Source organism: Marinobacter sp. L-46, from assembly GCF_056859535.1.
Map to the genome: position 1 here is coordinate 1 of NZ_JBSXOP010000076.1, position 56,845 is coordinate 56,845.

50 protein-coding genes and 3 pseudogenes (1 of these 53 cut by a window edge) are annotated in these 56,845 nt (G+C 60.5%); 18 read left to right on the forward strand and 35 right to left on the reverse strand.

Translation table 11 applies throughout. The features are described 5' to 3' along the window. Positions 1-304: 304 nt before the first annotated feature. Complete coding sequence (locus AC13DJ_RS12570; RefSeq protein ID WP_022989316.1) at positions 305-730, forward strand: thioesterase family protein; 426 nt, start codon at positions 305-307, stop codon at positions 728-730. Between the two features lie 6 nt (positions 731-736). On the opposite strand, the gene AC13DJ_RS12575 is transcribed toward AC13DJ_RS12570, so the two are convergent. The 5 genes from AC13DJ_RS12575 to AC13DJ_RS12595 all read right to left on the reverse strand — a co-directional run bounded on the left by AC13DJ_RS12575 (position 737) and on the right by AC13DJ_RS12595 (position 6,612). Further along, on the reverse strand, positions 737-2,059 hold the full coding sequence (locus tag AC13DJ_RS12575; protein ID WP_482933257.1) for an MATE family efflux transporter: 1,323 nt from the start codon (positions 2,057-2,059) through the stop codon (positions 737-739). A 250-nt stretch (positions 2,060-2,309) separates the two neighbouring features. Further along, complete coding sequence (gene tpx / locus AC13DJ_RS12580; protein WP_273133942.1) at positions 2,310-2,810, reverse strand: thiol peroxidase; 501 nt, start codon at positions 2,808-2,810, stop codon at positions 2,310-2,312. Positions 2,811-3,054: 244 nt separating this feature from the next. Next, a complete protein-coding gene (locus AC13DJ_RS12585) occupies positions 3,055-4,272 on the reverse strand; it encodes a multidrug effflux MFS transporter (RefSeq protein ID WP_482933258.1) in 1,218 nt (405 codons plus the stop codon). Positions 4,273-4,500: 228 nt separating this feature from the next. Next, positions 4,501-5,238 (reverse strand): LysR family transcriptional regulator, encoded by a 738-nt coding sequence (locus AC13DJ_RS12590; RefSeq protein ID WP_482933259.1) that lies wholly within the window; start codon positions 5,236-5,238, stop codon positions 4,501-4,503. 222 nt (positions 5,239-5,460) lie between these two features. Next, complete coding sequence (locus AC13DJ_RS12595; RefSeq protein WP_482933260.1) at positions 5,461-6,612, reverse strand: alpha/beta fold hydrolase; 1,152 nt, start codon at positions 6,610-6,612, stop codon at positions 5,461-5,463. Between the two features lie 182 nt (positions 6,613-6,794). Between AC13DJ_RS12595 and AC13DJ_RS12600 the strand changes: the two genes are divergently transcribed. Then, complete coding sequence (locus tag AC13DJ_RS12600; protein ID WP_482933261.1) at positions 6,795-7,688, forward strand: acyltransferase; 894 nt, start codon at positions 6,795-6,797, stop codon at positions 7,686-7,688. Positions 7,689-7,702: 14 nt separating this feature from the next. Here the strand turns inward: AC13DJ_RS12600 and AC13DJ_RS12605 are convergent, their stop codons facing one another. The 7 genes and pseudogenes from AC13DJ_RS12605 to AC13DJ_RS12635 all read right to left on the reverse strand — a co-directional run bounded on the left by AC13DJ_RS12605 (position 7,703) and on the right by AC13DJ_RS12635 (position 16,249). Next, complete coding sequence (locus AC13DJ_RS12605; protein ID WP_482933262.1) at positions 7,703-9,688, reverse strand: ribonuclease R family protein; 1,986 nt, start codon at positions 9,686-9,688, stop codon at positions 7,703-7,705. 109 nt (positions 9,689-9,797) lie between these two features. Continuing rightward, the gene (locus AC13DJ_RS12610) at positions 9,798-10,247 is read right to left on the reverse strand and encodes a DUF411 domain-containing protein (RefSeq protein ID WP_288373021.1); all 450 of its coding nucleotides are present in this window, start codon (positions 10,245-10,247) and stop codon (positions 9,798-9,800) included. 117 nt (positions 10,248-10,364) lie between these two features. Then, the gene (locus AC13DJ_RS12615) at positions 10,365-12,968 is read right to left on the reverse strand and encodes a heavy metal translocating P-type ATPase (protein ID WP_473802256.1); all 2,604 of its coding nucleotides are present in this window, start codon (positions 12,966-12,968) and stop codon (positions 10,365-10,367) included. Next, positions 12,968-13,405 carry a MerR family transcriptional regulator gene (locus tag AC13DJ_RS12620; protein ID WP_473802255.1) on the reverse strand — a complete coding sequence of 146 codons (438 nt, stop codon included), beginning with the start codon at positions 13,403-13,405 and terminating at the stop codon, positions 12,968-12,970. The genes AC13DJ_RS12615 and AC13DJ_RS12620 overlap by 1 nt, the downstream gene beginning before the upstream one ends. 244 nt (positions 13,406-13,649) lie before the next feature. Then, positions 13,650-13,970, reverse strand: coding sequence for a hypothetical protein (locus AC13DJ_RS12625; protein ID WP_094624988.1), 321 nt, complete (start codon positions 13,968-13,970; stop codon positions 13,650-13,652). Between the two features lie 51 nt (positions 13,971-14,021). Beyond that, a pseudogene (locus AC13DJ_RS12630) lies at positions 14,022-15,488 on the reverse strand (putative bifunctional diguanylate cyclase/phosphodiesterase); the annotation flags it as partial. Positions 15,489-15,811: 323 nt separating this feature from the next. Next, complete coding sequence (locus tag AC13DJ_RS12635) at positions 15,812-16,249, reverse strand: CoA-binding protein (protein ID WP_199456140.1); 438 nt, start codon at positions 16,247-16,249, stop codon at positions 15,812-15,814. A gap of 152 nt (positions 16,250-16,401) precedes the next feature. Here AC13DJ_RS12635 and AC13DJ_RS12640 point away from each other — a divergent pair, with 152 nt between their 5' ends. The 3 genes and pseudogenes from AC13DJ_RS12640 to AC13DJ_RS12650 all read left to right on the forward strand — a co-directional run. Next, the gene (locus AC13DJ_RS12640; RefSeq protein WP_199456141.1) at positions 16,402-17,136 is read left to right on the forward strand and encodes an MBL fold metallo-hydrolase; all 735 of its coding nucleotides are present in this window, start codon (positions 16,402-16,404) and stop codon (positions 17,134-17,136) included. Then, positions 17,133-18,821, forward strand: coding sequence for a hypothetical protein (locus AC13DJ_RS12645; RefSeq protein ID WP_199456142.1), 1,689 nt, complete (start codon positions 17,133-17,135; stop codon positions 18,819-18,821). The genes AC13DJ_RS12640 and AC13DJ_RS12645 overlap by 4 nt, the downstream gene beginning before the upstream one ends. A gap of 4 nt (positions 18,822-18,825) precedes the next feature. Further along, positions 18,826-19,062: pseudogene (locus AC13DJ_RS12650) on the forward strand (2-amino-4-hydroxy-6-hydroxymethyldihydropteridine diphosphokinase); the annotation flags it as partial. On the opposite strand, the gene AC13DJ_RS12655 reads toward AC13DJ_RS12650, so the two are convergent. Genes AC13DJ_RS12655 through folE form a run of 3 tightly spaced genes read right to left on the reverse strand, consistent with a single transcriptional unit; the run spans position 19,012 to position 20,548 of the window. After that, a complete protein-coding gene (locus tag AC13DJ_RS12655; protein ID WP_482933295.1) occupies positions 19,012-19,200 on the reverse strand; it encodes a hypothetical protein in 189 nt (62 codons plus the stop codon). The pseudogene AC13DJ_RS12650 and the gene AC13DJ_RS12655 sit on opposite strands and share 51 nt — an antisense overlap. Before the next feature lie 6 nt (positions 19,201-19,206). After that, the gene (locus tag AC13DJ_RS12660) at positions 19,207-19,968 is read right to left on the reverse strand and encodes an SDR family NAD(P)-dependent oxidoreductase (protein WP_199456143.1); all 762 of its coding nucleotides are present in this window, start codon (positions 19,966-19,968) and stop codon (positions 19,207-19,209) included. Positions 19,969-19,978: 10 nt separating this feature from the next. After that, entirely contained in the window at positions 19,979-20,548 is a 570-nt protein-coding gene (gene folE / locus AC13DJ_RS12665; protein WP_199456144.1) for a GTP cyclohydrolase I FolE, read from the reverse strand. Positions 20,549-20,723: 175 nt separating this feature from the next. On the opposite strand from folE, the gene AC13DJ_RS12670 reads away from it, so the two are divergent. Further along, positions 20,724-21,647, forward strand: a complete 924-nt coding sequence (locus AC13DJ_RS12670) for an alpha/beta fold hydrolase (protein WP_482933263.1) — start codon at positions 20,724-20,726, stop codon at positions 21,645-21,647. A gap of 76 nt (positions 21,648-21,723) precedes the next feature. Here the strand turns inward: AC13DJ_RS12670 and AC13DJ_RS12675 are convergent. Continuing rightward, positions 21,724-22,164: pseudogene (locus AC13DJ_RS12675) on the reverse strand (GGDEF domain-containing protein); the annotation flags it as partial. Positions 22,165-22,328: 164 nt separating this feature from the next. On the opposite strand from AC13DJ_RS12675, the gene AC13DJ_RS12680 reads away from it, so the two are divergent. After that, complete coding sequence (locus AC13DJ_RS12680) at positions 22,329-23,411, forward strand: patatin-like phospholipase family protein (protein ID WP_473802253.1); 1,083 nt, start codon at positions 22,329-22,331, stop codon at positions 23,409-23,411. Positions 23,412-23,423: 12 nt separating this feature from the next. Here the strand turns inward: AC13DJ_RS12680 and AC13DJ_RS12685 are convergent, their stop codons facing one another. The 11 genes from AC13DJ_RS12685 to pilG all read right to left on the reverse strand — a co-directional run bounded on the left by AC13DJ_RS12685 (position 23,424) and on the right by pilG (position 39,144). Next, a complete protein-coding gene (locus AC13DJ_RS12685; RefSeq protein WP_058342098.1) occupies positions 23,424-24,236 on the reverse strand; it encodes an iron chelate uptake ABC transporter family permease subunit in 813 nt (270 codons plus the stop codon). Continuing rightward, a complete protein-coding gene (znuC, locus tag AC13DJ_RS12690; RefSeq protein ID WP_022990354.1) occupies positions 24,223-24,996 on the reverse strand; it encodes a zinc ABC transporter ATP-binding protein ZnuC in 774 nt (257 codons plus the stop codon). The genes AC13DJ_RS12685 and znuC overlap by 14 nt, the downstream gene beginning before the upstream one ends. Then, the gene (locus AC13DJ_RS12695) at positions 24,989-25,480 is read right to left on the reverse strand and encodes a Fur family transcriptional regulator (RefSeq protein ID WP_022990355.1); all 492 of its coding nucleotides are present in this window, start codon (positions 25,478-25,480) and stop codon (positions 24,989-24,991) included. The genes znuC and AC13DJ_RS12695 overlap by 8 nt, the downstream gene beginning before the upstream one ends. Positions 25,481-25,549: 69 nt before the next feature. Then, entirely contained in the window at positions 25,550-26,011 is a 462-nt protein-coding gene (locus tag AC13DJ_RS12700; RefSeq protein WP_482933264.1) for a chemotaxis protein CheW, read from the reverse strand. 9 nt (positions 26,012-26,020) lie between these two features. After that, positions 26,021-27,073 carry a chemotaxis protein CheB gene (locus AC13DJ_RS12705; RefSeq protein WP_482933265.1) on the reverse strand — a complete coding sequence of 351 codons (1,053 nt, stop codon included), beginning with the start codon at positions 27,071-27,073 and terminating at the stop codon, positions 26,021-26,023. Next, positions 27,073-34,680, reverse strand: a complete 7,608-nt coding sequence (locus AC13DJ_RS12710; RefSeq protein ID WP_482933266.1) for a hybrid sensor histidine kinase/response regulator — start codon at positions 34,678-34,680, stop codon at positions 27,073-27,075. The genes AC13DJ_RS12705 and AC13DJ_RS12710 overlap by 1 nt, the downstream gene beginning before the upstream one ends. 11 nt (positions 34,681-34,691) lie before the next feature. After that, complete coding sequence (locus tag AC13DJ_RS12715) at positions 34,692-35,591, reverse strand: CheR family methyltransferase (protein ID WP_482933267.1); 900 nt, start codon at positions 35,589-35,591, stop codon at positions 34,692-34,694. A 27-nt stretch (positions 35,592-35,618) separates the two neighbouring features. Continuing rightward, positions 35,619-37,694 (reverse strand): methyl-accepting chemotaxis protein, encoded by a 2,076-nt coding sequence (locus tag AC13DJ_RS12720; protein ID WP_199456154.1) that lies wholly within the window; start codon positions 37,692-37,694, stop codon positions 35,619-35,621. 94 nt (positions 37,695-37,788) lie between these two features. Next, positions 37,789-38,334, reverse strand: coding sequence for a chemotaxis protein CheW (locus AC13DJ_RS12725; RefSeq protein WP_058342093.1), 546 nt, complete (start codon positions 38,332-38,334; stop codon positions 37,789-37,791). 20 nt (positions 38,335-38,354) lie between these two features. Beyond that, entirely contained in the window at positions 38,355-38,717 is a 363-nt protein-coding gene (gene pilH / locus AC13DJ_RS12730) for a twitching motility response regulator PilH (protein WP_011787171.1), read from the reverse strand. Between the two features lie 34 nt (positions 38,718-38,751). After that, positions 38,752-39,144, reverse strand: coding sequence for a twitching motility response regulator PilG (pilG, locus tag AC13DJ_RS12735; RefSeq protein WP_482933268.1), 393 nt, complete (start codon positions 39,142-39,144; stop codon positions 38,752-38,754). A gap of 316 nt (positions 39,145-39,460) precedes the next feature. On the opposite strand from pilG, the gene gshB reads away from it, so the two are divergent. From gshB to AC13DJ_RS12775, 8 genes are all read left to right on the forward strand, one after another. Continuing rightward, complete coding sequence (gene gshB / locus AC13DJ_RS12740) at positions 39,461-40,405, forward strand: glutathione synthase (protein ID WP_476132063.1); 945 nt, start codon at positions 39,461-39,463, stop codon at positions 40,403-40,405. 47 nt (positions 40,406-40,452) lie between these two features. Further along, complete coding sequence (locus AC13DJ_RS12745; protein WP_482933269.1) at positions 40,453-41,313, forward strand: TonB family protein; 861 nt, start codon at positions 40,453-40,455, stop codon at positions 41,311-41,313. Continuing rightward, positions 41,310-41,876 carry a YqgE/AlgH family protein gene (locus AC13DJ_RS12750; protein ID WP_022990365.1) on the forward strand — a complete coding sequence of 189 codons (567 nt, stop codon included), beginning with the start codon at positions 41,310-41,312 and terminating at the stop codon, positions 41,874-41,876. Before AC13DJ_RS12745 ends, AC13DJ_RS12750 begins: the two co-directional genes overlap by 4 nt. Next, positions 41,869-42,309, forward strand: coding sequence for a Holliday junction resolvase RuvX (gene ruvX, locus AC13DJ_RS12755; protein WP_022990366.1), 441 nt, complete (start codon positions 41,869-41,871; stop codon positions 42,307-42,309). Before AC13DJ_RS12750 ends, ruvX begins: the two co-directional genes overlap by 8 nt. A 10-nt stretch (positions 42,310-42,319) precedes the next feature. Then, complete coding sequence (pyrR, locus tag AC13DJ_RS12760; RefSeq protein ID WP_289102630.1) at positions 42,320-42,829, forward strand: bifunctional pyr operon transcriptional regulator/uracil phosphoribosyltransferase PyrR; 510 nt, start codon at positions 42,320-42,322, stop codon at positions 42,827-42,829. Positions 42,830-42,856: 27 nt separating this feature from the next. Beyond that, positions 42,857-43,876, forward strand: coding sequence for an aspartate carbamoyltransferase catalytic subunit (locus AC13DJ_RS12765; protein ID WP_022990368.1), 1,020 nt, complete (start codon positions 42,857-42,859; stop codon positions 43,874-43,876). Further along, entirely contained in the window at positions 43,873-45,168 is a 1,296-nt protein-coding gene (locus AC13DJ_RS12770; RefSeq protein WP_482933270.1) for a dihydroorotase, read from the forward strand. Before AC13DJ_RS12765 ends, AC13DJ_RS12770 begins: the two co-directional genes overlap by 4 nt. A gap of 203 nt (positions 45,169-45,371) precedes the next feature. Continuing rightward, positions 45,372-46,391 carry a putative solute-binding protein gene (locus AC13DJ_RS12775; protein ID WP_482933271.1) on the forward strand — a complete coding sequence of 340 codons (1,020 nt, stop codon included), beginning with the start codon at positions 45,372-45,374 and terminating at the stop codon, positions 46,389-46,391. 51 nt (positions 46,392-46,442) lie between these two features. Here the strand turns inward: AC13DJ_RS12775 and AC13DJ_RS12780 are convergent, their stop codons facing one another. Beyond that, positions 46,443-46,715, reverse strand: coding sequence for an HU family DNA-binding protein (locus tag AC13DJ_RS12780; protein WP_094624843.1), 273 nt, complete (start codon positions 46,713-46,715; stop codon positions 46,443-46,445). A gap of 153 nt (positions 46,716-46,868) precedes the next feature. On the opposite strand from AC13DJ_RS12780, the gene AC13DJ_RS12785 reads away from it, so the two are divergent. Both AC13DJ_RS12785 and AC13DJ_RS12790 read left to right on the forward strand, forming a co-directional pair. Continuing rightward, positions 46,869-47,921 (forward strand): hypothetical protein, encoded by a 1,053-nt coding sequence (locus tag AC13DJ_RS12785; RefSeq protein WP_476129146.1) that lies wholly within the window; start codon positions 46,869-46,871, stop codon positions 47,919-47,921. Positions 47,922-47,946: 25 nt separating this feature from the next. Then, the gene (locus AC13DJ_RS12790) at positions 47,947-50,013 is read left to right on the forward strand and encodes a TRAP transporter large permease subunit (RefSeq protein ID WP_288371731.1); all 2,067 of its coding nucleotides are present in this window, start codon (positions 47,947-47,949) and stop codon (positions 50,011-50,013) included. Positions 50,014-50,109: 96 nt separating this feature from the next. Here AC13DJ_RS12790 and AC13DJ_RS12795 read toward each other — a convergent pair whose 3' ends face one another. From AC13DJ_RS12795 to mutM, 6 genes are all read right to left on the reverse strand, one after another. Beyond that, entirely contained in the window at positions 50,110-51,645 is a 1,536-nt protein-coding gene (locus tag AC13DJ_RS12795) for a phosphoenolpyruvate carboxykinase (RefSeq protein ID WP_476129148.1), read from the reverse strand. 174 nt (positions 51,646-51,819) lie between these two features. Then, positions 51,820-52,674 (reverse strand): Hsp33 family molecular chaperone HslO, encoded by an 855-nt coding sequence (hslO, locus tag AC13DJ_RS12800; RefSeq protein WP_022990389.1) that lies wholly within the window; start codon positions 52,672-52,674, stop codon positions 51,820-51,822. Between the two features lie 94 nt (positions 52,675-52,768). Further along, entirely contained in the window at positions 52,769-53,176 is a 408-nt protein-coding gene (gene hslR, locus AC13DJ_RS12805; protein WP_473802246.1) for a ribosome-associated heat shock protein Hsp15, read from the reverse strand. A gap of 66 nt (positions 53,177-53,242) precedes the next feature. Beyond that, complete coding sequence (yrfG, locus tag AC13DJ_RS12810) at positions 53,243-53,929, reverse strand: GMP/IMP nucleotidase (RefSeq protein WP_476129151.1); 687 nt, start codon at positions 53,927-53,929, stop codon at positions 53,243-53,245. A gap of 87 nt (positions 53,930-54,016) precedes the next feature. Next, the gene (locus AC13DJ_RS12815) at positions 54,017-54,349 is read right to left on the reverse strand and encodes a hypothetical protein (protein ID WP_476129153.1); all 333 of its coding nucleotides are present in this window, start codon (positions 54,347-54,349) and stop codon (positions 54,017-54,019) included. Positions 54,350-54,445: 96 nt separating this feature from the next. Continuing rightward, positions 54,446-55,258 carry a bifunctional DNA-formamidopyrimidine glycosylase/DNA-(apurinic or apyrimidinic site) lyase gene (mutM, locus tag AC13DJ_RS12820; RefSeq protein WP_476129155.1) on the reverse strand — a complete coding sequence of 271 codons (813 nt, stop codon included), beginning with the start codon at positions 55,256-55,258 and terminating at the stop codon, positions 54,446-54,448. 184 nt (positions 55,259-55,442) lie between these two features. Here mutM and AC13DJ_RS12825 point away from each other — a divergent pair, with 184 nt between their 5' ends. After that, a complete protein-coding gene (locus AC13DJ_RS12825; protein WP_288373467.1) occupies positions 55,443-56,618 on the forward strand; it encodes a DesA family fatty acid desaturase in 1,176 nt (391 codons plus the stop codon). 64 nt (positions 56,619-56,682) lie between these two features. Here the strand turns inward: AC13DJ_RS12825 and rsmD are convergent, their stop codons facing one another. After that, a protein-coding gene (gene rsmD / locus AC13DJ_RS12830; protein ID WP_482933272.1) for a 16S rRNA (guanine(966)-N(2))-methyltransferase RsmD crosses the window boundary here: on the reverse strand, positions 56,683-56,845 show its 3' end. The gene runs 467 nt beyond the window's last position; 163 of the gene's 630 nt are visible here — the last part of the coding sequence; its start codon lies off the right edge, out of view — the gene reads right to left on this strand; the stop codon is at positions 56,683-56,685.

A 56,845-nucleotide genomic window follows, 5' to 3' on the forward strand; every position in this document is an offset into this window, starting at 1 on the left:
CGCGGTTTTCATTGAGGCCAGAGTCACCGGAGTGACTCATCATAAAGGCCGGATATATGTGCGCAGTTTTACCCAGTTAACTTTTTACACCACCGAGAGCTTGGGAGGCTTGCGCAACAAGAGGTCTACATATATGTGCCGAAGGAGCGTGTTTTGGAAGGCCTACCGCCAATCCCCGCTTACACCGCAATATCAAGCGCAGGGATACAAAGCAAGATACCCGAATAACCCACAGGATGAGAAGGGACAAAGGTAGGAGTATGATGCAGCCCCAACACCAAAGCGCAAACCAAGGAACCCCGCCGTGGCCAGAATCAAACTCGAATTCCCGGATAACGCCTTCTGCTTCGAAACAAGGATGCCGGTCAGAATCACCGACATCAACGGCGCCAACCACCTGGGTAACGACGCCCTGATCTCCATGCTCTCCGAAGCCCGCGCACAGTTCCTGGTGGAATACGGCGTTGAAGAAGGCGGCGAGGATGGCTCGGGCATCATCGTCACCGACCTGGCCACCATGTACCAGGGCGAATCCTTCTACCCGGACATGCTGCGCTTCGAAGTGGGCCTGATGGACTTCAACAAATACGGCGGCGACTTCGTATTCCGGGTGACCAAGGCCGACAGCGGCCAGCCGGTGGCCCTGGCCAAATACGGCTTTGTGTTCTTCAACTACAAAACCCGCGAAGTCACCCCCATGCCGGAGAGCTTTCGCGCCCGCTTCGCCTGAGCCACATCATGCCGGCCGGCGCAGCCGGTTCATACCTTGCCGGTACAGGCTATAGGCCATGGCACCGGCCAGCAGGTTGCCAATCAGGGCGCCGGTCATCAGGCCGGTCAGCCCGGATACCTGCCCGCCAATCCAAAGCAGCGGCAGGTAGCAGGCAAACAGCCTCAAGGTGGAAATCAGCAGCGCCCGCATGGGCATGCCCAGGGCGTTGTTCACCGACACCATCAGAATGCACACTCCCAGCCCGCTGTAACTCAGCGGCACCCGCAGCAGATAGCTCAGCAGAGTGTCCTGTACATCGGCATCCGGGCTGAACAAGGTAGATACCACGCCCGAGGCGCCCAGCCACACCAGCCCGATAAACAACTGCCAGCCCAGGATAAAGCGCACGGCAATACGCACCAGTTTGCGGATCTTCTCCAGCTCACCGGCCCCGAGCATACGCCCGATCATTGGCGGCATGGACATGGTCAGCGCCAGCACCACCACAATGGAAAAAAACTCCAGCCGGGTACCCAGGCCCCAGGCTGCCACGGCGGCGGAACCAAAGCTTGCCACCAGGGCGGTGGCCAGCATGGCCGAGATGGGCGGCATCAGCTGGCTGACCATCGCCGGGGCCATGATGCCACCCAGCTGGCGGACAGCCTGGGCCAGTTGCAGCTGGAGCAGGTCAAAGCGCAGCCAGGCCCGTTTGAGCAAGGTGGGAAACACAATCAGGGCGCCGATGCTGAACGCGGTGATGGTAGCCCAGGCGGCACCGGGCAGGCCCCAGCCGAAGACAAAGATATACAGCGGATCCAGGGCGATGTTGAGCAGGCTGGTGATGATCATCATGTAGCCGGGCAGGCGGGTATCGCCGTTGGCCCGGCATACGGCGTAGCTGAAGTAAACCATGGCGCCGGTCCAGGCCGACAGCAGCCAGGGTGCCCAGTATTCGCGAATCACCGGGCGCAGGGCCTGTTCGGCTCCGAGCAGGTCCAGGATTACGCTTTGCAGTAGCCAGACCGACAGGCATAGCGTCAGGGCGAGGCCGGCGCCAATGGCGATCACCAGGCCGCCGAGGCGCTGGGCGCGCAGGTCTTCGCCCTGGCCGAGGGTTCGGGAGATGGTGGCGGTGGTGCCGATGCCCAGGCCCACGTACATGCCGCTGACCAGTTGTTGCATGGCCACGGTGAAGCCCAGGGCTGCCAGTGGGTCCCGGCCAAGTTGGCCGACGAAGAAGCTGTCGGTGAGCTGGAAGGTCATCAGGGAGAGCACGCCGAACAGCATGGGCCAGGTCATGTGGTAGAGCTGGCGGCCCAGGGAGGCGTTTTGCAGGTTTTTGTGCACGTCGAGTTGGGTGCCTTGGTTCTGAGTGTGGCGGGATTCTAACAGTTCGCGGTAGAGAATTGGTGAAAGCAGCCGGGTGGCGATGCCCTTCCAAAAACCGCTCCTTGCGGCACGTCCGTGTGGCGCTTCTGCTCCGCCATCCATGGCTCCGCACATTTTTGGAAGGGCATCACCACCCGGCTGCCCCTACTTCGGAGGATTACGAGTACCACACGGTCATGTGTGGTGCCGGTTCCAGAAAGTGTTGGTTTCAGAGCACCTTCAGCGCCGCATCATAATCCGGCTCGTTCTTGATCTCGCTGACCAGTTCGCTGTGGATAACTTTGTTGTTCTCGTCCAGTACCACGACCGCACGGGCGCACAGGCCGGCGAGGGGGCCGTTCTGGATGGCTACGCCGTAGTCTTGCTGGAAGGCGTAGTTGCGGAAGGTGGACAGGGTTTCTACGTTGTCCAGGCCTTCGGCGCCGCAGAAGCGGGAGGCGGCGAAGGGTAGGTCGGCGGAGACGACGAGGACGACGGTGTTGTCGAGGCCACCGGCTTTTTCGTTGAATTTTCGGGTGCTGGCGGCGCAGACGCCGGTGTCGATGCTGGGGATGATGTTCAGGATTTTGCGCTTGCCGGCCCAGTTATCGAGTTTCACTTCTTCCAGGCCGCTGCTGGTCAGTGTGAACGGGGCTGCGTTGTCACCGGGCTGGGGGAATTTGCCTTCGATTTCGATGGGGTTGCCGTCCAGGGTTACGTTGTTCGCCATGGTTTGCTCCTTGCTGATTGGTTTCGGGAATTTGTACTTACTCTATGTAGCCTAGTTTGGATGAGTTTTCATCCATGCGGTTTGTAGGGGTTTAGAGAAAGGGGGAGGGCTTGGTTGGGGGACGGCGTTTCGAAAAACGCTCAAGCCATCCGTGGGCGCTTCTGCTCCGCCATCCATGGCTCCGCAAATTTCCGAAACGCCGTCCCCCAACCAAGCCACATTATTCCGGGAACGCTTTCAATAACTACTCTGCAGCAGCTTGGGCTTCAAAGCTCTGTGCGGGGTAACGCTGCACCATCAGCAGGTAGCCGATTAAGCCCAGGGCGCCACAGGTGGCGATGATGCTTGCCATGACCAGTGGCGTGCCATCGTGTAGATGGCCGACGAGCGCACCGGCGGTGGCGGCGGCACTCATCTGGATGAAGCCAAGAAGCGCAGAGGCGGAGCCGGCCATGGTGGGGTGGTTGGCCAGGGCGCCGGCCATGGTTTGGGGCAATACCATGCCGGTGCCAACCATGAACAGGGTCTGGGGCAGGATGACCGCCCAGGGGCTGTAAATCTGGTTCCAGGCCAGTAAGGCCATGGCCATTCCCGCAGCTACGGTGGTTACCAGGCCGTAGAGCAGGATCTGGTCCGGGTGGAGCTGATTGGTTAGCCGGATGGACGTCATGTTGCCCAGCAGGTAGCCGCCGGCAGTCACTGCGGTGTACAGGCCGAAATGTTCCGGGGCCACGCCCAGAACATCAATCAGAACGAACGCTGAGCCGGACAGGAACGCGAAGATACCGCCGTAAATTGCAGCGCTGGTGAGGGTATAACCTACGAATGTCATGTCGGCGCTGACTTTGCGGTAGTTACGCAACAGGCTGCCCAGGCGGAAAGGCTGACGGTTGTTCTGGCTTAGTGGTTCCGGGATGCCGATGGCGATGATGGCGATCATGATCAGGGCATAGCCGGCCATGACCGTAAAGATCCGGTGCCAGTCCATATGGGCGACAATCAGCCCGCCAAACGTTGGTGCGATTGCCGGTGCCAGCGCCATCATGCCGCCCAGCATAGCCAGGATTTTGGCGGCGTCTCTCGGTTGATAGACGTCACGAACGATGGCTCTTCCCAGCACCGGGCCGGCAGAGCCGCCCAAGGCCTGCAAAAAGCGGAACATCTGCAGGGACTCTATACTACTGGCCAGCGCGCAGCCTATGCTGGCCACGGCGAACAATACCATGCCGCCAATCATGACCGGCTTACGGCCGAAGCGGTCAGCCAAGGGGCCGCAAATCAGTTGGGCTATAGCAAACCCGACAACATACAGGCTGAGGGTCAGCTGTACCTGATCGGTTCCAGCGCCAAAGTCACTGCCAATCTGGGGAAGTGCAGGCAGGTACATGTCCGTAGCCATAGGGCCCAGAGCCACGGCAGCCGCCAGCAGAATGGTTGTCCAGATACTTGTTAGTGCGAGCACATTTTTTCCTGACTTTGGAGTTAGGTGAGAGTGGGGCCGTGCCTCCCAAAACACGCTCCTTACGGCACATCCCTGTGTCGCTTGGGCTCCGCCATCCCTGGCTCCGCACAGTTTTGGGAGGCACGGCCCCACTCTCACCATCGAACTTATGGAATGGAAGTCTAGGACGATAAGCCCGCAAAAATAACAGCCCGAGCTTTCATGCAATACATGAACGAAATCGATTGATTAGTTGTTCAGGCCATTCATGGTGGCAGCCACCGAGTTCACCTGGTTGCGAACCCAGCGGTGGGCGGGGTCGGTCTGGTGGCGGCGGTGCCAGAGCATGAGCAGGGTAAACGGGTTGTACTGGAACGGCAGCGGCACGTACTCGAAGTCCCGCATCAGGCCGTTGCTCATGCGTTCGGGGGCGGAGGCGAGGAGGGTGGTGCCTTTGAGGAAGGCCGGCAGGCCAGAGAAGTTGGACACCGTCACCGCGCTGTGCCGGTTCATGCCCCGCGCCTCCATGGTGCTGTCGAGCCCTGGCTTTTCGCCGGTGGCGAACAGCACGGTGATGTGGTCCGCGGCCATGTACTCCTTCAGATCCGCCGGCGCCTGCTCCCGCAGAATCCCGGCCAACCCCGGCAGCAACAAATCCCGCTGATAGTCGTTGGCGGCAACGGTAAACGTAAACTCCGCCGTCGCCGGATCAAACGGCGGCCCCGAAGGCAGCGTGCGCACATCGTCCAGCAACTGCCGGATATGAGGCCCGGTGCGCAGGGCATAGTCCGTAGGCACAATCCCTCGCCCGGACTTCACAAACAACGGATCCCCGAACGCCTGCCGAAGCCGGTCCAGGGTATGACTCACCGCCGACTGACTAACCCCAAGCCGAACCGCCGCCCGGGAAACACTCCCTTCGTCCAGCACAGCCAGAAAGGTCACCAGAGACCGCAAGTCCAGGTTCAATATATCAATGGATTTCATGGATGGAAGTGTAGGGCAGGAAATCCCCCAAGTCATCGCTGGAAGACCGGAAATGCGGAGGCCCAACGGGATTTAGCGGAGGTATGTGGCAGGGGGTAGGCCTTCCAAAAATGTGCGGAGCCATGGATGGCGGAGCAGAAGCGCCACATGGAAGTGCCGAAGGAGCGGTTTTTGGAAGGCCTACCCCCTGCCACATGCCGGCCATCACCCAAGCTAAAAGCCTCAGTCAGACCGAACAGCAAGCCACTCCGCAAGCTCCAACCACGAAGCCCGCGGCGCCTTGCTCCCCGCCAGGATCCCCATATGCCCACCCGGCGCCACCCGGAAGGTCTTGTCCGCAGAGCTGACATGATCCATCACCCGCTTCGCCGCTCCCGGCGTCGCCAGGGTATCCTCCTGGCCGGCAATCGCCAGTAAGTTGGCATTCACATTCTCCAGCCGCGCAAAATCCTCACCAATCTGGATCTGCCCCTTCGCCAGCTGGTTATCAATCCACACCCGCACCACCGTGTCCTGAATCACCCCGCCCGGGTAGGCCACCATCCGGTCCAGGAACGCCGACGTCGTGGCATGGTTAGTCACAAACTCCCGGTCACCCAGGCGCACCAGCAGCTCCCAGTAACCCATCACACTGCCCACCGGATTGGTCAGCTTGAAGCCGATGGTATTGGCCCAACCAGGCGTGTAGAACCAGTGGGGTTTCAGGTCATGCAGCTTGAACCCGGTGCGCTTGCGCACCACCTCCGCCACATCGGCAATGCGCTGGTACATCCAGCCGATGGCGCCCGAGGCATGGCTGTCGATGGGCAGGCCCAGCACGATGGCGTTGCGGATATGCTGGTCTTTGCTTAAGGCGGAATAGAACAGGGTGAACATGCCGCCCATACTCCAGCCATGCAGCGACAACTCCTGCTCGCCACTGTGGTCGCGCACCCGGTTCAGGTAGGCCGGCAGCAACTCCGCCACATAGGTGTGCATGTTGTAGTGGGTGTGCTCCCGTTTCGGGATGCCCCAGTCAATCAGGTACACCTCGAAGCCCTTGGCCCGCAGGAACCGCACCAGGCTGCGCTGGGGGAACAAATCGTAGATCAGCATGTTCACCGCCAGGGGCGGGATGACCACAATCGGGGTGCGGTGGGTTTTCCGTTCCACCGGAATCACCATGCCGTCCAGCTCGATGAAGTCTTCCTGCAGCGGCGGGTAATAACGCAGGCTCACCAGGCCGTCACTGTGCAGGGTTTCGAAAGGGGTTTGCCCGGCCTGTACCAGGCTGGCGGCGCGGAATACCCGGTCAAAGGCATTGCCGGCGTAGAGTGCACCCTGCCGGGTGAGGCCGGAGGCGGTATTGCGGACCGTTTTCAGAACACTGGGCATGGGCCTTCCATCATCGACTGCTGGTCAGGGAATGGGGTAAGGATAGGGTGGCAGTGGTGCCGGCACCATGGCAAATCCGTCACAGATGACCGGCACAATGGTCACTTCGGGCCACTGCCCAAGTGCCCCGGTGATTGCTATGATGCAGGCCTTCGGAACCAACAACCTACAACAGGACTACCATGCTGAGTTTTCTACCTGCGCCCCTGATCGGCATTCTCAATTCCATTCTGCTGGGCATCAACACCCTGTTCTGGTGCCTGCTGCTTTACATTCCCGCCATCCTGAAGCTGGTCGTGCCCCACAAGGGCTTCCGGGTGCTGTGCACCAAGGCCATTATCTGGGTGTCGGAATCCTGGGTGGCCTGCAATACCGGCTGGATGAAACTGACCCAGGGTACCCGCTGGCAGGTGACCGGGGCGGAAAACCTCAAGCGTGAAAGCTGGTACCTGGTGCTGAGTAACCACCAGAGCTGGGTGGATATCCTGGCCATGCAGCGGGTATTCAACCGCCGGGCGCCGTTTCTGAAGTTCTTTCTCAAGCAGCAGCTGATCTGGGTGCCGGTGATCGGCCTGGCCTGGTGGGGCCTGGATTTCCCGTTCATGAAGCGCTACAGCCGGGAATACCTGATCAAGCATCCGGAAAAACGCGGTGACGACCTGATTGCCACCCGCAAGGCCTGCGAGAAATTCCGCTATACCCCGGTCAGCGTGATGAACTTTGTTGAAGGCACGCGCTTTACTCAGGCCAAGCACGATAAACAGAAATCACCCTACCAGCACCTGCTGGTGCCGAAGGCGGGCGGAGCGGCGTTTGTGCTGGATGCCATGGGCGATTCCATCGACACGCTGGTGGATGTCACCATCGCCTATCCGGCCGGAGCGCCCACCTTCTGGGACTTCCTGTGTGGCCGGGTGCCGGAGATCCAGCTGGATATCAGTACCCGGAGCATTCCCGAGCACCTGAAAGGGCGGGACTATTCCAGCGATGCCGAGCACCGCCGGAATATGAAAGACTGGCTGGGCGAACTCTGGCGCGCCAAGGATGAGCGCCTGTCCAGAATGCTGGAGAAGTAAGTACGAGGGCGGCGTCAGCCGCCCTCTTTGTCTGTACCGGTGGGAATTTCTTCTGCGTTCAGCAGCTTGAAGTTGATCTGCCGGCGCTCGTCGTCCACCCCGGTAAAGCTTACGGTTACCCGCTGTTCCAGCTGGAAGATGCGGCCGTTCTTGTTGTGCACCAGGCGCAGGGTGACCGGGTCAAAGCTGAACTTGCCGTCCAGGTCCTTGCAGCTGACAAACCCTTCCAGGCCGTTGCAATCCAGCCGCACAAAGAAACCGGAGGGCATGGTGCGGCTGATGGTGCCCTCCATAGGGTCTTCCGGCAGGGTCTTGGCGTAGTCGGCCTTCAGCCAGGTTTCCAGGGTATTGGCGGCCTGGCGAGCGCGGAACTGGGTATTCTGCAGGGCTTCCAGCTGCTGGCTGTTCAGGGCCTTGATGGGGCAATCCCAAAGCGCGGCCTTGATCAACCGGTGTACATAGAAATCCGAGAACTTGCGCAGCGGTGAGGTAAAGGTGGTGTAGGCGGCCAGCCCCATACCCTGGTGGGGCGCGGCTTCAAAACCCAGCTCTGCCCGGGCCAGCTGGCGGGACAGAATGGATTTAACCGGTACTTCCGCTTCCAGTTGCTCGGTGTGTTTCATCAGGGCCTTGAAGCCTTCGGCGGTGCTGGCATCGTGCTCGACCAAGTGCGGTGCATAGCCTTCCAGCAGCTTGCGGATGTTGTCGGCACGGTCGTCCCGCAGGCCGGGGTGCTGGATAAACAGCCCTTGCCCCCGTTGGTTCAGGAAGTCAGCGGCGCAGCGGTTGGCCGCCACCATGCACTCTTCCACCAGCCGGTGGGCTTCGTTCTGGACTGCCGGCTCAATCAGCCGGATGCGCTTGTTTTCGTCCAGCCGCAGCCGGAATTCCGGCCGGTCATTGCTCAGTAGCGCGTGTTCGGCGCGCCATTTGCGCAGCGCGGTGGCGGCCTGGTGCAGCTGGTCCAGGCTGTTGGCCACGGCGTCTGGCAGGGCCTTGATCTCGTCGTCTTCCCGGCCTTCAATCAGGTGCGAGACCAGCTCGTAGCTGAGCTTACCCTTGGAGCATATAGTCGCTTGTTGGAAGCTGTAGTCACCCAGGCTGCCATCGTTGTTCACCTGCAGGTCGCACACCAGCGCCAGCCGGGGTACATCCGGCATCAGTGAGCACAGGCGGGTGCTGATGGTATCCGGCAGCATGGGCAGCGGCTCGCCCGGGAAGTAAATCGCCGTGGCCCGGTTGAAGGCTTCTTCCTCGGCTGGGCTGCCCGGTTCAATCATCGCCGTCGGGTCGGCAATGGCAATGGACAGGGTCCAGCCGGTGGCGTTGGGTGTGGCCATCAGGGCATCGTCCATGTCCTGGGTGCCCGGGCTGTCGATGGTGACATAGGGCTGTGCGGTTCGGTCTTCGCGGCCATCGGTGTGGGCGGAAACAGACGCTTCGCCCAGGACATCGGCCTGCTTCTGCACTTCGTCCGGCCAGGCATCGGCCAGGTCGAAGTTGGCCAGGGTGAAGGCCCGTTCGATGCCCGGCTCACCGGCCTTGCCGATAACCCGCAGTACCTTGGCCTGGCCCTTGCCGTCCTTGAACGGGTGGCGATGAATCTGGCAGTAGATGAAGTCGTCCGGCTGGGCGTTCATACGTTCTTTCGGCGGAATGAAAATCCAGCGGTTGATGCCCGGGGTTTCCGGTGCCACAAAGTGGCCCTTGCCCTTGATCAGGTAACGGCCCACGAAGGTGGTCAGGTGCGATTCCAGCAGCTCGTCCACCATGCCCTGGGTTTTGCCCTTTTCCACTTCCTGTTCGGTAACGTTTACCCGGTCGCCGGGCAGCACCTTCTGCATTTCCTCGGGCGGCAGGAACACGTCCCGTCCTTCATCCAGGGCCACAAAGCCGAAGCGCCCGTTGGTGGGCTTGACGGTACCCGGGAAGACCACCTTGTTCTGCTTGATATCGGTTTTCAGCTGGCGCAACTGATTGAGAGCGTCGGCATTGAGCATGGAGAAATAACCTGGCTAAAAATGTGTGATGCAGCGGAGTATAACGGTTCTGCCAGATCGAGTCAGATCTGGCAGAACCGGCCAGGAAAAATAGTCCGCGGGGCGGGCGTCAGTTGTGCTCGTTAAAGATCCGGGTCTGGCCCTGATCGTTAAACAGAATCACCTTGTAGTGATCCTTGCGGTCGCCCATCTCCATACCCGGAGAGCCCGCCGGCATGCCCGGTACGCTCAGGCCGGTGGCCTTGGGGGCTTCCGCCAGCAGGCGCTTGATGTCGTCTGCCGGTACATGGCCTTCAATCACATAGCCATCCACAAAGGCGGTGTGGCAGCTGCCCAGGCCCGGAATCAGGCCGGCTTCGGCCTTGATCTTGCCCATGTCGTTACTGTTGGTGGCGGTTACCTCGAAGCCGTTCTCTTCCAGATGGTCAATCCAGTCGCCGCAGCAGCCACAGGTGGGTGATTTGTATACATGGATGCTCTGGGCGGCACCGCCAGCCAGGGCGGTTGTGGAAAAACCCATTGCAGCAATCAGGCCAAGGGCCAGGGTGTGTTTTCTCATGGTGATTACCTCAGTGATGTTGATCGGAGTTGTCCGAGTTAGAGCCGGAGAGCCAGAACCACCAGACAATGGCAGCCATCAGGGCGAGACCACCGGCATTGACCAGAAATGTTGTCATCAGTTCCGCTCCTCTGCTGATACCTGGGGTTGGCTGGTCTTGAACAGCCGCAGCCGGTTGGCGTTGGAAACCACCGTCACTGAAGACAGCGACATGGCGGCGCCGGCCAGGATCGGACTCATCAGGATGCCCCACACAGGGTAGAGCAGGCCGGCGGCCACCGGAATACCCAAGGAGTTATAGATAAAGGCCCCGAACAGGTTCTGGTGAATATTCTTCACGGTCGCCCGGGAAATCTCGATGGCGTCCGGCACCCCGTGCAGGGAACCGCGCATCAGGGTGATCGATGCGCTTTCAATGGCTACATCGGTACCGGTGCCGATGGCAAAGCCGACGTCCGCAGCCGCCAGTGCCGGGGCATCGTTGATGCCATCGCCGACCATGGCCACGGTGTAGCCTTTACCCCGCATTTCGCTGACCACTTCGGCCTTGTCCTCCGGCAACACCTCGGCCCGATAGTCATCGATACCGGATTTGGCCGCAATGGCGCGGGCGGTGGCATCGACATCGCCGGTGACCATCATCACCTTGATGCCAGCGTCGTGCAGGCGCCGGATGGCAGCCTCGGAATCCGGTTTGATGGCATCGGCCACGCCGATGACGCCCAGCACTTGTTGCCCTGATGCGAGGAACAGCGGTGTGCCGGCTTCCTGGGTAATGGCTTGGGCGGCGTCATTCAGGGCGTCTACAGACAGCCCTTCGGCTTCCAGCCAGCGCCGGTTACCCAGGCGCACTGTTTCGCCGTTAAATTCACCTTGAACACCTTTGCCGTTCAACGCTTCAAAGCCGGTGACGGCTTCCACGGAGACCTCATCTTCTTTGGCACGCGTCAGAATCGCCTCCGCTAAAGGATGCTCGGAATGCCGCTCCAGCCCGGCAGCCAGCGCCAGCAACCGGTTTTTATCGCCATCAACCGCATGCACCCGGGTGACCGCTGGATGGCCTTCGGTGATGGTGCCGGTCTTGTCCAGAATCACCAGGTCAATCTTGCCGGCGGTCTGCAGGGCATCGCCCTGGCGAATCAGCGCGCCGTATTCCGCGGCCTTGCCGACCCCCACCATCACCGACATGGGCGTGGCCAGGCCTAGCGCACAGGGGCAGGCGATAATCAGTACCGTGGTGGCAGCCACCATCATATGCACCACCGCCGGCTCCGGCCCGACGTTGTACCAGACCAGCGCCGACACTACGGCAATCAGCATCACCGAGGGCACGAACACGGAAGAAATCTTGTCCGCCAGCCGCCCGATGGCAGGCTTGGAGCCCTGGGCTTTCTTCACCAGCTTGATGATCTGCGCCAGCGCGGTCTCGCTGCCTACCCGGGTGGCTTCATAGATAATGGAGCCGTGGGTGTTCAGGGTACCGGCGGAGACCTCATCGCCTTCACCCTTGCTCACCGGCATGGGCTCACCGGTCAGCATGCTTTCATCAATGCGGGTGGAGCCCTCGGCAATCACCCCGTCTACCGGCAGCTTCTCGCCCGGGCGCACCCGGATGCGATCGCCTTTCTGCACGTCTTCCACCGGAATGTCCTGCTCCTGGCCATCGCGGATCACCCGGGCGGTCTTTGCCCGCAGGTCCAGCAGCCGGCGCACCGCCTCCGAGGTCTTGCCCTTGGCCCGCAGCTCCAGCGCCTGGCCCAGGTTGATCAGGCCGATAATCATCGCCGAGGCCTCAAAATACACATGCCGCGCCATCTCCGGCAGCGCCTCCGGCACACTGGCCACCACCATCGAATAGAGCCAGGCGGTACCGGTACCCAGGGCAATCAGCGTGTCCATATTGGCGTTATGGTGTTTGAACGCCTTCCAGGCCCCGGTATAGAAATGCCCGCCAGTGGCAATCATCACCCCCAGGGTGAGAATACCCAGGTTGATCCAGGTAAGCTGATTGGCCTCGGTCACCATCATCGACCCGAAGCCCATGCCCCAGATCATCAGCCCAAGGCCCAGCCCCAGGCTGATGGCCATCTTCACCAGCAGCACCTTGTACTGCTTCTTGTCCTCTTCCTGCTTGCGATCGTCTGCCGCATCCGGGTCTTCAATCACCCGGGCGCCGTAACCGGCGCTCTCCACCGCATTAACCAGCGCCTGCGAATCCACACCTCCGCTGGCGGTGGCAGTATTGTCCGCCAGGTTCATATGGGCATGGGTTACCCCGGGCACCGACATCAGGGCTTTCTCGATAGAATTCACACAAGACGCACAGGTCGCCCCGGTCACCGCCAACACCACCGCATCGCCATCGGCCGGCACCTCAGTTGCGCTCGCAGCCTCTGCTGCCGGCTCATACGGCTTGTAGATTTCTTCCTGCGCCTTGCTGCTACAGCAGGACGTGGCTTTCTTCGACGCACAACAGCTGCCGGACTCCGCCCCCGGCTCGGCAATGGCCTCTGCCGGATACCCCGTCTCCGTCACAATCCGCGCCGCCTCGGCCACATCCACGCCCTCAGGCAGGGCCACCGTCTGTGCCTCGAGATTCACCTCAACCAGCTCGGTACTACCGGCCAGCGGCTCCAGGGCATTACGAATCTTCTTCGCACACCCCTGACAAGACGCCCCGGAAATCGACAGAGCGGTTCTAAGAACCGGTGCTTCACTCATCACTCACTACTCCCACAGCAAGACCCGGCAGAAGGATTATCCCAATGCTCGATCAACCGACAAATCGTATGCCCGTCCGGCGTCCCATCCGGCATCTCCTGCCATGCCGAAAGTGCTGACACCATCCGCTTGCGCAACAACTGCAACTCCGCAATCTCCCGCTCAACCTCCGCCAGCCGCTGCGTAAACACATCCCGCACCATCGGGCAGGGTGAATGATGGTCATCCGCCTGCTCCAGAATCTGCCGGATCTCCGGCAACGAAAAACCCAGTTGCCGAGCCTTCCGGGCAAACCGCAACCGCCGCAGATCCTCGGCATCATAAAGCTGGTAGTTGTTATCCGGATTCCGCACCGGGCGCAGCAGACCTTCCCGGGTATAGAACCGGACGGTATCCGGGTTAACCCCGGCGGCGGTGGCGATTTCTTTGACTTTCATGGTGCCATGATCCCCCAATAAACATTCGGGTGGATGGGAGGCCTATTCAGATGCTTCGGAGTGTTGGTGTGGGTGGCGCTTCCGAAAATGTTCGTAGCCATGGATGGCGGAGACAAGCGTACAGGGAAGTATTCACAGCGGTTTTCGGAAGCGCCACCCACACCGACACGGCAATCTCCCAAATCCACAACAGAAGAGTAAAACCTGTGACCAACTCACAGGTCAAAGGTTTCAGAAAAGGAAATCAGGAAGAGGAATTTTTAGAGCGAAGAAACACACCACATGACTTGCACTGATCAGGCGCCATCAGCTTCGCCTGCCAACCGATCTTCTCGCCACAGGCCGGACACCGAAGCCGAAGCTGAAGCACAACAATCGGCGCCACCAGCAACGCCAGCAACACCCCCAGTGAACCCCAGTCATCGCCGGAAGAAATCCCCAGCTGACTGCTGAACACCAACACCACAATCAACGCCACAAACGCGAAGACAAAATAATTGCGATTCCACCGCTCCCAGCGGCGAAGCTTCGCATCCTGCTCCGGAGTCAGATACCTGGCAGACATAACAACCACCCGAAAAGAATTTACCGGAAGTTTGCAGTCAGCGGCAGGCAATTACAATCGGGAAATGGCCGGCTCACGGGCGAATGGTGCTTCCACCATGATGGAACTCTCCAGCTCCTCCGGCGGCACCGGATGATTGATCAGGAAACCCTGGGCCAGGTTGCAGTGGTGCCGGCGCAGGAAATTCAGCTGGTCCCGGGTCTCCACACCCTCGGCCACCACCCGGATGCCCAGGTTGTGGGCCAGGTTGATCACCGCCCGGGTAATCACCGCATCATCATGGCGGCTGGTCACCTCGGTGATAAACGACCGGTCAATCTTCAGCATATCCACCGGGAAATCCCGCAGGTAGCCCAGCGACGAATAGCCCACCCCGAAATCATCAATGGCCAGGTGCACACCCAGCTGGTGCAACTGGCGTAGCTGATTGAGGTTGTGCTCGATATTCTGGATGAAAATCTCCTCGGTCAGCTCCACCTCCAGCATGGCCGGGTTCACCTGCTCGGCCAGCAGGGTGTCCCGGATATGGGCCACCAGGGACTCATCGTCCAGCTCCCGGCCGGACAGGTTGACGGCAATCCGGAGGTTCTCGCAGGGAGTGCCTTTCCAGCGCGCCAGCTGGCGGCAGGCGGCCAGTACCACCCAGCGGCCGATCTCGGTAATACGGCCGCTTTCCTCCGCCAGGGGAATGAACTCACAGGGTGCCAGCAAGCCCCGGCGCGGGTGCTGCCAGCGAATCAGCGCCTCGACGCTGGTCACCTCGTTGGTGTCCAGGTCGAGCTGGGGCTGGTAGTACAGAATGAATTCGTCATTGGCCAGGGCCTGGCTCAGATCCTTGTCCAGTTCCAGCCGCATCACCTCCCGGTCCTGCATGCCTTCCATATAGAACTGATAGGTGTTGCGGCCCTGCTCCTTGGCCCGGTACAGGGCAATGTCGGCGTTGCGCAGCAGGGTGTCGGCATCCAGGCCGCTCTGGGGATACAAGGCCACGCCCATGGTGGCGGTAATGCTGTGGCGTTCGCCCTGAACCTCGAACGGCTCCTGGAAGCACTGGCTGATTTGCCCCAGCAGATGAATGACATCATCGATATCGTCGACCTGTTGCTGGCACACCATAAACTCGTCACCGCCGGAATAGGCCACCAGCACCAGCTCGTCGCTGAGGCGGTTCAGCCGTTCCGACACGCCAATCAGCAGCTCGTCGCCAAACTGGTGGCCGAGGGTATCGTTGAGCATCTGGAAGCGGTCAAGGTCGAGCAGGATCAGCGCTGCCTGGCGCATTTGCCGGTCGGCAATGCCGAGGGTATGCGCCAGGTCTTCCATAAAGAAGCGGCGGTTGGCCAGGCCGGTGAGGGTGTCGGTGGATTCCAGCCGTTCCAGGTCTTTCTGCACGGCTTTGCGCTGGTCGATCTCCCGCTCCAGCTCTTTACGGGTTTTCAGCAGGGCCTGGTTGCGCCGGAGGATGGCCTGGACCAACACCGTGGTCAGGCTGGTGAGCAGCCCGAGCAGGAACAGGCTGCCGAAGATAATCCGGACGTGACGGCTGTCTTCCTCGATCAGCCCGCTGCGCAGCCAGAAGCCAACGGCCAGGAAGACCATCAGAATTAGCACAGGGAACGCCGGGCTCATCAGAGCACGCACGATCGGTTTCAAGGCTGTGTCATTGCCCGGCATACTTCTCAACCACATGGCTCGGCCAATCTTATGATTATTATGGGACCACGGATCACCCCCCGAAGGGGATGCGGATACAATCGCTGCAGGCTAGGTTATGACAGGCTGGGCAAACGGGTAACAGTTGTTCGCCCAAACTGTGACAGGCCTCTTGATTCGAGCGGGAATCAGCGGCCGGATGCGGGTGTGGCAATGCCCAGTTTCGGAATTTCCTGCTTCGGGCAGCGGTCCATGACCACTTTAAGCCCTGCGGCTTCCGCCCGGGCAGCACCGTCTTCGTTGATCACGCCAATCTGCAGCCAGAGCACCGGGATTTTCTGTTCGATGGCCTGGTCGATCACCGCATCGGTGCGCTCCGGAGCCAGGAACAGGTCTGCCATGTCGACCGGCTCGGGCAAGGAGGCCAGGTCGGCATACACGGTCTCGCCGAGAATTTCCTGGCCGGCCAGTCTCGGGTTTACCGGAATTACCCGGTAACCGTGGCCTTGCAGGTTTTCCATCACCTCATGGGAGGGGCGGTTGGTTTTCTCGCTGGCGCCCACCAGGGCAATGGTGCGGACGGTCTCGAGAATTTCGCGAATCTGTTCAGGGCTGTTGCTGGGCATGCTATCTCCTCGATAATTCAGCAGCTCTATACGGTGTTACACTGTAAAGTGAAAATAGAAACTAGCATAACCCTTTCAAATTTTCCGATGGATCGAATGCGGGCAGCCCATAGTGCAAGACTTTCGGTCCAGTTGTGAAGGAATCTACGTGGATGACTGAAGCTAAATTAACAATGCTAGGTGTGGGGCACTCCGAAGCTATCAATCATTGGAATAACAATGCGATGATCGAAGCCAATGGCCGCCGACTGTTGATTGATGCTGGATACACAATCAAGTTCGCTCTACGGGACCGTGGGTTTACCCCGCAGGATATTGACGCCATTTTTATCACTCATGTTCATGCCGACCATTGTTTTGGGCTTGAACGATTAGCCTATGAATGCCGCTTTAGCTACGGGTTTAAACCTACCCTCTATTTACCTCCGGGAGTCTATGAAGAGCTATGGATGCACACATTGAAGGGTGTGATGGGCCAAGTAGGGGAAGGCCCAGCTGAGTTACGTGATTTTTTTGACATAGTTCTAGTCGATGAAAGTGGCTTTGAATTTGAAGGTGTGGATCTGCAGTTATTCCAGAACCGGCATACCCCGAATAAACCCTCTTATGGCCTATTTATTAATCAAAGATTATTGTTCAGTGGCGATACTCGACCAATCCCAGATATTGTCAGCCGATACAATCCAAAAATCATTCTGCATGACAGTACACTCTCGAACTGGAATCCAGTGCATGCGTCGTTAACGGAACTTCGAGAATGTTATCCAAAAGCGGTCCGCAAACGTATGTACCTAATGAGTTACGAGGATTACTTTGAGAATTATCGACTGGAAGTGGAGGAAGATTTTGCGGGCTTTGCGGAACAGGGACAGGAGTTCGACGTTTGAGTATTGAAATAATGGAAGCGAGAGTTATTCACTCCGATTCCAGGGCCGGTAGATTCCTAGCGTTGTGTACTGAAGAGCAGCAGCTGGCATATAGCCATTGGCGCGCATTCCAAAAGGCGGGCTATCCTGCCGTTCAGGTGGGACAGGTTTTCAAAGTTCGTCTCGGGCGAGATGCCCGCGACGGTGAAACGCTTGTCGTTCGCGAAGTCATAGCGGAATGTGAGGCTGAGAATATTGCCATCTCTGGGGTCGGTCGTGATTCCGAACAGCAATTGGTTTCGGATCGCCATTGGTTGGACCAGCTTAACGCTTCGAATGGCATTACCGTGGTCGCTAACAAGGTGCTGAACGGATCCGAAATATTTGACCTGGACATTCCTGGATCGCTGGTATTGATTAACTGTAAAGTCGTCGGTGATTTTCGATGGATACGCGCCCGTTTCGAGGGCAGTTTTTGGTGTCTCAACTGTCAGTTTGAAAATCACTTCAGTTTGAAGTCGGCTAATCTTGACGGCAGTGTGGTCATTTTTGGCTGTGACTTTTCTGGCCCTGGCGGAATTTCATTTCGTGGCATCAAGGCTTTATCTGTTTTGATTGAGTTTGGCACCCGGGGCGGCGATGACATGCTCTGGTTGAATGAAATGACACTTAGGGGGTGCCTGACACTGAATGGCAGCTTTGACGCACCGGTACAACTGCTATCGAAACAGGACGATGCCCCCGTTAACACTCAACCTCGACTGAACAATGTTTACATTGGGCGTCAGAGCTACCATGCCGAGCATTTAAGTCGGAACGAGTTTAGCGGCGGTATTTGTGTCGATGGGTACGATCTCGACGGTGATCTGGAGGTTCACCGCAGCACACTGGGCCAACTGCAGCTTGCAGACATCAAGGCGAATAGCATTACGGTACGAGATTGTGAACTGACAAAAGATCTGAGTATGAATCGAGTGTCGATTCAAGATGAGGCCAAGGGAATAGCGGTAGAAGATTCCATGATTGGCCGTAATCTCCGTATGACGGGCAAAAGTCTCCGGGGACGCTGCCGGCTGTCTGGCACTTCGGTGGATCAGTCTTGGATTCTGGAGCTGGAAAAACCGGAGGATGGAACCCCGGCTATTGAAATGTCACGATTTCACGCGGCACAGGCGTGGTTTGACCCGGTTTCGTTGATCTACGGCAGTGTGCCGATTCGTCGTCTCATGAGCCCTCCTCCGTTTGCTTTGTTGGCAAATTTTGACGCCAGATCATCAGATGTTGAGAATCGCCGTTTGCTTTCAGAAGCTTATACATGTTTCAAGAACTGGCTGGCGGACACTGGCCATTTAAGGGAGGAAGATCATGCATTCTTTCATATGCGTGACTACAAAGAATCCGGCAGACTGCGCAGGCTAATACTCGGCGGTTTTTTCGGCTGGGGGATTCGGCTCAGAAACGTTTTGTGTACGGCGCTGCTGGTAATTGGAATTTTTGCGTTTGCTTTTGCGCTTACAGGTTTTCCATCAAGCGAGGCGCTGATGCTGAGTCTGCAAAGCTTTATCAGCATACTTTTTGGAGAATGGAGCCTACCGGTTCCCCCCGCCATATCGTGGCTGTCGCTTATGGTCACCATGGAGTCCATGATCGGAGTGTTGCTCGTTACCGTACTAATTGGTGCGTATATCCGAAAACTGTTGAGATGATCATATGTGGTATCTATGCGGACTGGGTAGCAATGTTGAACCAAGGTTGAATCTGGCCAATGCGGTTGCCACGCTGTTGGAAGAAAATAACATGCTGTGGTTGTCGCCCGTTATACATACCCAGCCTAAGGGCATAGTGACGAAGCGTTCCTTTCTCAATGCTCTAGTTGTTTTCTACAGCCCACTGTCACTATGTCAGCTCAAAAACAGGACGAATGCGCTTGAGGAAGCCTTGGGTCGTGATCGTGCTGATCCGCTGAGAAGCTTGAAAGACCGCTGCATCGATGTGGACATTTTGGAGCAAAGTGGTGACGGCTGCTTCACCGGGGCGACCATCGAGGAGTCGTATTATCGTGAACTTTTTACTGGGCTTGAGCATGCCCGTTCAGCTCGAGTAACGATCCGTATTGTGGGGCATTCCTTGGGCCAAGCGCCGGCCACCATCCACCGGGATGCTCGCTCCGGTGATGTAGTCGTTATCCAAGAGGGACAGCACTTGCATGACCACGCTGTGAAAGCCCCCTTCTCGGCCTAAGAGCGTTTCTCCCAGAACTTGCTGTTTCTGGTCATCGGTATGGCTGGGAAGAAACCCGATCGGACCAGGCATAATGGCGTTGACACGAACATGAGGCGCAAGCAGGGCAGCGTAGCTAAGGGTTAAGTTAGCCAGCGCTGCTTTTGAAGCGCAGTAAGCGGCAAAAGCCGGGTTGGGTTTATCCGCAAAGATATCAGTAATGTTGACCACAAGCGTTGGTCTGTGATTTCTTCGACCAGTATTTTTGAGTGTTTCTGAGAACCCATGCATCAACTGCATTGGTGCCGTGCTGTTTACCTGAAAAAAATGGCGAGACTGTTCCGCCAGCTTTATATCATCATTTGTGATGTCGGGAGTAAAACTTGATGCGTTATTGATCAGAACGTCCAACCGATCACTACGTTTGAGAATCTCCCCAATGCATGTCCCTACCGATGGTTGATCTTCGAGATCGGTTTGAATTGCGGTTGCGCCCCGTCGAATCAGTGACTTGAGATCGTCGGTTTCCGTTCGATAAACTGCAAATACCTGAAAATCACGATCGAGCAGGGCCGAGGCGAGTTCATAGCCTAGCCTGCGTCCTGCACCGGTTATCACTGCGACGGGGGTCATGGGAGCTCGATTAGCTGTGTTGTGTGAGAAGATTCAGGAACTCGGTCCGGGTTGCCTGGGATTTGCGGAACTGCCCCAGCATCATTGAGGTCTTCATACGGGAGTTCTGCTTTTCGACACCGCGCATCATCATGCACATGTGCTGGGCTTCGATCACCACCGCCACGCCCTTGGCACCGGTCACGCTTTCCACGGCTTCGGCAATCTGGCGGGTCAGGTTTTCCTGGATCTGCAGCCGGCGGGCATACATGTCGACAATGCGGGCAAATTTCGACAGGCCCAGTACCTTGCCCTGGGGCAGGTAGGCAATATGGCACTTGCCGATGAAGGGCAGGATGTGGTGCTCACACATGCTGTACAGTTCGATGTCCTGTACCACCACCATTTCGTCCATGGCAGATTCGAACACGGCGTTGTTCACCAGGTCCTGAAGGTCCTGCTGGTAGCCCCGGGTCAGGAACTGCATGGCCTTGGCGGCACGCATGGGGGTGTCTTTCAGTCCTTCGCGTTCGGGGTTCTCGCCCAGGCCGTCAAGGATGGAGTAATAATGACCGGCCAGGTCATCGAGGGGTAGAGTCATAATGGTTTCCGGTAGTCTGTGCCTAACAAGGGCCAAAGCTTAAGGGAATTCGGGCCGTATCTCCATGCTTTACGATACCTCAGCCGGAACAGACCAGTGCGGTGCCGGCCGGGCTATGGCCGTTGCTGGCGCTTTCATCTAAAGTGACAGGCTTGGAATGTGTCAGGGATCTGCCATGGAACAGCTTACGACCGGGGCTGGCGTTTCCGCCGCCAGTAAACAGGACATATCGACCCTGGATGGCTGGCAGCAGGCCGGCAAATGGTTCAGCTACGGTGGCCACGCTATATTCAGCCGCATGGCCGGCCAGGGCGAGCCGCTGGTGTTGCTGCACGGTTTTCCGACCGCCAGCTGGGACTGGAGCCGGGTGTGGCCGATGCTGGCCCGGCACTACAACCTGCTGACCGTGGATATGCTGGGTTTCGGGTTTTCCGACAAGCCCCGCAACTACCGCTACAGCATTGAAGACCAGGCAGACCTGGTTCAGGGCTGGATAGAAGGCCTCGGTTTGCCCGGCATTCACCTGCTGGCCCATGATTACGGTTCCACCGTGGCCCAGGAACTGTTGGCCCGGGACCAGGAAGGCAGCCTTGGCTTTACCGTTGACAGCCTGTGCCTGCTGAACGGCGGCATCTTCCCGGAAGTGCACAACCCCCTGTTAATCCAGCGCGTATTGGGCAGCCCTTTAGGCGGACTGATCAGCCGGGGCCTGACCCGCAGCATGTTCGAGCGCAACTTCTGCCGGCTGTTCGGCTCCCGCAACCCTCCTGGCCAGCAGGAAATGGACGAATTCTGGCACCTGCTGACCTACAACAACGGCCGCGGCATCCTGCATGAGCTGATTCATTTTATGGAGGAGCGTCGGTGCCACCGTAACCGCTGGGTGGGCGCACTGCAGAATGCCCGCCAGCCGATGCGGCTGATCTCGGGCACGGCGGATCCGGTGTCCGGTGCCGGTATGGTTCGGCGTTACCGGGAACTGATCACCGATGCAGATGTGGTCACCCTGAGAAATGTGGGCCATTACCCCCACTTCGAGCAGCCCTGGGATGTGTTTACGGCGTATCGGGCGTTCCGGAAGCAGCCGGCCCTGAGCTGACCGGTTGCAACGGTGCCGGTGACCGCTGCCATGGCTCCGGCTGCACCGGGGGCTGCCGGTTGGCTGGCGCCAGCACCACCTGGTTGCGGCCCCGGGCCTTGGCTTCATACAGCGCCCGGTCGCCGGCCAGGTGGCCCCACTGGTCGTTGATGTTCTTGAAATAGTCCAGGTCGATCAGCACCAGGCTGGATACCCGTTCATAGCGTTCCCGTATCTGGATCTGGCTGTTCAGCACATCGGCCAGTTGCGAGCGGTTCAGGCAGCCGGTGAGTGGATCGGTGGTGGCCAGCCGGGTCAGTTCCTGCTGCAGACGCCCCACCAGCCAGGCAAAGATCATGGCAAACAGGCAGCTGAGCCCGAGTGAAAAGGTAATGCGCCAGAAGTCCGCCTCGGGGAACTGCAGGAACGACACCACCGCCATAACTGCGACAAAAATGACGTTGCAGACGATAGCTTCCTTGATGGGGAGCAGGAAGAACAGGGCGATGGCCGCCGGATAGGCCCAGTACAGGCCGGCGGGGCAGATTGATTCACCGCTTGCTCCTGCTGCAGTCCTGCTTCCTTGGAAGGTTTTCGATCGAGTCTAGCACGCAGATCCGGCGTGCCAAGGAAAAAGCCGGTTTTCTTGGCTGCTGCAGCCCGGGTTCGTTAAACTCCCCGGACTTCCAGAGGAACAACAGAATGACGGCAATACATATCAAACAGCCGGCGTTGACCATTCGCGTTGGACGGCGGGCACTGAACCGGTTGCAGCAAAAGCCGCTGGGGCCGGAAGACGTACACGTTATTCCCGGTGCTGCCGGTGGCCCGAAAGCCCTGGGCCTCAGCGGCCTGGATAAAGCCATCTTTGGCGACTGGCTGCCCCGTGTGGAACAGGAACGGGCGCTGATCGGCTCGTCGATCGGTAGCTGGCGCTTTGCGGCGGTGGCCTCCTCTGATGACCCCCGGGCCCAGCTGGCAAAGCTGGCGGAGCTTTACACCAGCCAGCGCTTTGCCAAGGGCGTCAGTGCGGCGGAAGTGACCCGCAAGAGCATCCTGTTCCTGGAGGAGTTGCTGGGTGGTCGTGAGGACTACCTGCTCAACCATCCCTGGTACCGCCTGAATGTGGTGGTGGTGCGCAGCCGGGGTTTTCTGGAGCACGACACCCGGGGCCGGCTAGGTCTGGGGCTGATGAGTGCCATCAGTGCCAATATGGTAAGCCGCCGGCACCTGGGCCGTTATATGGAACGGGGCATTCTGCACGATGGCCGGGTACGGGCACCGGTGTCTAAACTGGTGGATTTTCCCAGCCACGAAGTGGCCCTGACCCGGGAAAACCTGCTGCCGGCGTTGCTGGCCTCTGCATCCATTCCGCTGGTGATGTCCGGTGTCCGCAACATTCCGGGTGCGCCGGAGGGGGTGTATCGGGATGGTGGATTGCTGGATTACCACCTGGACCTGCCCTACGAGCAGCCCGGGGTGATTCTCTACCCGCACTTTACCGACAAGGTGGTGCCCGGCTGGTTCGACAAGACCTTGCCCTGGCGCCGGGGAGACGCGACCCGGCTGCAGGATGTGTTGCTGGTGTCACCGTCCCGGGAGTATCTGGACAGCCTGCCGAACCGCAAACTGCCGGACCGCAAGGATTTCGAGAAATACCTGGGCGATGACGAAGGTCGTGAACGGGACTGGCGCAAGGCCATCGCCGAGAGCGACCGGCTGGGTGACGAGTTCCTTGAACTGCTGGAAACCGGTCGCCTGATGGACCGGCTCCAGCCGCTTTGACCGGCGGGTGGCTCAGTGGCTGTTCTTGCGGGCCGCTCCGTAAACCAGCAGGAAGCTCAGGAAGGCGGTAACCACCACCGACGGGCCGGCGGGGGAGTCCAGGTACCAGGACATACTTAACCCGCCGGCAACCGCAATGAAGCCAAACACCACGGCCAGCGCCATCATATGCTCGGGGTTTTTCGCCAGCCGCCGGGCGGTTGCCGCCGGGATCACCAGCAGGGCGGTAATCAGCAGCACCCCGACAATCTTCATGGCGACCGCAATCACCAGCGAGAACATCAGCATCAGTGCCAGCCGCAGGCGCTCCACCGGAACACCTTCCACCCGCGCCAGTTCTTCGTGGATGGTACTCATCAGCAAACCGCGCCAGAGCACGGCCAGCAGGGTCAGTACCACCGCCGCGCCGCCGTAGATCCACAGCAGGTCCTGGCGGCTCATGGCCAGCAGGTCACCAAACAGCAGGCCGGTGAGGTCTACCCGTACTTCCGGCATAAAGCTGAGGGTAACCAGGCCGATGGCCAGGGCCGAGTGCGCCAGGATGCCCAGCAGGGTGTCGGTCGACAGGGCCCGGGTACGGGACAACAGCACCAGCGCCAGGGCGATCACTACACAGGTGATGATCACCGCCAGGTTGAGCGGTACGCTGATCAGAAAGCTCAGGGCAATGCCCAGCAGGGCGGAGTGGGCCAGGGTGTCGCCGAAATAGGCCAGCCGGCGCCAGACCACAAAACAGCCCAGCGGCCCGGCCACCAGTGCCACCCCCAGGCCGCCGATCAGGGCTCGCCAGAAGAAATCGCCCAGCACCGCATCAATGATGCTCATGGTTACAGGCTCCCTGATGGCCGGTGCCGGCAACAACGTCGCCGTGCAGGTTATGTTGGTGGTTATGGTGGTGGTGATACACCGCCAGCGATTCCGCTACCTGGTGGCCGAAGGTTTCGATAAAGGCCGGGTCGTGGGAAATATCCGCCGGATAGCCACTGCAGCAGACGTGCTGGTTCAGGCAGATCACCTTGTCGGTGGCAGCCATCACCAGATGCAGGTCGTGCGAGATCATGATGACGCCGCAGTGCAGTTCGTCCCGCAGCTCCCGGATCAGTTCGTACAGTGCGGCCTGGCCGTTGATGTCCACGCCCTGGGCGGGTTCGTCCAGCACCAGCAGGTCCGGTTTGCGCACCAGCGCCCGGGCCAGCAGTAAGCGCTGTTTTTCGCCGCCAGACAGGTGATGCACCGAGGCCTCCAGCAAATGGCTTACCCCGGTCCGGGCCAGCGCAGCCTCGCACTCTGCCAGCGGCTTGCCGCTGAGCAGCATGAAACGGCGCACGCTCAGGGGCAGGGTGGCTTCCAGGGTCAGGTGCTGGGGTACATAGCCAGTTACCAGCCCCGGGGCCCGTGATACCTTGCCGCTGGTGGCCCGCTGCAGGCCGAGTACGGTTTTGATCAGGGTGGTTTTGCCGGCTCCGTTGGGGCCGATGATGGTGATGATGTCGCCCCGGTGTACGGTCAGGCTGACGCGGTTGACCACCAGCCGGTCATCAAACTGAACGGTAACGCCCTCCAGGTTTGCCAGCGCCTCAGTCATGGACTTCTGCTCCCTGGCAACGGGGGCACAGGCCGGAAATTTCCAGGGTGATGTCGTCGGGCCGGAAACCTTCGGCCCGAGCTGCGGCTTCAATCGATTCGCTGACCGTCGGCGCATCCAGTTCCAGCACATTGCCGCACTGGCGGCAGATCAGGAAGGTGCCACGATGGTGTTCGCCGGCATGGGGGCAGCCGATAAAGGCGTTCAGGGAGGCAATCCTGTGTACCAGTCCGTACTGCTGCAGGAAATCCAGGGCCCGGTACACGGTCGGTGGCGCGGCGTTGTGGCCCTCTTCGCCCAGCCGGGCCAGGATATCGTAGGCGCCCAGCGGTTTGTGGGACTGCCAGATCAGTTCCAGCACCCGCTCACGGATGGCCGTCAGGCGGGCATTCTGTTGCCGGCAAATGGTGCGGGCGTCGGCCAGGGCATGGCTGACGCAGGCATCATGGTTGTGGGGGCGGTAGGGGAGCGCGCGTTCGGGCATGGTCCGTGTCCTGCAAAGTTTGCAACATTATAACATTTGCAGGATTGGCTGCCATGGCCCGGGATGGAATCAGTTCCGGGCCTGCACCGCCAGGGATTCCAGGTATTCCAGGTTGGGAATCCAGGCCGCTTCGCCTTCCACGTCTACCAGCATCAGGTCGGCGGGGCCGGGCTCTCCGTCCAGCTTGCGCACTTGGCTTTCATCCAGGCGGGCCTGGCTCGGAATGCCCTGGGTCACCAGGGCCATGAACGGCGCCTTGTTGTGGTCCGGGCCAATGGTGTTGAGCACAATGATACGGCCCCGGTTATCGCCCGGAACCGTGAGCGATCCGCCATTGGCGGCATCGTAGGAGATGACCGGCAAGGTCAGTCCGCGCCAGTCCAGAAAACCCACCAGCCAGTCCGGGGTGTTGGCGCCGGCGTCTGTGCTGTTGAAATCCACCACCTCGGCGATGGACACGTTGGGCAGAAGCAGGTGCCGGTCACAGACAGGGATCATGACGCAGGGAAGCGTTTGGCTGTTTTCGTTCATTGTGTGTCCTCAGGCAGAATCCCGTTTTTGCCGGCCCTTGAGCAGGCAATGGTTCTCAATGGTTTTGATCAGTTCGCCGGCGAGCTGGTCCGGTGTGCCGCAGAAGCTGGTGCAGCCGGTGGCAGCGACAGACTCGGGCATCGAACTGTTGCCACAGCTGGCACTGTCCTGGACCCAGATCCGGCTGCCCCGTTTCTTCAGCAGCGGTGCGGCGATGGCGCCGTCGTTGCCCATCCCGGAGAACAGAATCGCGTGGCAGTGCTCGCGGAAGTGGTCAGCCACGTTCAGCAGCACCTGGTCGATAGACGGGCCATAGGGGCCGGGCCAGGGCTTGCCGGTGGCGGTCAGGCTGCCGTCGTCTGCGAACGACCACTCCTGTTCTACCGGCATCAGTACCACATCGCCGTTGCGAACCTTGTAGCCTTCCTCTGCCCGCTTCAGCTGGTAGTGGGCATGGCGGCCCAGTACCCGGGTCAGCACGCCGGTAAAGTTGTCATCTATATGCTGGGCGTAGACAAAGCCGACCGGCAGGCCGGCCGGCAGGTGGTCCAGAAAGGTTTTCACCGCAGCAGGACCGCCCAGCGAGGCGCCCAGAACCCAGATTTCCTCGGCTACCGAGCCCGGAGCCGCCGGGGTTATCCACTGGGACAGTTGTGGTGCCTCGGGTGATGGCCGGGCGTGGACTTCCAACTCTTCGATGTCGTTGGCGGAGTCCAGTTTCTCCAGGTGCCCCAGCTGCTTTTCCAGCTTGTTGAGCAGCCGCCTTTCCCAGCGCACATAGTCCTTGGTGCCGGGCTTTGGAGCCTGGTCCATCCCGAACAGAACCGGGGCATCGGTGTGCTCCAGCAGGTGTTCGAACAGCGCCGGGTGGTCGGCTTCGTCTTCCAGGGTTACCAGCCACAGGGCGGCATCGGGAAACCCCGGATAATCCATCAGGCGGTCGGGGCCGCCGGAAAAGCTGACCTCAAGGCCGAACTTGCCGGCAGCCACCTGCAACCGGTGCCGCTGCAACACCACATCGGACACAATGCCGATGCCGGGCCGGCCGTCATGGCCGGTCATTACCCGTTCCCGGTCAGTCGTTTGATGGTTTCAAGCAGCTCGGCTTCCTGGAACGGCTTGCCCAGATATTCGTTGACGCCGATGGCCAGTGCCCGTTCCCGGTGTTTCTCGCCGGTCCGGGAGGTAATCATACAGATGGGCGTCTCTTTCAGGTTTTCGTCGTGGCGCACAAAGCTGGCCACTTCGAAACCGTCCATCCGGGGCATTTCGATATCCAGCAGGATAATGTCCGGACGATGGTCCTGCAGCTGGGCCACCGCATCCAGGCCGTCCTTCGCGAGGATAACCTCCATGCCGTTGCGTTCCAGCAGTCGGGAAGTAACCTTCCGTACGGTAACCGAGTCGTCCACCACCATAACCGTGGTGGTCTGGTCTTCGTAGCGGCCGGCTTCGCGGGCCTTGTCCAGGTTAGCCAGGCGCTGGCGATCAGACAGGATGTCAGAACGGAGCATGGCCGGCAGGTCAAGAATCACCACCACGTTACCGTCACCCAGAATGGTGGCACCGGAAACGCCACGAACCGAGCTGAACTGCGGGCCGAGAGACTTAACCACGATTTCCCGGCTGCCCATCAGGTGGTCAACCTGCAGGGCCAGTGGCTGCTCGGCACCCCGCACCAGGATCACCGGCAGCGGCAGGGCCTGGCCTTGCAGCTTGGGCTGGTGGTCACTGTTCAGCAGGCTGCCCAGGTACTGCAGGCGATATTCCTGGCCGGCGTATTCGTACAGCGGTGCATCCGGCTTGTAGTACTCTTCCAGCTCGTAGGTGCTGACCCGCACGATACCTTCAATGGTGTTGAGCGGGATGGCGTAGAAGTCTTCGCCGGTGGCGACCATCAGGGCCCGGTTAACCGATACCGTGAATGGCAGGCGCACCGTGAAGGTAGTGCCACGCCCCAGGGCCGAATCGATATCCAGGCTGCCGCCGAGCTGTTTGATTTCGCTGGATACCACGTCCATACCCACGCCCCGGCCGGAAATCTGGGTCACCTGCTGGGCGGTAGAGAAGCCGGGCTGCAGGATGAACTGCAGGACTTCCCGTTCGGTAAGGTCTTCGTCGGCCCGCAACAGGCCCTGGCGAATGGCCTTGTCACGGATCACTTCGGCGGGAATGCCTTTGCCGTCGTCGATCATACGCAGTACCACGTCGCCGCCTTCACGGGTCAGTGAGAGCACCACTTCACCGGTTTCCGGCTTGCCGGCACGGGCCCGGTCTTCGGGGCTTTCAATGCCATGGTCGAGGGCGTTCCGCAGCATGTGTTCCAGCGGCGCAATCATGCGCTCAAGGATGTTGCGGTCCATTTCACCCTCGGCGTTGCGCACGTCGAAGTTGACCTTCTTGCCCAGTTCGTTGCTGATCTGGCGCACAATCCGGCGCAGTCTCGGCACCATGGAGGCAAACGGAATCATCCGGGTCTTCATCAGACCTTCCTGGAGTTCCGTGTTGATCCGGGACTGCTGCACCAGCAGGGTTTCGGTATCCCGTACCCGGTCAGACAGGGTTTCACGCAGGTCTGCAAGGTCAGAAGACGATTCGCTCAGTGCCCGTGACAGCTGCTGGATCGAGGAGTAGCGGTCCATTTCCAGCGGGTCGAAGTCGTCGCCGTAATCCGGGCCGTGTTCCTGTTCGGCACGGAACAGGATCTGGGCTTCGGTTTCGATATCCATCCGGCGCAGCTGTTCGCGCAGTCGCTCGATGGTAGCGGCCATTTCCTCAAGGGTGTGACCGAAGTCGCTGGTCTGCTGTTCCAGGCGGCCCCGGGTAATACTGGTTTCACCGGCCAGGTTAACCAGCTCGTCCAGCAACGGTGCCGATACCCGGATGGTTTCCTGGGCGGCACGCTGGGCTTCCGCTGCTTTATTGCGGGCCTTGGCCGGCTTGGCGGGCGCTGGCGGTTTCGGGGCTTCGGGCACCGAGGTTTCCGGCTCGGCGGCCTGCGGTTCGGGCTGCTCGTGTTCGGGTGCGTCTTCCGCGGGCTGCTCCGGCTGGACCACCGGGCTACCGTCGGCAAAGCGCCGGCGAACGTCGGAGACCAGCTCGATGATGGCGTCGTGGTCCTGGGTGATCTCCTGCCACTGGCTGTCGCCCGGTGCATTGCCGCCCAGGTCGATCAACCGGGTCTCCAAGGCATGGGCCTTGTCGCCCAGTACGCTCAGTTGAGACAGGCGGGCGCCACCTTTGAGGGTATGCAGGGCCCGCTGGGCTTCCTGGTTGTACTGGTGGTTGTTCGGGTCTTTGCGCCAGTCATCGAGCACCTGCTCGAGCTGGTCCATGATCTCGCCGGCTTCTTCCAGGAAGATTTCCAGCACTTCCGGGTCAACCGCATCGGCTTCGTCAGCAGCCGGTTCTGCCGTGGCTGCCGCTTGTTCGCCCTGTTCAGCCGGTTCGGCCTGAACACTGCGGAAGGCTTCGATCAGATCGCTGGCGGCGGCCGGTTTATGGCCGTCTTCCAGGCTGTCGAGCATGCCCTTGAGGCTGGCGGCACCCTGATCGCTGAGCGCCAGCAACGCCTGTTGGTTGTTGCCGCCGGAGAGCAGGGGTTCGAGGCTGTCAGACCAGGCTTCGGCAAGGTCGGCCACCGGGTCGATATCGGACAACCGGGCACCACCCTTGAGGGTGTGCAGCTCCTGCTGCAGGCGGGTCAGAACGGTCAGTTCGTCCGGATCTTCGCGCCACTGGTCCAGGCACTCGGTAATGGCTTCGTGGATTTCCAGGCCTTCATCCAGGAAGATGCCGGCCAGGTCGTCACCGCCCATGGCTTCGAAGGCTTCGGTGAGGTCTTCGTCAGCCTCAAGCCCGGTGTCTGGCATCCAGCCGGTGTCATCCGCTGTGTCTTCGGTAAGGTCTTGTGCCGGTTCCTGCCCTTTGCTGGCCGGTGCCGGTGTTTCCCCGCGGAGAATCGCTTCTACCTGCTGAACCAGGTCGTTGGCCGGCGGGCAGGGCTTCTGGGTGGCAACCTGTTCCACCATTTGTGCCAGGCGGTCATGGCAGGCAAACAGCAGGTCGGTCATGTCGTTGCTGGCGGCCAGCTGGCCCTCGGCCACTTTCTCGAACAGGTCTTCCAGAACGTGGGTCAGGTCGCCAATGGTGTCGACGCCGGCCATCCGTGCGCCACCCTTCAGGGTGTGTACATCGCGCTGCAGTTCTGCGGCCACGGCCTGGTTCGACGGATCTTCGCTCCAGGTGTGCAGGGCACTGCCGGTGGAGTTGATCAGGTCGTAGGCTTCTTCCAGGAAGATGCCGGTCAGTTCCGGGTCAAGGTCAGACAGGCTAGCCAGGGCATCCTCATCGGCGCTGTCTGTGGCTTCCTCTTCGCTGCCCGCATCGAACGCGGCTTCGGCCTGGGCCAGAATGTCGTCATCAAAGTCGGTTGCCGGTTCGGTGCTGGCTCCGCCATCCCGGGCGCCGTCGATCCAGGCGTGGATATCGGCAATCAGGTCCGGGGCTGCTTCGGGCTGGTTGCCGGCTTCCAGGGTGTCGACCATGTTGGCCAACCGGTCATGGCACCGGAACAGCAGGTCAGACAACGAATCGCTGACGGCAAAACGCTGCTCGGTCAGGCCTTCGAACAGGGTTTCCAGTTCGTGGGACAGGTCGCCGACGGGCGCAATGCCGGCCAGGCGGGCGCCGCCCTTGAGGGTGTGAAGGTCGCGCTGCAACAGGTGCAGAGTATCCAGGTTGCCGGTGTCTTCGCTCCAGGTCTGCAGTGAGGTTGCGGTGCTGTCGACCAGGTCCCGCGCTTCTTCCAGGAAGATGGCAGCGAGTTCTTCGTCCAGTTCGCTGTCTTCGTCGGTGGCAGCTGCCGTTTCGAACGCAGGTTCTTCGCTCAGCCAGCCTTCGCCAGGCGACTCGGGTTCCGGCTGCTCGTCGGGCTGGCCGAGTTCGTCGAGTTCCAGGCTCAGGTCGATTTCGTCGAGATCGCCGGAGAACTGCTGCTCGAATTCCTGCTCCAGCTCGCTCTCGTCTGCCCGGTTCGCGAGGGCGTAGAGTTCGTCGATCAGGTTGTCATTGCTCTCGGTGGCCAGGCCGGCGGCGACCTGGTCCATCAGGTTGATCAGTTGCTCATGGCCGGTGCGCAGGGTGCCGAAGAAGGTATCGTCCGGCTCCAGCTGCGTTTCGGATACCGTGCTGTAGGCCTGGTTCAGCGCAGCGGCCAGTTCGGTAACATCCACCAGGCCGGCTTCTGCGGCGCCGGCAGCCAGTTGTTCCAGCTCTTTCTGCAGGATCTCCACAGACTGCCGCTGGTCCGGGTGGCGGGACCATTCATCCAGGATGCTCTCGGCATCCAGCACAATGTCCAGGCCCTCGTTCAGGAACAGCTGTACCAGCTGGGACGGTGCCCGGGTGTCCGGTTGCAGTTCATCGGCCGGATCGGAGGACTGCAGGGTACGCTGGTACACCTGCTCCAGGCGGGCCAGGTAGTCTTCGGTACCTTCGAGGTCTGCCTGCGGGTTATCCCGGAGCTGGGCCAGGCCGCGGGTCAGGAACTCCTTGGCATCGGCAATCAGTTCCAGTACATCACGGTCTGCCCGCTTGTTCTGGGCACGGGATTCCTTAACAAAGCGTTCCAGCGGGGTGATGACGGCGGCGATGGGGGCAATGCCAGCCGTGTTCGCGCTGCCTTTGAGGGTGTGCAGGGCCCGGGACAGATCGTCGGTGTAGCTGACGGTGGCCTTGTCGCCGGCGGTTGCCAGGTAGTCGTTGATGGTCTGCAGGTGGGTTTCGGTTTCGTTCTCGAAAATTTCCAGCAGGATCGGGTCAACGGCGTCTTCATCGTCGTCGTAGTCAGCGGCTTCAGCGTCGCTGTCGGTTTCCTGGACGCCAACGGTTTCAGGTTCAGTCAGTGATTCGGGGTCGGCTGCCGGCATGGTGCTGGCGTCCGGGATCTCTCCGTTGGCCAGGGCATTGGCGCGGGCTTCAAGGGCCGAGGTATCCAACGCTGCCGGGCGGCGGTTCTCGAAGTCGGAAACCAGGCCGGGTACAGCATCGGTGACATCCTGTAGCAGGCTGGCCACGTCTTCGGTCATGAAGATGCTGCCATCAATGACCCGGTTCAGCATGCTTTCCACAGACCAGGCCAGTTCGCCGATCACACTGGCGCCAACCATGCGGCCGCTGCCTTTGAGGGTGTGGAAGGCCCGGCGTACTTCGGTCAGGGCACTGCGATCGTCGTGCTGGCGCAGCAGCATCGGCAGGTATTCGCGAATGGTATCCAGAACTTCGCCGGCTTCTTCAACGAAGATCTCGAGGATTTCGTCGTCGATCAGGTCGTCGGCATCCGCCTCTGTTTCGCCAGTGCTCTCCGGCTGGGCCAGTTCCGGTTCCGCTTCGGGTTCCAGAACCGCGACCGGGGCCGGGGCCTCAGTGACGGTCTCGGTTGCTTCGGCCACTTCCGTTTCTGCGGTGCCGGTTTCGGTGCGGCGGGTGGTGGCCAGGGCTTCGGCCCGGCTGATCAGGCCATCAACATCGCCGGTGTAATCACCCCGGCGGAATTCCTGGATCAGGGACGGAATGCGTGCGTTGACCTCGTCGATCAGGGCGAAGGTGTCGTCATTGAGCTTGAGGGTCTGGTCGATCACCCGGTTCAGCAGGTTTTCCACAGACCAGGCCAGCTCGCCAATGGAGGTGGCTCCCACCATGCGGCCACTGCCCTTGAGGGTGTGGAACGCCCGGCGCACTTCGGTCAGGGCATCGCGGTCGTCGTAATTCTGGCGCAGACGGGGGTAATGCTCGTGGATGGTCTGCAGCACTTCCTCGGCTTCTTCGACGAAGATGCCGAGGATTTCGTCGTCGACCAGGTCCTGGTCGGAGGTCTTGGCTTCCTGGGCCGGCTCTTCGACGGCCGCCCCGGTATCCAGTACCGGCAGTTCGTCCGGCTGGAGTTCCTCTCCGGCTTGCTGCCAGGTGGGTTCCTGGCCGACCGGGAAGCCCAGGCTGGCCAGGCTGTCTTCGGCAACGCGCAGGATAGCGTCGTTCTCGGTGATGCCGTCGGCCAGGCGCTCCAGGTAGTATTCAATGCTGGTTACCGCATCGGCCAGGGTGTCGAGCTGTTTCCAGTCCGGCACCTGTTTGCCGTTGAGCAGAACGTCGGTTACGTAGCGTTCGGCGGAGGCCAGCATGTCGGCGACACGCTCCAGCGGCACCAGCGACAGGCCGCCGCGGATGCTGTGCAGCAACTCAGGAACGTGTTCCACTTCCCGGGTATCCCACTGGGAAGCGATAAAGTTCACAATCGAGGATTTGACCTGTTCCAGGGTGTTGCGGGATTCCCGGATCAGCGCTTCGTTAGCCTCGCCCAGTTCCTGGGAGCCAAGGTGGAATTCGTTGTCGCCGGTGGCTGCCGGTTCGTGGCGATCGCTGTCCAGTCCGGCCAGGCTGGCCTCGACGTAGAGCAGCGCACCTGCGATATCCATCAGGGTGCCGTCGTCAACGGTGTCGCTCTGGGTGCTGAGCTTTTCCACCAGTTCGATCTGGTCAGTAACCACTTTGCGCGGAATGCCCAGGCCGATCACCGCCAGGGTGTTGGCTACCTGGCGCATACCCGGCAGCAGTTCTTCCAGCTCGTCGTTCTGGCGCAGCTCGGCCCGGACAAACAGGTCCAGCTGGTCTTTCAGGCGAGCCAGTTCTTCGTTCAGCGCACTCACCACCGAATGGATGGCGTCCCGGCCCGGGCCGGAAACCCGGGTGCGGGCGGCGTCGACATCGCTGTCCGACGGCAGGGCATCATCCAGCTGGTAGGCCTGGCGCAGGGCGTTGACCTGGGGCATGTCCAGGTCCCGGGCGCGGGCGACGTAGTACAGCAGGTGCTTGAACAGGGCTTCGGGTACCGGCTGTTGCAGGATGCTGCTGTGTTCGTCGGTGAGCCTGCGGATTTCCGCGTCCAGCTCCCGCAACAGGGATTTGACCGCAGTGTTGACCGGGTTGGCGCCGCCCTGGAGTGTTTCGATAAAGCCGCTGGCAGCTTTGTAGAGCTCACCCCTCGGGGTTTTCTGGCACAGGCGGATCAGGCGCTGGAGCACCTTCTGCATGTAGTTGAAGTGGGCAGACAGACTTTCCTCGCGCACTACGCCGGCCAGGGCAAACTGGTACATCTGGCGCAGTTTGCGCAGGTGGCCGAGAACCTTGGGGTCTTGCAGGCGTTCTGAAACAGCGGCGCTGACCTGCAGCTGTGAGGGGGTCAGGTCAGGCTTGAACAGTGAGGTATCAGACAGCAGTGAATCGCCACGGGCAGCCCGGAGGTCGTTCAGCAGGGGCAGCAGCACCATCGGGAAATCGTCCTGGCTGCTGTCCAGGTGTTCCAGGTATTGCGGCAGCTGCAGGATGGCCTGCATCAGTACTTCAACGGCATCGTCAACGCTGGTGACGGATTCGTTCAGAATGGCCTGGGTCAGTTTCTCCATCTCTTCGGTGAGCAGGGCTGCACCGTAGAGTTCCACCATTTGCAGGGTACCGTGTACCTGGTGGAGGTAGTTCAGGCAGAAGCGCAGGCGTGCGGTGTCGTCGCGATTCTCGACGTACGCTTCCAGTGCATGCTGGCCTTGAGTCAGCGTGTCCTGTATCTCGCCCCGAACCCAGTCGAGGGCGATACTGTCATGGTGATTGCCCATAACCACTCCGGTTATTCTTCGTCGGGCTGGCGCTTGATCCACGCCAGTACATGTTCCGAGGGAACCCTCTGCAGGCCCGGTGGCTGCCAATCGGTCAGTTCACCCTGGCCAAGCACCAGTAAGCCCCCCGGTGCCAGACGCTCTGCTAGCCTTTTCACAATGTCCCGCCGACGCCAGCGGCGGAAATAAATCAGCAGGTTCTGGCAGAAGATAATGTTCATGCCGTACATGGGTGCCTTGCCCAGATCCATTACGTTGTGCCTGGTAAAACACACCCGTTCACGGATGCTGTTCACGATTTCTACGGTGTTCCTTTCGGCAGGGCGGAAGTACCTGGCTTTCAGGTCTTCATCCATACCCAGCAACTTGCGGGCGCTGTACTGGCCCAGCCTGGCCTTCTCGATGGCCGGCTGGCTGATGTCCGAACCGGTTACCCCGAACAGGGGCTGCAGAGCCAGCTGGTTCATGCATTCGTTCAGAATCATCGCCAGGGTGTAGGGCTCTTCGCCGGTGGAGCAGCCAACACTCCAGGCTTCCAGCGCACGCTTTCTCAGTTGCTCCCGGGGCCGGGTCAGTACGTAATCGGCCACCAGCCGGAAGGCATCGGCATCCCGGAAAAACCGGGTTTCCTGCACGGTCAGGCGGTCCACCAGTGTGGCCCATTCCCTGATGGCATCCGGGCCGGATACGATTTTCTCGTAGTAGGCCTGGTAGCTGCTGCAGCCGATTTCCCGCATCCGGATTCCCAGGTTGGTTTCCAGGAAGGAGCGGCGGTCGGCCGTCAGGGTCATACCGGTACGGTGTTCCAGCAGGGTCTGCCACTGGTTGAACTGCGCCTGGTCCATATCCGGAAGCCGGCGCAGTGCCCAGATCCCTTCGGCGGCTGACAGCTGGTTATGCATCTGAGCCATAAACCGTTATCTGCCCCGGGCCGGTGATCAGCTGACCACCGGGATATCGTTGTCCTGCTCTTGTTCCTGGTCGGCCTGGTCTTCATCCGGCAGGGTGAAGCCGGCAACGGAGGACCGCAGCTCGGACGCCATTTCAGCCAGGTTACCGATAGACTTCGCCGTGGCGTTGGTACCGGAGGAGGTCTGCGAGGTGATTTCCTGGATAACGTTCATCGTGTTGGAAATGTGCGCCGCAGAGGACGATTGCTGGCGTGCCGCGTTGGAGATGTTCTGGATCAGCTCCGCCAGGGACATGGATACGTTCTCGATTTCCTCGAGGGCGATACCCGCGTCCTGGGCCAGACGGGCACCACGGACCACCTCGGCGGTGGTGTGTTCCATGGAGATAACCGCTTCGTTGGTGTCAGACTGGATCGTCTTAACCAGCGCTTCAATCTGCTTGGTTGCTGCAGAGGAACGTTCCGCAAGGCGCTGAACTTCGTCCGCAACCACCGCGAAGCCCCGGCCCGCGTCACCGGCCATGGAGGCCTGGATTGCCGCGTTCAGGGACAGGATGTTGGTCTGGTCGGCGATGTCGTTGATCAGGGATACGATGTCACCGATTTCCTGGGAGGATTCACCCAGACGCTTGATCCGCTTGGAGGTCTCCTGGATCTGCTCCCGGATGTTGTCCATGCCGCGGATGGTGTTCTGTACCACTTCCGCGCCTTTCTTCGCGATCGCAACCGACCGCTCCGCAACCGCTGAGGATTCCGCAGCGTTGGAAGATACCTGGTCGATGGACACCGCCATCTCGTTAACCGCGGCAGAGGCGCCGGCAATTTCCTGGGCCTGGTGCTCGGAAGCATCCGCCAGGTGCATGGCTGTGGCCTGGGTTTCCTGGGCCGCACCGGCTACCCGTACGGCAGTACCCCGGATGGCCTGCACCAGTCCGCGCATCTGGTCGATCGCGTAGTTGATGGAGTCGGCGATGGCACCGGTGAAGTCCTCGGTTACCGTGGCCTCGGTGGTCAGGTCACCATCGGCCAGGTCGGCCAGTTCGTCCAGCAGTCGCAGGATCGCGTTCTGGTTCTGCTCGTTCTGTTCCTGGGTGGTGGCCAGTCGGGACTGGGCATCGCGGTACAGGGCCAGGCCGATGAACACTACAATCGCTACCATGGCCGCCAGGATGAAGAAGGCCAGGGTGGGGCTGACCAGGCGGGAGCCGGACTGGGAGCCAAAGCCGTCAGCCAGTACCGACAGCTCGGCCAGCAGGATTTCGGAGTTCTGGAAGATGTCGCTGGCAGCGGTACGAACCTTGAAGAGGTCGGGAGAGGCTTCAAGAATCGCGTCAACGTTCTGGGAAACGAATTCGAACAGCTCGTCAACCGCTTCCAGGCCGTAGATGGCGTCTTCATCGGCTACCCGGCTGATACCCATGGCCGGGTTACCGTTGAGCTGGCCTTCGAGTACCCGGCCGAACAGGCTGGCGTCGCGGCCGAAACGGTCGGCGGCGATAACCGCGTCTTCGTCACCGGACAGTACGTTGTTAACGGAGCGGACAATACGCTCGGCCAGCAGGGACTGGCGCTGGGCCAGAGAGATCTGCTCGGCGGGTGCGCCGTTATCCAGCAGGATCTGAACGATATCGTCGTATTCCACCTGCAGCTGCGGGATGGTTTCGTTCAGGGTGCGGGCTACTTCGTGCAGGCCCAGTACCGCTTCCCGGGTAGACAGGATGCTGTCAGCGTTTTCGCGAACACTGTTCCAGTGCTGCTGTACACCGCTCTGTTGTGCCAGTTCACTGGCCGGAAGGCCGGTTTCCGGATTGCCTTCGGTAACACTGGTCCAGAGTTGCTGGAACTCGTCCCGGGAGCGACGCAACTGGTCGAACGCTTCGGCGGTACCACCGGCAGCCTCGGTCGCGTTCTTCGCAATCTCCTGGGACAGCACCCGCATTTCTGCAGTGTTGGCAATGTATTGCTGATCGTTCTGGCTGTCCTTGTTGATGATGAACAGCACCACAACGAGCAGGACGGTAAGTGCAATCAGCGCTGCGATCAGGCCGGCAACGAGTTTGTTGCCGCCCTGTCCGGTACTGAGTCTTCCGGCTCTGTTTTTCATTTTCTGGCTCCCGGCCTCTTTCTTCTGGAAATGGCAATTTTGGTGTAGCGGGCTTCAGATGGACAGGGTGATGTGCCTGCCAGTGCCATCACCCTTACCACTGTGCAACATCAAGAAAGCGTTCGTCTTCCACCAGGGTGGCGGCAGAGAATACTTTCCAGATTTCGTCGTTACGTTCGTAGCCGCCGTTCACAAACGGCTGAACGTTTTCGGGCACACCGCTGGTGCTGGCCCTGAAACTGTCTTTTGCGAAATACTGCATACCCAGCACGGTGTCGACCACCAGGCCGCTGAATACATCGCCCTGCTCAACCACCAGCACCCGCCGTTCACGGGCATTCCGTGAAGAGCGGGGGATGTCGAAGAAGTTGGCAAGGTCAACCAGCGGCAGTAACCGGCCCCGGACGTTGGCGGCACCCAGCAGGAACGGGCGTACGCCCGGAATGTGGGTAAACCGGGGCACGTGCAGGATTTCTGTGACTTCCCCCATCGGGGCAACGTAGTGCTCGCCGGCCAGGATGAAGCCGATGCCGTTCCACAGTTCAACGGCTTCTTCCTGCTCCGGCAGGCCGGCCGCCATGGAACGGCTGCGCCGGGCGATATCCGTCAGAACAGCAAAAGGGGCGGCCTGGGCGGACATGCGAACTCCAAAGTCAGGGATCAGGCAATCAGGCTGTTGATTGTCTTGATCAGGTCGTCTTCGTTAACTGGCTTGACCAGGTAACCCTTGGCACCCTGGCGGGTTCCCCACACCCGGTCAGTTTCCTGATCCTTGGTGGTTACGATCACAACAGGAATAGATGCGGTTTCCGGTGCGCGGGTCAGCTGGCGTGTCGCCTGGAAGCCGTTCAGGCCGGGCATGACCACGTCCATCAGCACCAGGTCCGGAGTTTCCGCGCGGGCCTTGGCTACGCCGTCGGCGCCGTTGTCTGCGGTCAGCACTTCGTGCTTGTGCTTTTCCAGGATGGTGGAGATTTTCTTAACTTCGGTTGGCGAATCGTCAACAATCAGAATGCGGGCCATGGTTTCCTCGATGGTTCTGGGGGTTCAGCAGGTTTTACTGTTCCGTCTGCGGCATGTACTGGCGGATGGTGTTGAGCAGCTCATCCTTGCTGAAGGGTTTGGTCAGATACTGGTCGGAGCCTACGATGCGGCCTTTAGCCTTGTCGAACAGGCCGTCCTTGCTCGAAAGCATGATTACCGGCGTCTTCTTGAAAGAGGAATTGTTCTTGATCAGTGCGCAGGTCTGGTAGCCGTCCAGGCGGGGCATCATGATGTCAACAAAGATGATGTCCGGCTGGGAGTCGGCAATCTTGGCCAGAGCGTCAAAGCCGTCAGTGGCAGTGATGACCTCACAACCGACTTTCTTCAGAAGGGTTTCTGCGGTGCGACGAATGGTTTTGCTGTCGTCGATCACCATGATCTTCAAGTTCTCGAAGTTGTCATCCATTGTCCAACTGCCTTGCGCTCTAGCGACTGTCGTTATTTTCGAACGGGGTTTTAACACAAACATTAAGGTTGATCTATAAACCCCGCACATTTATAGAATATCGATGGCCGGATAAAAAGCATTAGTTTGTGACCAAATGTACTTCTGCCCGCTGCGTCACGGATTGATGTGGCGATTTATCCGGATGCATTTATGGCTCGGGTACAATACCATCTAGGGTTTCAGCATAGCACCTTGCACCGGTTTGCTCTGTATACCGGTTCGTGTTTTTGACGGAGCAACTTCCCGCTCCCCAACCGACTTTCCAGGAGACTCTATGACAATCCGGCTCGGGATCGTGATGGATCCGATCGAGGATATCCATTTCAAGAAAGACAGCTCACTGGCCATGTTGCTGGCGGCCCAGAAACGGGGCTGGGAAATCGAGTACATGGAATTGCCGGATATGTACCTGGCCGGTGGCCAGGCCCGTGCCCATACCCGCAAGCTGACGGTGCATAACGATCCGGAAAACTGGTTCAGCTATGGTGCCGCTGAAGACACGGCACTGGGCGACCTGGATGTGATCCTGATGCGCAAGGATCCCCCGGTCGATCGGGAGTTCCTGATGGCCACCTATATACTGGAAGCGGCGGAACAGCAGGGTGCCCTGGTGGTCAATCCGGCCGCCACGTTGCGGGATTGCAACGAGAAGCTGTTTGCCACCCAGTTTGAAGACCTGACACCGCCGCTGATCGTGACCCGTTCCTCCCAGCGTTTCCGGGATTTCTATGCCGAGCACGGCGACATCATCATGAAGCCGGTAGACGGCATGGGTGGTCGCTCGATTTTCCGCGTCAAAGAGAACGACGCCAACCTGGGTGTGATCATCGAAACCCTGACCAACTATGGCGCGCACCAGGCCATGGCCCAGAAATTCATTCCGGAAATCACCGACGGTGACAAGCGCATCCTGCTGATTGACGGCGAGCCGGTGCCCTACGCCCTTGCGCGCATTCCTTCGCAAGGCGAGAATCGCGGCAACCTGGCCGCCGGTGGCCGGGGTGAGGGCCGTGAGCTGACCGCCAGGGATCGTGAAATCTGTGCCCGGGTGGCACCGGTTATCAAGGCCAAGGGCCTGATGTTTGTGGGCCTGGATGTGATTGGCGACTACCTCACCGAAATCAACGTAACCAGCCCCACCTGCATCCGGGAACTGGATGCTGCCTTCGGCATCGATATTGCCGGTATGTTGCTGGACGCCGTGGAGCGCCGGTTGTAACAGGGCTGAACAGCACCGGTAATGCGGGCACAGAATCAGGATAGGTAATGGCAGTTCAGGTAAGCGATTTCGACCGGTTTTCCTTCACCCTGTTCATGGCGCTGGCGGTTCACGCCATCGTTGTGCTGGGCATTACCTTCACCCCGGAACCGCCCCGCAGCTCTGCCCAGACCATGGAAATCACCCTGTCGCAGTTTGACGACGAGGAAGCGCCGGAGAAGGCCGATTTCCTGGCCCAGACCAGCCAGAAGGGCAGTGGTACTGAAGAGCAGGCCATGGAAATGACCTCGCCGCAGCCGGCGGAGGTCAGCCAGCCGGAGGTGGCCGAAATCCAGCCGGAGCCGGCAACCACGGCAGAACCCAATCCGCAGGAAGAGCGGGCCGTGGTGCAGACCGAAAGCAAGGCCCGCCAGCAGGTCCGGCAGCCGGAAACCCGGGAAGAACCGGAGCCGCTGCCCCGGGCCGAGCGCAAAAGCCTGATGGAGCGCAGCCTGGAAATTGCCAGCCTGGAAGCCCGCTTCGACGCCCAGCAGCAGGCCTATGCCCGGCGCCCCAGGGTCATGCGGGTAACGGCGGCGTCCACGCTCAAGTCGGATAACGCCTGGTACGTGCAGAACTGGGTCAGCAAGGTGACCCGGGTCGGCAACATGAACTATCCGAACGAAGCGCGCCGTTCCGGCCTGTATGGTGACCTGAGGATGCTGGTTTCTCTGCGCAAAGATGGCACAATCAAGCAAGTGGCGATTCTCCAGTCGTCCGGCAGCACGGTACTCGATGATGCCGCCATCCGGATTGTGCGCATGGCAGCGCCGTTTGCGCCCTTCCCGGAAGACATGCGCGAGCAGGTCGACGAACTGGAAATCATACGAACCTGGTCGTTCCAGAGGCGGGGGCTGACATCCGGATGACAACCGGCACGGAAACCAAGGCAAGTTTGCGGCACCATTTCCTGGTGGCGTCGCCGTGGCTGGCCGATCCCAATTTTCACGGGGGCGTGATCTACCTGTGCGAGCATTCCTCCGAGGGTGCGCTCGGGTTGATGATCAACCAGCCTTTGGGCATTCACCTGGGTGAAATCCTTGAACAGCTCGATATGCACGGTGGCGAGCTGGACCTGCCGGTATTTACCGGTGGCCCGGTGCAGCCGGAGCGAGGCTTTGTACTGCACTCTCCCGGGCAGCACTGGCAGAACACCGCCACGGTGACGGACGACGTACTGCTGACCACCTCCCGGGACATCCTGGAAGGCATCGGCCGCAACGAAGGGCCGGAAGAGTTTCTGGTGGCGCTGGGTTATTCCGGCTGGGGTGAAGGCCAGCTGGAGGAAGAGCTGGGCAGCAATGCCTGGCTGACCTGCCCGGCCAGCACCGACATCCTGTTCCGCACCCCGGTGGAAAAACGTTACGAGGCGGTGTTGAAACTGATCGGCATAGACCTGAACCAGCTCAGCGATTCGGTGGGCCATGCCTGAGACCGGTAACCGCAGAATCCTGGCGTTTGACTTCGGCACCCGTCGCATTGGTGTAGCAAGCGGCCAGGAGCTGCTTGGCACCGGCCAGCCGCTGGCCATGATCCCGGCCCGTGACGGCATTCCGGACTGGCAGCAGGTCGAGAAACTGCTGGCGGAATGGCAGCCGGATATCGTGGTGGTGGGCCTGCCTTTGAATATGGACGACACCGAGAACGACATGTGTGCCCGGGCCCGCAAGTTCGGCAAGCGCCTACACGGCCGCTACCATGTGCCGGTAGAGATGGTCGATGAGCGGCTGACCAGTTTCGAAGCCAAGGGCGATGTGATGGCCGCCGGCGGTAGCCGGGATTTCGGCCGCCACGGGGTGGACGACCGGGCCGCCGTACTGATTCTGGAAACCTGGTGCCGGGAGCAGACCGGCAAACCTGACTGACGAGGCATCAATGACCGCATTGCTTGATATCAACCAGCTGCTGGATGAACTGGAAACCGGCCTGCGCCGGATTCTGGCAGAGCGTGGCGTCGACAACCCGGCGCTGATCGGCATCCGTACCGGCGGCGTGTGGCTGGCGGATGTGATGAGCAAGCGCCTGGGCCTGGCCGAGCCCTACGGCGAGCTGGATATTTCCTTCTACCGGGACGATTTCAGTCGCATTGGCCTGAACCCCAGGGTAGCGCCTTCCAGCCTGCCTTTCGATACCGAAGGCCGCGACATCATCCTGATTGATGACGTGATCATGAGTGGTCGAACCATACGGGCAGCCATGAACGAGATCTTCGATTACGGCCGTCCGGCAAGTATCATACTGGCCACACTGATTGACCTGGGCGCCCGGGAATTGCCGGTACAGCCGGATGTCACCGGCAAGGCACTTGCGCTGGACGCCCATCAGCGAGTAAAACTGCGCGGCCCTGATCCGCTGCGCATTGAATTCCAGGAAACCGGGCAGTAATACTCCCCACCAGACAACAGGCGAGCCATGACCGCGAACGACCCCTCCCCGAACCACTTGCAGCTGACCCGGGACGGTCAGTTGCGGCATTTCCTCACCCTGGATGGCCTGGGCCGCGAACTGCTTACGGACATCCTCGACACCGCCGACTCGTTCATCGAAGTAGGCGAGCGGCGGATCAAGAAAGTACCCCTGCTGCGGGGCCGCACGGTGGTTAACCTGTTTTTCGAATCCAGTACCCGCACCCGCAGCACCTTCGAGCTGGCGGCCAAGCGGTTGTCCGCCGACGTGCTGAACCTGGATATCAATACCTCCGCCACCTCCAAGGGCGAGTCCCTGTCTGACACCCTGCTCAACCTGGAAGCCATGGCCAGCGACATGTTTGTGGTGCGCCATTCCCAGAGCGGCGCGCCGCACTTTATTGCCGAAAGCGTGACCCCGGGCGTGGCCATCATCAACGCCGGCGACGGCCGCCATGCCCATCCGACCCAGGCCATGCTCGACATGCTGACCATTCGCCAGCACAAGGGCAGCTTCGAAGGCCTGAAAGTGGCCATCGTTGGCGATGTGCTGCACTCCCGGGTGGCCCGTTCCCAGATCCGTGCCCTGAACGTACTGGGCGCCGGGGAAGTGCGGGTGATTGCACCGGGTACCCTGCTGCCCAGAGACGTGGAAGACCTGGGCTGCACCGTGGAATACGACATGGCCCGGGGCATGCAGGACCTGGACGTGGTGATCATGCTGCGGCTGCAGAAAGAACGTATGGAAGGGGCGCTGCTGCCCAGCGAGCGGGAGTTCTACCGGCTGTACGGACTGAACCAGGACAAGCTTGCACTGGCAAAGCCGGACTGCATTGTGATGCACCCGGGGCCCATCAACCGGGGCGTCGAGATTGAATCAGCGGTGGCCGACGGCCCGCAATCGGTCATCCTCAACCAGGTGACCAACGGTATCGCCATCCGCATGGCGGTGATGTCCATGGCCATGGGCGGCCAGGTGGCCGAACGACAGCAGAAACACAGTGATCACGAGGGAGCCCGGGCATGAGCCACCAGCACAATGACAGTCTGAAAATTACCGGTGGCACCCTGTTCGACGGTTCCGGCACCGAAACCGACAACCCCGGCCTGCTGGTTCGCAATGGCAGGATCGAGGCCCTCGGCAGCGCTGCGGTAAGCGCCAGCGCGGCCCAGGAGTTTGATGCCAGTGGCTGCGTAATCGCGCCGGGTTTTATTGACCTGTGCTGCAACCTGAGGGAGCCGGGCAACGGCCAGAAGGGCAACATCGCCTCGGAAACCCGGGCCGCGGCCCATGGTGGCTTCACCACCGTGTGTGCCTCGCCGGAAACCTCGCCGGTTAACGACTCCAGTGCGGTAACCCACCTGATCCGCGAAGGCGCAGACTCGCGCGGCTCGGTCCGGGTATTGCCGGTGGGCGCCATCACCCGGGGCCTCGACGGTGAAATGCTGAGCGATATGGCGGGCCTGAAGAATGCCGGCTGTGTGGCGGTGGGCAACGGTTCCCGGGGTGTGCGCAATGCCCGGATCCTGCGCCGTTGCATGGCCTATGCCCAGACCTTCGGCCTGACCGTGATGTTCAGCCCGGAAAACCAGGCCCTGGCGGCTGACGGTTATTCCCACGATGGCCAGGTGGCTACCCGCCTGGGTCTGCTGGGTATTCCGGAAGTGGCGGAAACCGCGGCGGTGATGGAAATGCTGCTGCTGGCGGAAGAAACCGGTGTGAAACTGCACCTGAGCCAGCTGTCCTCGGGCCGGAGTGTGCAAATGCTGGCGGATGCCCGCAAGCGCGGAATTCAGGTCACGGCCGACGTGGCCATGCACCAGCTGTGTTTCACTGAAGAGGCCCTGGCCGGTTTTGACAGCCGTTTCCACGTGCGCCCGCCGCTGCGCTCCGAAGCCGACCGGCAGGCGCTGGTGGCCGGTGTTCGGGATGGCGTGATTGATGCCATTGTCAGCCAGCACCAGCCCCACGACAGCGCTGCCAAGCAGGCACCGCTGCCGGCTACCGAACCGGGATTGTCCAGCATCGAAAGCGTGCTGTCGCTGGGCCTGGAACTGGTCGCTCGGGGCGAGCTGGAGCGCGCCCGGCTGCTGAACGCACTGACCGCCGGCCCGGCCTCGGTGCTGGGTCGAACCGCGCGGCTGGCGGAAGGTGAGGCGGCAGACCTGTGCGTGTTCGCGCCGGAGCAGCCCTGGCAGCCGTCAGTGCAGACCCTGGTCTCCGCCGGCCGGCACGCGCCGGTACTGGACCGCGAATTGCCTGGCCGGGTCCGGCTCACGCTGGTGGCCGGTAGAACAGCCTGGGCCGACCCGGCCTGACCCGCTTGTCCTGAAAGTGCGGCAGAGGTTGTCCGGCCTCTGTCGACACTGTCACAGAATCCTTCCTGTTGCTGAAAAACCCTTGATAACAGGCACCCGAGCCAACGTATCCTATGGGGTGACCCCTTATGGTTGTCCCAGGACACGAGCTGCGGCTGCCTGACTGCAGCGCGCGCCAGAGAATAATAATCAGGAGTGAACCCGTGAAGTTATCCAGTCTTTCCCGCCGGGTGGTGGGGGCTGCTGCCCTGAGCGCCAGCCTTGTTGTTCCCGCCCTTGCCCATGCCCAGTCCGAGATTATCGAACGCAGTTTCTGTGTGTTTGACCCGGTGGGTGCCAATGGCCCCCTGTTTGCCATTACCAAGGAGTTTCAGCCGGTTGCCCTGCAACAGGGCATCAAGCTTGACCTGCGCGCCTACACCGATGAAAAGGTAGCGGCCGAGGATTTCAAGGCCGGCCAGTGCGATGCCGTGCTGCTCACCGGCACCCGCGCCCGGGAATTCAACAAGTTCACCGGCAGCCTTGAAGCTATGGGTGCCGTGCCGGGCGAAGAGGAAATGCGCCTGCTGTACAACACCCTGAGCCAGCCCAAGGCGCGCCCCTTCCTGGTGGATGGTCCCTACGAAGTGGCCGGCGTGTTCCCCGGTGGTGCCATTTACCTGCACACCCGTGACCGCAACGTCGATTCAGTAGAGAAGCTGCAGGGCAAGCGAATCGCCACCCTGGACTATGACTCCGCGTCTGTGCGCATGGTGCGCCACGTAGGTGCTTCCGTGGTGGGCTCTAACTCCGCCAACTTTGCCGGCAAATTCAATAACGGCAGCGTCGACCTGGCCTATGCCCCGGCCGTGGCTTACCAGCCCCTGGAACTGTACAAGGGCGTGGGTGAAAAGGGTGGCGTGTTCAAGTATGCGCTGGCGTATATGAACTTCCAGGTGATCATCCACCGGGACCGGTTCCCGGATGAAGCGGGCCAGATGGTGCGGGACCAGGCCATCAAGCGGCTGGATGAAGCCTACGCGATCATCGCCGAAGCCGAGTCCGGTATTCCGGATAACGTATGGATGCACCCGCCGGCAAAAGACGTAGCCGAGTACGACAAGATGCTGCGCCAGGTTCGCTTATCGCTGCTGGAAGACGGAGTGTATGACGAGCGTGCGATCAAGTTGATGAAGGCGATCCGGTGCCGGGTAGACGGTGCCCGTTCGGAATGTGCGTCCTGATCAGCCAGGGCAGGGAAGGTAACAGGCCCGCATAGCTGCGGGCCTTGCCGGTCAGCGGATGGCGTCTTTCAGGGCTTTGCCGGCCTTGAAGCCAACGGTCTTGCTGGCCGGAATTTCAATGCTGGCTCCGGTCTGCGGGTTGCGGCCGGTGCGGGCTTCCCGCTTGCGGACATTGAAAGTGCCGAAGCCGATCAGGGTAACGTCATCACCCTTGGCTGTGGCGGCGGAAATCTGGTTGGTAAAGGCACTGATAACGTCGCTGGCTTTTTCGCGGGTAAGGCCGGTCTGGTCGGCAATCGCGGCAGCTAGTTCAGGTTTACGCATCGAAAACTCCTGTTCTTGGTTCTGTTTGTTGTTTTTTGCTCCAGACCGCCGACCGTGCCGGCGGTTGAAGCAATCTATAGTGGCTTCGGGGCCAATGTGCAAACCCCGGCGTGTAACGATATGTTCGAAAAAATAAAAAAGGACACGAATGTTATGAAAAACTTCCGGACCTCCCTGGCCTGTGGCAAACGCCTGCGCGGCTTTGCTGCAGCGGTTGCGGCCAGCGTCGCCCTGAGTGGCTGTGGCGTGGTGAACCATATGATTTACAAGACCACCGGCGATGTAATGCAGGGGTTTTCCCGGAACCATACCGTGCCCTACCTGATGGAATCTGAAGACCTGGCCATGGGCTGTGCCATGAGCGAGGCCACGGCGCCCCTGCTGATGTCGTTCGGCCGGGTGACCAGCGAGCCGGACCAGCTGGCGGTGATGCTGTATCTGTCGTCCGGCAGCTGCGCCGAAGAGCAGGCCATGGAACATGAGCTGGCGGGCCTTGCGGCCATGCACGGCATGGATGGGACCGCCGCTGAAGATGCCTTTATCCGCCAGAAGCGCGCCCATACCCTCGCGGCCAAGCGCTATCACCGGGCCTGGCAGCACCACAACGCCTACTATGGAAACCCGGAAGAAACCGAGTGCCCGGATTTTGACGATGACATGGATGAATTCATCTACATGGCCGGCTTGCTGTCCGGACTGCAGGCCCTGAATGCCCAGATCCAGGCTACTTCTTCAATCGGCGTGCCCTTCAACATCGGCTCTGTGGTGGGGCGGGCTACCCAGTGCCTGGATAACAAGAAGTGGTGGGGTGCCCCCATGGGCCTGAGGGCAACTGTCTGGGCCATGATTCCCGGGACCAGGCCCGAGGGTGAAGTTCCGCTGGAGCGACTGGCCATTGCCAGCGAACAGGGCAAGCAGGCCGGCGTGCGCCTTGGCCACGTGTTCCAGGCCATTGCCGCGGGCAACAAGGGTGACGAAGCCCTGGTGAAGGCGGTTATCCGTGACCACGCCGAGTCCCTGAAAAACGACGACGCCAACGAAGAGTGGCGCTTTGTCGATGCCATGGCCACCAACATGCTGGTGGCTATGTCTGACCGGCTCTGGGTAGAAAATACCGGCCACCGTACCCCGATGGGGCAGTTCGGCAGCTTCTGGGATGACCAGCAGGCGCCGACCGAAACCATGGATCTGGATGATCTGTTGTAACCCCCAATTCCCGGAGTAGGTAGTTATGGCCCCGAGTGGTTTTCGTCGTACCGGGCTGGAATGGTTTTCCTCCTTGCCGGCTTGCCTGTTGCTGCTGGCGGTGGTGCTGTTCTCCACCAGCAGTGATATTCACAACCAGATGCTCCGGGGCGGGGAGCAGCTCTGGAGCGGCTACTACAAGCTCCGGATGGATCCGGCCAAGCCGGAGTGTGATGCCAACCGGGATATCGAGGCCGCGGTGGCCGAGGAAATGGCCAGGGAAGCTCCGGCGGATGATCCCATGGCCGCCCTGCTGGGCACCGTAGAAAAAGACCCGGCCGATGTGCGCCTGGCGATTGAGCGTTCGGTAGCGGATTGCCGCTCGGCCCACGCCAGCTATGAGTCCTTGCAGGGCCAGCTGACTGCCGGGGTAAAGGCCTACCGCGCCGTTGAGCTGTTCGTGGCCGACCTGATTGCCTTCGGGCTCAGTGCCCAGCGCTACATACTGGTGATCCTGGTGATGCTCTGTGCCGTCACCGCAACCCTGACCCGCCACCATATTGCCATGCGGGCCATGGAAACCCGCCTTGACTACACCGTCTCCCTGACCCTGCAAACCATCGCCAATGCCATGTTGCTGGGTTCCAGCCTGATTTTCCGGCAATCCACCCTGGCCAGCAGTACCGCAGTGTCGGGCGAGGAGTTGTTGCTGCACAACTTCTGGATCATCGGCTTCGGCTGTCTCACCCTGGCCAGCCTGTACCGTCTGTTCCGGGTGCCGGATGGCCTGTCCGCCGGCGGCAGCCTGGGCCAGGCCTTCCTGTCGGTACCGCTCTACACAGTGATGTGCCTGATTTCCGGCACTTATTTCGCGATGATTGGCCACTCCTCGGGCATCGGTATTTACCTGGGCAAGATGATGGAGCTGGCCGACATGTTCCTGAACGTGGGGTTGTACGTTTGGGTGGGCATGATGCTCAAGCAGACCCGGCTGGCGACACTGGTGTTCAACGTGTTCCGGCCCTGGCGCATGCCGCCGGAGCTGCTGGCCGTCGTTGCCGTGCTGGTGGCAGCAGTGCCCACGGCCTATACCGGCGCCTCCGGCATTTTCGTGATCGCCGCCGGTGCGGTGATCTACAGCGAACTGCGGGCGGCTGGTGCCCGGCGCCACCTGGCGCTGGCGGCCACGGCGATGTCCGGCTCCCTGGGTGTGGTGCTGCGCCCCTGCCTGCTGGTGGTGGTGATTGCCTACCTGAACCGGGAAGTGACCACCGACGAACTCTTCGGCTGGGGCATCTGGGTGTTTGTGCTGACGGCGACCATGTTCAGCCTGGTGGCGGTTACGGTGAACCGCCAGAGCCAGTTCAACCTGGCCCCGGTGACCGATGCCATGCCGGCCTCGGTGCTGGCCTTGCGGCCGCTGGTGCCCTATGTGCTGGTGATCATTGCCGTGGTGCTGTTCTATCGCCTGGCGCTGGATGTGAAGATGGATGAATTCTCCGCACCACGCCTGCTGCCGGTGATCATGCTGGCCATCCTGGTATACGAGCACTTCAGTCGCAAACGCCGGCAGGACGACACGGCCGGCGACACGGAGTATCAGGGCCTGGAAACCAGCATTCGGGGAGCCACCAACGACACCACCGCCGAAATCGGTGCCTTGTTGTTGCTGCTGGGGCTGTCCGTGAGTATTGGCGGGGTGATCGAACGCTCCCATATCATGGAAGCCTTCCCGCAGGCGTTCGACAGTGCCTGGTCTGCGATGTTGCTGATGGTGGTGATCCTGGTGATTCTGGGCATGATCATGGATGCCTTCGGTGCCGTGATCCTGGTGACCGCCACGGTGGCAACCATTGCCTACTCCAGTGGTATTCATCCGGTGCACTTCTGGATGGTGACCCTGGTGGCGTTCGAGCTGGGTTACCTGAGCCCGCCGGTGGCCCTGAACCACCTACTCACCCGGCAGGTGGTGGGCGAAGCGGAAGTGCTGGCGGCGCAGCAGGAAGGCGGTACTTTCTACCAGCGCCATGAGCGCATCATCATGCCGCTGATTGCCATGGGTATCTCGCTGGTACTGGTGGCGTTTGTGCCGCTGCTGTTCTACGCGAACTGAGCATGGAGGCCGCTTCCGGCGGCCTGGCTCAAAAACCACCGATACAAAAAAAGCGCCGTGCTTTCGCAGGGCGCTTTTTTTTCAGGCCGGTGACACTCAGGCGAGTTTCGGGCCGGCTTCGACGATGGTGTCTGCCACGTCGAACTTCTTGAAGTTCTCTACGAACTGGCCAATCAGCTCCTGGGCCTTGCCGTCGTAGTACTCCGGGCTGGTCCAGGTGTTGCGCGGGTTCAGCAGTTCGGTCTCGACACCCCGGATGTGCTTGGGCACGTCCAGGTTCAGGTCGTCCAGGTGCTCGGTTTCCACGTCGTCCAGGTCGCCGTTCTGGATGGCAGCGATGATGGCACGGGTGGTCGGGATGCTGAAGCGCTTGCCTTCACCGTAAGGACCGCCGGTCCAGCCGGTGTTGACCAGGAATACCTTGCTGCCGAACTCGTCAATACGCTTCATCAGCAGCTCGGCGTAAACGCCGGCCGGGCGCGGGAAGAAGGGTGCGCCGAAGCAGGTAGAGAAGGTGGACTTGAGCTTGGAGGAAGAGCCCATTTCGGTGGAACCCACCAGCGCGGTGTAACCACTCAGGAAGTGGTATGCAGCGGCTTCGCGGCTCAGTACCGATACCGGAGGCAGAACGCCGGTCATGTCGCAGGTCAGGAAGATGATGTGCGACGGTTCACCGGCACGGTTCTCGATCACGCGCTTCTCGACGTGCTCCAGCGGGTAGGCACAGCGGGAGTTTTCGGTCAGGGAAACGTCGGTGTAATCCGGCTCGCGGGTTTCCGGGTCGATCATCACGTTCTCGACGATGGCGCCGAAACGGATGGCGTCCCAGATGATCGGCTCGTTCTTCTGGCTCAGGTCGATGCACTTGGCGTAGCAACCGCCTTCGATGTTGAAGACAGTGCCGGGGCCCCAGCCGTGCTCGTCATCACCAATCAGGTAGCGGTGCGGATCGGCAGACAGGGTGGTCTTGCCGGTGCCGGACAGGCCGAAGAACAGGCAGGTTTCGCCGGTTTCGCTCACGTTGGCGGAGCAGTGCATCGGCAGTACGTCTTTCTCCGGCAGCAGGAAGTTCTGCACCGAGAACATGGCTTTCTTCATCTCACCGGCGTAGTGCATACCGGCCAGCAGGACCTTGCGCTTGGCAAAGTTGAGGATAACGCAGCCGTTGGAGTTGGTGCCGTCACGCTCGGGCACGCATTCGAAGTTGGCGGCGTTGAGGATCTGCCATTCCTGCTTGTCGGCCGGGTTGTAGGCGTCCGGGCGGATGAACAGGTTACGGCCGAACAGGTTCTGCCAGGCGGTTTCGGTGGTCATTTTCACCGGCAGGTAGTGCTCGGGGTCAGAGCCAACGTGTACGTGAGAGACAAACTGGTCTTTTTCAGCGATGTAGGCTTCAACACGGTCCCACAGGGCGTCGAATTTGTCGGCGTCGAACGGGCGGTTGATCGGGCCCCAGTGGATGTCGTCGGAGGTGCTGGGCTCCTCAACGATAAAACGGTCCATGGGAGACCGGCCGGTGCGCTCGCCGGTGGTAACCACCAGGGAACCGTTTGCCGCAAGCTGGCCTTCCTGCCGTGCCAGTGCTACTTCAACCAGTCTTGCTGTACTCAGATCACTATAAGTGTTGCTCACTTCGACCTCGCCCTCGGGATGTCTTCGTGATTGCCCAGTCCTTGCCCCCGAACACTGGCGGAATTCTGAACAATCGGGTCAATTCAGGCGCGCTATTATGCCAGAGACGCCGATAAAAAACGACTGCCCTGAAAGCCGCGCCACTGGCGGCTTCCGTGCAATGTTAAAGAGTTGTCAGTGTAGCGTATGACCGGTGAAAAGGTGATCAATGTCATTTCTATTGAAGCGATAGTTTGCGTGGCAGAACTGGCAGTCCATGTCGATGCTGCCCTGTTCGTCGAGAATGCTGTAGCACTCTTCCTTGCCGATCGATTCGAGCGCCGCCAGGGTGCGTTCGCGGGAACAGCTGCAGCGGAACTCCACCGGCTCCGGCTCGTACAGGCGCACGGTTTCTTCGTGGAACAGGCGGTGCAGCAGGGTTTCACTGTCCAGTTTCAGCAGCTCTTCCGCTTCTACGGTGCGCGCCAGGTGGTTTACCCGGTTCCACAGGTCATCGTCTTCCTCGGTGTGGCCGGGAAGGCGCTGCAGCAGCAGGCCGGCAGCGGTATCGCCATCGGCAAACAGGAACAGGCTGGTGGCAATCTGCTCGGAGCGCTCGAAGTATTCTTCCAGGCAGCCGGCCAGGTTGTCTGCTTCTCGGGGGACCACGCCCTGGTAGCGCTGGCCCTTTTCCGGGGTAATGGTAATCGCCATCCGGCTCTGGCCCAGCAGCTCGTGCAGGGTCTCGCCGCTCATGGCCTGTTCGTCAAAGCGGGCCAGGCCGCGGATCTTGCGGTCGTGGCTGCATTCGGCCATCAGGGTGCGCAGGGCGCCTTCACCGGCTGCCTGCAGTGACAGGGTGCCCTCGAACTTCAGGGTGCTGCTCATTAATACGCTGGCTACCAGGGATTCGCCCAGCAGCTGGCGTACGGAATCCGGGTAGGGGGCCTGGTTGATGATTTCACGGAAGCTGTCGCCCAGTTGTACCCAGGCTCCCCGCACCTGGCTGTGCTCGAAGATAAAACGCTGGAACTGATCCTGGGAAGCCATGATGTCTCCTGAAACTGTCTGTTGATTCACTGGTGATGCCTGTAAGGATGTAAGTTGCGGTGCAGTGCCTGAAGCCAGGCTGGGCGAGCCGGTTCTAAAGGCCGTTCTGGTCCCGGAAACGCTGGATATCCCGGCGGTCTTTCTTGCTCGGGCGCCGGGCCGGTGGCAGCTGGGCGGCCTGCATGGTCTTACGCTGCCAGGCCAGGTCTTCGCGTTTTTTTACGCTGTCGTCGGTTTCGTGGTACAGCTTCTGCGCTTCCGGTGCGCCCCGGCGCCGGTCACTGATGTCGTCCACCACCACAATTTTTTCCTGCCAGCCCAGGCGCAGGGAGACCTTGGCGCCGGTTTCCACAATCTTGCCGGGCTTGGTGCGCTGGCTGTTGTAGTGCACCTTGCCGCCCTCAATGGCTTCCTTTGCCAGCGCGCGGGTTTTGTAGAAGCGCGCGGCCCAGAGCCACTTGTCGAGCCTTACTTTCGGGTCTTCGGTGTTTGTTGCTGCCATATCTCCCCACCTGGCAGGCCAGGTTGTCCTGACCTATGGATAACTGTGCGGATTATAACCGGCCTGTCATTGCGATGGCAGTGGCGGGCGGGCTTGCAGCGTTGGCAGGACCTCGTCGAAGTGACGGATGCCCGGTATTTCCGGGTGCCTGGTCGCCGGGGCCTGGGTGCTGTCCGGTGCCAGGATCGCGAGGCACTGGCCGATACCGGCATCCCGGGCACTTTCCAGTACCGGGAAGCTGTCGTCCACCATCAGGGTGCGCTCCTGGCGGTAGGGAACCCGCCTGGCCAGGTCGCTCCAGAACGCCCGGTCTTCCTTGGGTTTGCCCAGTTCATGGCTGGATACGATGGCATCCACGTGGCGGTCCAGTCCGGTGCGGCTGAGTTTCAGTGCCAGGGGATCCGGGTGGCAGTTGGTAACGATCACCGAGTGCAGGCCGGCCTTGCGCAGGGAGGCGAGAAAATCCGGCACGTGGGGACGGTAGCCGATGCGGTCACTGACCTCCGATTTCAGCTGGTTGATATCAACCGACAGCCGTTCGCTCCAGTAGTCGGTGCAATACCAGTTGAGGGAACCGCGCTCGGCCATGATCATGGCCAGCAGCTGGTCTTTGGCCTGTTGCGGGTGCAGGTCGTACTGTTCGGCATAGCGCCGGGGCAGGTGTTCGAGCCAGAAGTGCGAGTCGAAGTGCAGATCCAGCAGTGTTCCGTCCATATCCAGGAACACGGTATCGAGGGTTGACCAATCCACCATAAACAAAAACAGCCTGAAGAATTTGCTTCAGGCTGCCTCAGTTTCCGGCCTCTGACAAGCCGGGATTCTACGGACGAATGCCCGGGATCAGTCTTCGGACTGCTCCACGGTTTCCGCCTTGCGGCCACTGCGGGAGCAGCCCAGGCAGCGTACAAAGGTGGCCTTGGCCGGGCCGACAACCAGGACTTCGCCAGCTTCACCGGCATTACCGCCCAGGGCAGAGAACGGCAGAGAGACCAGATACACCGCGCTGCCCACGATGGTGGTGGCCAGCAGAACCGGGCGCAGAAGCACGGCGTCGGTGGTCATGGCCAGCGCCGACGGGCTTTCGTCAATCGCCCTGGCATGGCCCAGAGAAGAAAAAGCGAGCAGACAGGCTGCAACCGTGGCCATCAGGGCGCGGGAAATCTTGCGGGTCATCGTTATTCTCTCCTGTTAATACTCTGTTAACTATGAATCATATTGCCCCAATTTCAAACGATTTTTCAATATCCGGTTGGCAACTGTGGCGGTTATCTAGCGCTGGCAGCGGGGGCAATAGACGGTGCTGCGGTTGTTCATGCGGATCTCTTTCAGGGTGGTGGCACACTCGGGGCAGGGGTTGCCGCCGCGACCGTACACCAGCAGGGACTGGGCAAAGTAGCCCGGTTTGCCGTCGCTGTTCACGAAGTCGCGCAGGGTGGTGCCGCCCATCAGAATGGCTGCGCTCAGGGTTTCACGAATGGCTTCAGCCAGTTTGTGGTAGCGGTCCAGGGAGATACGGCCGGCTTTCCGTTTCGGGTGGATGCCGGCTTTGAACAGGGCTTCATTGGCGTAGATATTGCCCACGCCGACCACAATGTGGTTGTCCATAATGAAAGACTTGATGGGCGTTTGCTTGCCCCGGGACAGCCGGAACAACCAGGGTCCGTTGAATGTATCTGACAGCGGCTCCGGCCCCAGGTCCCGGATCAGCGGGTGTTCGGAGCAGTCATCGGCCCAGAGCCAGCAGCCGAAGCGGCGGGGGTCGTTGAAGCGCAGGGTGCGGCCGTTGCCCAGGGCAATCTCCACGTGGTCGTGGGTGGCAGCGGGGCTGTCGTCGGTAATCACCCGCAGGCTGCCGGACATACCCAGGTGGACAATCACGGTGCCGGCATCCAGGTGCAGGAACAGGTACTTGGCCTGGCGGTCCACTGCCCGGATAACCTGGTTCAGCAGTTTCTCGGGCAGGTCATCCGGTACAGGCCAGCGCAGGCTGGGGTTGCGGATTAATACCCCGGTCACAGTCTGGCCTTCACAATGGGGTGCAATGCCCTGGCGGGTGGTTTCAACTTCCGGTAACTCAGGCACGGGGCCTCCGCGGATAACAGGTTTCTCGACCGCCAAGTGTAATCAGTAACAAAAATGGCGCCAAACCCGGTTGTTGTTGCGTACAAGTGTACGCTAAAGTGACGAGGTAACTTCCCCTTCGAGTACCAGCGAAAACCTCCGCAGTATCGCCTTGTCGAAGTTGATTGATTTTTGAGGATATTTTATGTGGTTTAACGGTCTCCTGGACCTCTCCGCGTGGCAGCTGATCGCTGTTACCCTGGTGATGACGCACATCACCATCGTCAGTGTAACCCTGTATCTGCACCGCCACTCGGCCCACAATGCGCTGGACCTGCATCCGGTGCTCAAGCATTTTTTCCGTTTCTGGCTGTGGCTGACCACTGCCCAGAATACCAAGGAATGGACTGCCATCCATCGCAAGCACCACGCCAAGTGCGAGACCGAGGAAGACCCTCACAGCCCGGTGGTTCTGGGTATTCGCAAGGTTCTGTTTGAAGGTGCGGAGCTCTACGCCCAGTCGGCAACCCCGGAAAACCTGGAACGTTACGGCCAGCGTACCCCGGAAGACTGGATCGAACGCAAGGTCTACACTCCCTATAAAATGGGTGGCATTGCCCTGCTGGCGGTGATCAACCTGCTGCTGTTCGGGGTTAATGGTATCTGGATCTGGGCCGTGCAGATGATGTGGATTCCGCTCTGGGCCGCCGGAGTGGTTAACGGTATCGGCCACTACATGGGTTACCGCAACTTCGAGTGTGCCGACAACGCCCGCAATATCTCCCCCTGGGGGATCCTGATTGGCGGTGAAGAACTGCACAACAACCACCACACCTATCCGAATTCCGCCAAGTTGTCCCGTCGCTGGTATGAGATCGACATTGGCTGGGGTTACATCCGCCTGTTCCAGCTGTTCGGCCTGGCCAAGCCCAAGGGCTACCGGCCCATTGCCCACTATGTGCCGGGCAAGCAGGAAATGGATGTGGAAACCGTGCAGGCCATCACCAACAGCCGGTTCGATATCATGCGCCAGTATCGCAAGCGGGTGATGGAGCCGGTACTGCGCCAGCAGAAGTCCCTGATGGACGACGAAATCCGCCCCCGCTACCGCAAGCTCAAGCGCTTGCTGTCCCGGGAGGTGTCGCTGATCCATCCCCGAGAGAAAGAAACGCTGGATTCGGTGCTCGAACGCCATGAAATGCTCAAGCTGATCTACGACAAGAGCCACGAACTCCAGGCCCTGTGGCGCCAGCGGGGCCTTAAGCCCCAGGACAAGCTGCAGGCGCTGATGGACTGGTGCAAGGAAGCGGAAACCAGCGGTATCCGTTACCTGGAAGAGTTTGCGGCGCACCTGCGGGCCTATTCACTGCGCCCGGCCTGATTGGCCGCAGATGCAAAAAGCCGGACGGGATTCCCCCCCTTCCGGCTTTTTTGTAGCTGACCAGTTAGTCCTGGTCGGCTTCCGGCGCTACCCGGTAAAGGTTATAGGTTACCTGTCCGGCGGTTTTCTGGCGGTGCAACTGCCAGCCTTCGGGTACCGATAGCCCGGTCAGTTCGCTTTCGTGCTCTACATACACCCAGCTACCTGGTTTCACCCAGGGGCCATTG

What these genes read in the sequence shown, in the direction of transcription:
- tpx (WP_273133942.1), bottom strand. Translation starts at nt 2,810, where the DNA reads ATGGCGAACAACGTAACCCTGGACGGCAACCCCATCGAAATCGAAGGC.
- AC13DJ_RS12590 (WP_482933259.1), bottom strand. Translation starts at nt 5,238, where the DNA reads ATGAAATCCATTGATATATTGAACCTGGACTTGCGGTCTCTGGTGACC.
- AC13DJ_RS12595 (WP_482933260.1), bottom strand. Translation starts at nt 6,612, where the DNA reads ATGCCCAGTGTTCTGAAAACGGTCCGCAATACCGCCTCCGGCCTCACC.
- AC13DJ_RS12600 (WP_482933261.1), top strand. Translation starts at nt 6,795, where the DNA reads ATGCTGAGTTTTCTACCTGCGCCCCTGATCGGCATTCTCAATTCCATT.
- AC13DJ_RS12605 (WP_482933262.1), bottom strand. Translation starts at nt 9,688, where the DNA reads ATGCTCAATGCCGACGCTCTCAATCAGTTGCGCCAGCTGAAAACCGAT.
- AC13DJ_RS12610 (WP_288373021.1), bottom strand. Translation starts at nt 10,247, where the DNA reads ATGAGAAAACACACCCTGGCCCTTGGCCTGATTGCTGCAATGGGTTTT.
- AC13DJ_RS12615 (WP_473802256.1), bottom strand. Translation starts at nt 12,968, where the DNA reads ATGAGTGAAGCACCGGTTCTTAGAACCGCTCTGTCGATTTCCGGGGCG.
- AC13DJ_RS12620 (WP_473802255.1), bottom strand. Translation starts at nt 13,405, where the DNA reads ATGAAAGTCAAAGAAATCGCCACCGCCGCCGGGGTTAACCCGGATACC.
- AC13DJ_RS12625 (WP_094624988.1), bottom strand. Translation starts at nt 13,970, where the DNA reads ATGTCTGCCAGGTATCTGACTCCGGAGCAGGATGCGAAGCTTCGCCGC.
- AC13DJ_RS12635 (WP_199456140.1), bottom strand. Translation starts at nt 16,249, where the DNA reads ATGCCCAGCAACAGCCCTGAACAGATTCGCGAAATTCTCGAGACCGTC.
- AC13DJ_RS12640 (WP_199456141.1), top strand. Translation starts at nt 16,402, where the DNA reads ATGACTGAAGCTAAATTAACAATGCTAGGTGTGGGGCACTCCGAAGCT.
- AC13DJ_RS12655 (WP_482933295.1), bottom strand. Translation starts at nt 19,200, where the DNA reads ATGCTCAAGCCCAGTAAAAAGTTCACGATAATACGACTCCTCGATGGT.
- AC13DJ_RS12660 (WP_199456143.1), bottom strand. Translation starts at nt 19,968, where the DNA reads ATGACCCCCGTCGCAGTGATAACCGGTGCAGGACGCAGGCTAGGCTAT.
- folE (WP_199456144.1), bottom strand. Translation starts at nt 20,548, where the DNA reads ATGACTCTACCCCTCGATGACCTGGCCGGTCATTATTACTCCATCCTT.
- AC13DJ_RS12670 (WP_482933263.1), top strand. Translation starts at nt 20,724, where the DNA reads ATGGAACAGCTTACGACCGGGGCTGGCGTTTCCGCCGCCAGTAAACAG.
- AC13DJ_RS12680 (WP_473802253.1), top strand. Translation starts at nt 22,329, where the DNA reads ATGACGGCAATACATATCAAACAGCCGGCGTTGACCATTCGCGTTGGA.
- AC13DJ_RS12685 (WP_058342098.1), bottom strand. Translation starts at nt 24,236, where the DNA reads ATGAGCATCATTGATGCGGTGCTGGGCGATTTCTTCTGGCGAGCCCTG.
- znuC (WP_022990354.1), bottom strand. Translation starts at nt 24,996, where the DNA reads ATGACTGAGGCGCTGGCAAACCTGGAGGGCGTTACCGTTCAGTTTGAT.
- AC13DJ_RS12695 (WP_022990355.1), bottom strand. Translation starts at nt 25,480, where the DNA reads ATGCCCGAACGCGCGCTCCCCTACCGCCCCCACAACCATGATGCCTGC.
- AC13DJ_RS12700 (WP_482933264.1), bottom strand. Translation starts at nt 26,011, where the DNA reads ATGAACGAAAACAGCCAAACGCTTCCCTGCGTCATGATCCCTGTCTGT.
- AC13DJ_RS12705 (WP_482933265.1), bottom strand. Translation starts at nt 27,073, where the DNA reads ATGACCGGCCATGACGGCCGGCCCGGCATCGGCATTGTGTCCGATGTG.
- AC13DJ_RS12710 (WP_482933266.1), bottom strand. Translation starts at nt 34,680, where the DNA reads ATGGGCAATCACCATGACAGTATCGCCCTCGACTGGGTTCGGGGCGAG.
- AC13DJ_RS12715 (WP_482933267.1), bottom strand. Translation starts at nt 35,591, where the DNA reads ATGGCTCAGATGCATAACCAGCTGTCAGCCGCCGAAGGGATCTGGGCA.
- AC13DJ_RS12720 (WP_199456154.1), bottom strand. Translation starts at nt 37,694, where the DNA reads ATGAAAAACAGAGCCGGAAGACTCAGTACCGGACAGGGCGGCAACAAA.
- AC13DJ_RS12725 (WP_058342093.1), bottom strand. Translation starts at nt 38,334, where the DNA reads ATGTCCGCCCAGGCCGCCCCTTTTGCTGTTCTGACGGATATCGCCCGG.
- pilH (WP_011787171.1), bottom strand. Translation starts at nt 38,717, where the DNA reads ATGGCCCGCATTCTGATTGTTGACGATTCGCCAACCGAAGTTAAGAAA.
- pilG (WP_482933268.1), bottom strand. Translation starts at nt 39,144, where the DNA reads ATGGATGACAACTTCGAGAACTTGAAGATCATGGTGATCGACGACAGC.
- gshB (WP_476132063.1), top strand. Translation starts at nt 39,461, where the DNA reads ATGACAATCCGGCTCGGGATCGTGATGGATCCGATCGAGGATATCCAT.
- AC13DJ_RS12745 (WP_482933269.1), top strand. Translation starts at nt 40,453, where the DNA reads ATGGCAGTTCAGGTAAGCGATTTCGACCGGTTTTCCTTCACCCTGTTC.
- AC13DJ_RS12750 (WP_022990365.1), top strand. Translation starts at nt 41,310, where the DNA reads ATGACAACCGGCACGGAAACCAAGGCAAGTTTGCGGCACCATTTCCTG.
- ruvX (WP_022990366.1), top strand. Translation starts at nt 41,869, where the DNA reads ATGCCTGAGACCGGTAACCGCAGAATCCTGGCGTTTGACTTCGGCACC.
- pyrR (WP_289102630.1), top strand. Translation starts at nt 42,320, where the DNA reads ATGACCGCATTGCTTGATATCAACCAGCTGCTGGATGAACTGGAAACC.
- AC13DJ_RS12765 (WP_022990368.1), top strand. Translation starts at nt 42,857, where the DNA reads ATGACCGCGAACGACCCCTCCCCGAACCACTTGCAGCTGACCCGGGAC.
- AC13DJ_RS12770 (WP_482933270.1), top strand. Translation starts at nt 43,873, where the DNA reads ATGAGCCACCAGCACAATGACAGTCTGAAAATTACCGGTGGCACCCTG.
- AC13DJ_RS12780 (WP_094624843.1), bottom strand. Translation starts at nt 46,715, where the DNA reads ATGCGTAAACCTGAACTAGCTGCCGCGATTGCCGACCAGACCGGCCTT.
- AC13DJ_RS12785 (WP_476129146.1), top strand. Translation starts at nt 46,869, where the DNA reads ATGAAAAACTTCCGGACCTCCCTGGCCTGTGGCAAACGCCTGCGCGGC.
- AC13DJ_RS12790 (WP_288371731.1), top strand. Translation starts at nt 47,947, where the DNA reads ATGGCCCCGAGTGGTTTTCGTCGTACCGGGCTGGAATGGTTTTCCTCC.
- hslO (WP_022990389.1), bottom strand. Translation starts at nt 52,674, where the DNA reads ATGGCTTCCCAGGATCAGTTCCAGCGTTTTATCTTCGAGCACAGCCAG.
- hslR (WP_473802246.1), bottom strand. Translation starts at nt 53,176, where the DNA reads ATGGCAGCAACAAACACCGAAGACCCGAAAGTAAGGCTCGACAAGTGG.
- yrfG (WP_476129151.1), bottom strand. Translation starts at nt 53,929, where the DNA reads ATGGTGGATTGGTCAACCCTCGATACCGTGTTCCTGGATATGGACGGA.
- AC13DJ_RS12815 (WP_476129153.1), bottom strand. Translation starts at nt 54,349, where the DNA reads ATGACCCGCAAGATTTCCCGCGCCCTGATGGCCACGGTTGCAGCCTGT.
- AC13DJ_RS12825 (WP_288373467.1), top strand. Translation starts at nt 55,443, where the DNA reads ATGTGGTTTAACGGTCTCCTGGACCTCTCCGCGTGGCAGCTGATCGCT.